The sequence below is a fragment of the Streptomyces sp. MMS24-W38 genome (assembly GCF_059889265.1).
This window is the reverse complement of the sequence record NZ_JCBCPP010000001.1, coordinates 2868822-2924586: the sequence shown is the minus strand read 5'-3', so window position 1 is coordinate 2924586 and position 55765 is coordinate 2868822. Positions and strand designations below refer to the sequence as shown.

51 protein-coding genes, 1 tRNA gene and 3 pseudogenes (2 of these 55 only partly in view) are annotated in these 55765 nt (G+C 71.3%); 36 read left to right on the top strand and 19 right to left on the bottom strand.

The window, feature by feature from the left end; translation table 11 throughout:
• Positions 1-1393, top strand: a pseudogene (locus AC6F7H_RS12035) (sugar porter family MFS transporter) (it extends 31 nt beyond the left edge of the window).
• A 17-nt stretch (positions 1394-1410) separates the two neighbouring features.
• On the opposite strand, the gene AC6F7H_RS12030 reads toward AC6F7H_RS12035, so the two are convergent.
• Positions 1411-2577: a PP2C family protein-serine/threonine phosphatase gene (locus AC6F7H_RS12030; protein WP_500756973.1), complete on the bottom strand. Its 1167-nt coding sequence runs from the start codon at positions 2575-2577 to the stop codon at positions 1411-1413.
• Positions 2578-2747: 170 nt separating this feature from the next.
• Between AC6F7H_RS12030 and AC6F7H_RS12025 the strand changes: the two genes are divergently transcribed.
• The 9 genes from AC6F7H_RS12025 (at position 2748) to AC6F7H_RS11985 (ending at position 12324) form a co-directional block, all read left to right on the top strand.
• The gene (locus AC6F7H_RS12025) at positions 2748-3578 is read left to right on the top strand and encodes a tryptophan 2,3-dioxygenase family protein (protein ID WP_500756972.1); all 831 of its coding nucleotides are present in this window, start codon (positions 2748-2750) and stop codon (positions 3576-3578) included.
• Positions 3571-4785, top strand: a complete 1215-nt coding sequence (gene kynU / locus AC6F7H_RS12020; RefSeq protein WP_500756970.1) for a kynureninase — start codon at positions 3571-3573, stop codon at positions 4783-4785. Before AC6F7H_RS12025 ends, kynU begins: the two co-directional genes overlap by 8 nt.
• A 211-nt stretch (positions 4786-4996) precedes the next feature.
• On the top strand, positions 4997-5866 hold the full coding sequence (locus AC6F7H_RS12015; RefSeq protein WP_500756969.1) for an alpha/beta hydrolase: 870 nt from the start codon (positions 4997-4999) through the stop codon (positions 5864-5866).
• 175 nt (positions 5867-6041) lie between these two features.
• A complete protein-coding gene (locus AC6F7H_RS12010; protein ID WP_500756968.1) occupies positions 6042-6998 on the top strand; it encodes an alpha/beta hydrolase in 957 nt (318 codons plus the stop codon).
• On the top strand, positions 6991-8202 hold the full coding sequence (locus AC6F7H_RS12005; protein WP_500756966.1) for an acyltransferase family protein: 1212 nt from the start codon (positions 6991-6993) through the stop codon (positions 8200-8202). Before AC6F7H_RS12010 ends, AC6F7H_RS12005 begins: the two co-directional genes overlap by 8 nt.
• A gap of 22 nt (positions 8203-8224) precedes the next feature.
• Entirely contained in the window at positions 8225-9562 is a 1338-nt protein-coding gene (locus tag AC6F7H_RS12000; RefSeq protein ID WP_500756964.1) for a sensor histidine kinase, read from the top strand.
• On the top strand, positions 9559-10221 hold the full coding sequence (locus tag AC6F7H_RS11995; RefSeq protein ID WP_500756963.1) for a response regulator: 663 nt from the start codon (positions 9559-9561) through the stop codon (positions 10219-10221). Before AC6F7H_RS12000 ends, AC6F7H_RS11995 begins: the two co-directional genes overlap by 4 nt.
• Positions 10222-10315: 94 nt before the next feature.
• Positions 10316-11647: a sensor histidine kinase gene (locus AC6F7H_RS11990; protein WP_500756962.1), complete on the top strand. Its 1332-nt coding sequence runs from the start codon at positions 10316-10318 to the stop codon at positions 11645-11647.
• Complete coding sequence (locus AC6F7H_RS11985) at positions 11644-12324, top strand: response regulator (RefSeq protein ID WP_500756961.1); 681 nt, start codon at positions 11644-11646, stop codon at positions 12322-12324. Before AC6F7H_RS11990 ends, AC6F7H_RS11985 begins: the two co-directional genes overlap by 4 nt.
• Here the strand turns inward: AC6F7H_RS11985 and AC6F7H_RS11980 are convergent.
• Complete coding sequence (locus AC6F7H_RS11980; RefSeq protein WP_500756960.1) at positions 12294-12734, bottom strand: ATP-binding protein; 441 nt, start codon at positions 12732-12734, stop codon at positions 12294-12296. The genes AC6F7H_RS11985 and AC6F7H_RS11980 overlap by 31 nt on opposite strands.
• A gap of 227 nt (positions 12735-12961) precedes the next feature.
• Here AC6F7H_RS11980 and AC6F7H_RS11975 point away from each other — a divergent pair, with 227 nt between their 5' ends.
• The 4 genes from AC6F7H_RS11975 (at position 12962) to AC6F7H_RS11960 (ending at position 16257) form a co-directional block, all read left to right on the top strand.
• Positions 12962-13813, top strand: a complete 852-nt coding sequence (locus tag AC6F7H_RS11975) for a helix-turn-helix domain-containing protein (RefSeq protein WP_500756959.1) — start codon at positions 12962-12964, stop codon at positions 13811-13813.
• Positions 13813-14001 carry a DUF397 domain-containing protein gene (locus tag AC6F7H_RS11970; RefSeq protein ID WP_500756958.1) on the top strand — a complete coding sequence of 63 codons (189 nt, stop codon included), beginning with the start codon at positions 13813-13815 and terminating at the stop codon, positions 13999-14001. Before AC6F7H_RS11975 ends, AC6F7H_RS11970 begins: the two co-directional genes overlap by 1 nt.
• Positions 13998-14936 (top strand): aminoglycoside phosphotransferase family protein, encoded by a 939-nt coding sequence (locus AC6F7H_RS11965; protein ID WP_500756957.1) that lies wholly within the window; start codon positions 13998-14000, stop codon positions 14934-14936. The genes AC6F7H_RS11970 and AC6F7H_RS11965 overlap by 4 nt, the downstream gene beginning before the upstream one ends.
• A 100-nt stretch (positions 14937-15036) precedes the next feature.
• Positions 15037-16257, top strand: a complete 1221-nt coding sequence (locus tag AC6F7H_RS11960) for a cytochrome P450 (RefSeq protein ID WP_500756956.1) — start codon at positions 15037-15039, stop codon at positions 16255-16257.
• A gap of 483 nt (positions 16258-16740) precedes the next feature.
• Here AC6F7H_RS11960 and AC6F7H_RS11955 read toward each other — a convergent pair whose 3' ends face one another.
• On the bottom strand, positions 16741-18402 hold the full coding sequence (locus AC6F7H_RS11955; RefSeq protein WP_500756955.1) for an ABC transporter permease: 1662 nt from the start codon (positions 18400-18402) through the stop codon (positions 16741-16743).
• Complete coding sequence (locus AC6F7H_RS11950) at positions 18399-19364, bottom strand: ABC transporter ATP-binding protein (protein ID WP_500756954.1); 966 nt, start codon at positions 19362-19364, stop codon at positions 18399-18401. The genes AC6F7H_RS11955 and AC6F7H_RS11950 overlap by 4 nt, the downstream gene beginning before the upstream one ends.
• A gap of 103 nt (positions 19365-19467) precedes the next feature.
• Here AC6F7H_RS11950 and AC6F7H_RS11945 point away from each other — a divergent pair, with 103 nt between their 5' ends.
• Together AC6F7H_RS11945 and AC6F7H_RS11940 are read left to right on the top strand one after the other, a co-directional pair.
• Entirely contained in the window at positions 19468-19971 is a 504-nt protein-coding gene (locus AC6F7H_RS11945) for a GbsR/MarR family transcriptional regulator (RefSeq protein WP_500756953.1), read from the top strand.
• A gap of 79 nt (positions 19972-20050) precedes the next feature.
• Complete coding sequence (locus AC6F7H_RS11940) at positions 20051-20641, top strand: Uma2 family endonuclease (RefSeq protein WP_500756952.1); 591 nt, start codon at positions 20051-20053, stop codon at positions 20639-20641.
• A 9-nt stretch (positions 20642-20650) separates the two neighbouring features.
• Here AC6F7H_RS11940 and AC6F7H_RS11935 read toward each other — a convergent pair whose 3' ends face one another.
• Positions 20651-21508 carry a diacylglycerol kinase family protein gene (locus AC6F7H_RS11935; protein WP_500756951.1) on the bottom strand — a complete coding sequence of 286 codons (858 nt, stop codon included), beginning with the start codon at positions 21506-21508 and terminating at the stop codon, positions 20651-20653.
• A gap of 185 nt (positions 21509-21693) precedes the next feature.
• Here AC6F7H_RS11935 and AC6F7H_RS11930 point away from each other — a divergent pair, with 185 nt between their 5' ends.
• Positions 21694-22977, top strand: coding sequence for an adenylosuccinate synthase (locus AC6F7H_RS11930; RefSeq protein WP_500756950.1), 1284 nt, complete (start codon positions 21694-21696; stop codon positions 22975-22977).
• A gap of 112 nt (positions 22978-23089) precedes the next feature.
• On the opposite strand, the gene AC6F7H_RS11925 is transcribed toward AC6F7H_RS11930, so the two are convergent.
• From AC6F7H_RS11925 to AC6F7H_RS11915, 3 genes are all read right to left on the bottom strand, one after another.
• Positions 23090-23740: a putative DNA-mimic protein gene (locus AC6F7H_RS11925; RefSeq protein WP_500756949.1), complete on the bottom strand. Its 651-nt coding sequence runs from the start codon at positions 23738-23740 to the stop codon at positions 23090-23092.
• Positions 23741-23899: 159 nt separating this feature from the next.
• The gene (locus AC6F7H_RS11920; protein WP_500756948.1) at positions 23900-24616 is read right to left on the bottom strand and encodes a GntR family transcriptional regulator; all 717 of its coding nucleotides are present in this window, start codon (positions 24614-24616) and stop codon (positions 23900-23902) included.
• Between the two features lie 139 nt (positions 24617-24755).
• Positions 24756-26111 carry an aspartate aminotransferase family protein gene (locus tag AC6F7H_RS11915; RefSeq protein ID WP_500756947.1) on the bottom strand — a complete coding sequence of 452 codons (1356 nt, stop codon included), beginning with the start codon at positions 26109-26111 and terminating at the stop codon, positions 24756-24758.
• A 301-nt stretch (positions 26112-26412) separates the two neighbouring features.
• Between AC6F7H_RS11915 and AC6F7H_RS11910 the strand changes: the two genes are divergently transcribed.
• Positions 26413-28419 (top strand): serine/threonine-protein kinase, encoded by a 2007-nt coding sequence (locus AC6F7H_RS11910; protein WP_500756946.1) that lies wholly within the window; start codon positions 26413-26415, stop codon positions 28417-28419.
• A gap of 89 nt (positions 28420-28508) precedes the next feature.
• Here AC6F7H_RS11910 and AC6F7H_RS11905 read toward each other — a convergent pair whose 3' ends face one another.
• Entirely contained in the window at positions 28509-29255 is a 747-nt protein-coding gene (locus AC6F7H_RS11905; protein ID WP_500756945.1) for an SLATT domain-containing protein, read from the bottom strand.
• 279 nt (positions 29256-29534) lie between these two features.
• Between AC6F7H_RS11905 and AC6F7H_RS11900 the strand changes: the two genes are divergently transcribed.
• The 9 genes from AC6F7H_RS11900 (at position 29535) to AC6F7H_RS11860 (ending at position 37189) form a co-directional block, all read left to right on the top strand.
• Positions 29535-29876, top strand: coding sequence for a YbaB/EbfC family nucleoid-associated protein (locus AC6F7H_RS11900; protein WP_109377194.1), 342 nt, complete (start codon positions 29535-29537; stop codon positions 29874-29876).
• Between the two features lie 59 nt (positions 29877-29935).
• Entirely contained in the window at positions 29936-30535 is a 600-nt protein-coding gene (recR, locus tag AC6F7H_RS11895; RefSeq protein WP_500756944.1) for a recombination mediator RecR, read from the top strand.
• The gene (locus AC6F7H_RS11890) at positions 30528-31187 is read left to right on the top strand and encodes a DUF5063 domain-containing protein (RefSeq protein ID WP_500756943.1); all 660 of its coding nucleotides are present in this window, start codon (positions 30528-30530) and stop codon (positions 31185-31187) included. The genes recR and AC6F7H_RS11890 overlap by 8 nt, the downstream gene beginning before the upstream one ends.
• Positions 31188-31290: 103 nt before the next feature.
• Positions 31291-31674 carry a type II toxin-antitoxin system RelE/ParE family toxin gene (locus AC6F7H_RS11885; protein ID WP_500756942.1) on the top strand — a complete coding sequence of 128 codons (384 nt, stop codon included), beginning with the start codon at positions 31291-31293 and terminating at the stop codon, positions 31672-31674.
• Positions 31674-32006, top strand: coding sequence for a helix-turn-helix domain-containing protein (locus AC6F7H_RS11880; protein WP_500756941.1), 333 nt, complete (start codon positions 31674-31676; stop codon positions 32004-32006). Before AC6F7H_RS11885 ends, AC6F7H_RS11880 begins: the two co-directional genes overlap by 1 nt.
• A 227-nt stretch (positions 32007-32233) precedes the next feature.
• Positions 32234-33511, top strand: a complete 1278-nt coding sequence (locus tag AC6F7H_RS11875; RefSeq protein WP_500756940.1) for an aspartate kinase — start codon at positions 32234-32236, stop codon at positions 33509-33511.
• On the top strand, positions 33511-34566 hold the full coding sequence (locus AC6F7H_RS11870) for an aspartate-semialdehyde dehydrogenase (protein ID WP_500756939.1): 1056 nt from the start codon (positions 33511-33513) through the stop codon (positions 34564-34566). Before AC6F7H_RS11875 ends, AC6F7H_RS11870 begins: the two co-directional genes overlap by 1 nt.
• A gap of 416 nt (positions 34567-34982) precedes the next feature.
• Entirely contained in the window at positions 34983-35633 is a 651-nt protein-coding gene (locus AC6F7H_RS11865) for a SigE family RNA polymerase sigma factor (RefSeq protein WP_500761773.1), read from the top strand.
• Positions 35634-35875: 242 nt separating this feature from the next.
• Positions 35876-37189 (top strand): hypothetical protein, encoded by a 1314-nt coding sequence (locus AC6F7H_RS11860; RefSeq protein ID WP_500756938.1) that lies wholly within the window; start codon positions 35876-35878, stop codon positions 37187-37189.
• A gap of 58 nt (positions 37190-37247) precedes the next feature.
• On the opposite strand, the gene AC6F7H_RS11855 is transcribed toward AC6F7H_RS11860, so the two are convergent.
• The gene (locus tag AC6F7H_RS11855) at positions 37248-38066 is read right to left on the bottom strand and encodes an SURF1 family protein (protein ID WP_500756937.1); all 819 of its coding nucleotides are present in this window, start codon (positions 38064-38066) and stop codon (positions 37248-37250) included.
• Between the two features lie 208 nt (positions 38067-38274).
• On the opposite strand from AC6F7H_RS11855, the gene AC6F7H_RS11850 reads away from it, so the two are divergent.
• Positions 38275-40128, top strand: a complete 1854-nt coding sequence (locus AC6F7H_RS11850) for a S9 family peptidase (protein WP_500756936.1) — start codon at positions 38275-38277, stop codon at positions 40126-40128.
• An 85-nt stretch (positions 40129-40213) separates the two neighbouring features.
• Here AC6F7H_RS11850 and AC6F7H_RS11845 read toward each other — a convergent pair whose 3' ends face one another.
• Both AC6F7H_RS11845 and AC6F7H_RS11840 read right to left on the bottom strand, forming a co-directional pair.
• On the bottom strand, positions 40214-42250 hold the full coding sequence (locus AC6F7H_RS11845) for a potassium channel family protein (protein WP_500761771.1): 2037 nt from the start codon (positions 42248-42250) through the stop codon (positions 40214-40216).
• 214 nt (positions 42251-42464) lie between these two features.
• Entirely contained in the window at positions 42465-42710 is a 246-nt protein-coding gene (locus AC6F7H_RS11840) for a twin-arginine translocase TatA/TatE family subunit (protein WP_500756935.1), read from the bottom strand.
• A 135-nt stretch (positions 42711-42845) separates the two neighbouring features.
• On the opposite strand from AC6F7H_RS11840, the gene AC6F7H_RS11835 reads away from it, so the two are divergent.
• Both AC6F7H_RS11835 and AC6F7H_RS11830 read left to right on the top strand, forming a co-directional pair.
• A complete protein-coding gene (locus tag AC6F7H_RS11835; protein ID WP_363034349.1) occupies positions 42846-43247 on the top strand; it encodes a BlaI/MecI/CopY family transcriptional regulator in 402 nt (133 codons plus the stop codon).
• A 6-nt stretch (positions 43248-43253) separates the two neighbouring features.
• Positions 43254-44207, top strand: a complete 954-nt coding sequence (locus AC6F7H_RS11830; protein ID WP_500756934.1) for a M56 family metallopeptidase — start codon at positions 43254-43256, stop codon at positions 44205-44207.
• A gap of 36 nt (positions 44208-44243) precedes the next feature.
• On the opposite strand, the gene AC6F7H_RS11825 is transcribed toward AC6F7H_RS11830, so the two are convergent.
• On the bottom strand, positions 44244-44546 hold the full coding sequence (locus tag AC6F7H_RS11825) for a zinc-ribbon domain-containing protein (protein ID WP_500756933.1): 303 nt from the start codon (positions 44544-44546) through the stop codon (positions 44244-44246).
• A 163-nt stretch (positions 44547-44709) separates the two neighbouring features.
• On the opposite strand from AC6F7H_RS11825, the gene AC6F7H_RS11820 reads away from it, so the two are divergent.
• The gene (locus tag AC6F7H_RS11820; RefSeq protein WP_500756932.1) at positions 44710-46263 is read left to right on the top strand and encodes a PH domain-containing protein; all 1554 of its coding nucleotides are present in this window, start codon (positions 44710-44712) and stop codon (positions 46261-46263) included.
• A gap of 17 nt (positions 46264-46280) precedes the next feature.
• Here the strand turns inward: AC6F7H_RS11820 and AC6F7H_RS11815 are convergent.
• A pseudogene (locus AC6F7H_RS11815) lies at positions 46281-46736 on the bottom strand (DUF4396 domain-containing protein).
• 233 nt (positions 46737-46969) lie between these two features.
• A complete protein-coding gene (locus AC6F7H_RS11810; protein ID WP_500756931.1) occupies positions 46970-48655 on the bottom strand; it encodes a PA14 domain-containing protein in 1686 nt (561 codons plus the stop codon).
• A 322-nt stretch (positions 48656-48977) separates the two neighbouring features.
• Here AC6F7H_RS11810 and AC6F7H_RS11805 point away from each other — a divergent pair, with 322 nt between their 5' ends.
• Positions 48978-49256 carry a hypothetical protein gene (locus AC6F7H_RS11805; protein ID WP_500756930.1) on the top strand — a complete coding sequence of 93 codons (279 nt, stop codon included), beginning with the start codon at positions 48978-48980 and terminating at the stop codon, positions 49254-49256.
• A gap of 158 nt (positions 49257-49414) precedes the next feature.
• Here the strand turns inward: AC6F7H_RS11805 and AC6F7H_RS11800 are convergent, their stop codons facing one another.
• Entirely contained in the window at positions 49415-50728 is a 1314-nt protein-coding gene (locus AC6F7H_RS11800) for a cation:proton antiporter (protein ID WP_500756929.1), read from the bottom strand.
• 373 nt (positions 50729-51101) lie between these two features.
• On the opposite strand from AC6F7H_RS11800, the gene AC6F7H_RS11795 reads away from it, so the two are divergent.
• The 3 genes and pseudogenes from AC6F7H_RS11795 to AC6F7H_RS11785 all read left to right on the top strand — a co-directional run.
• On the top strand, positions 51102-51524 hold the full coding sequence (locus tag AC6F7H_RS11795) for a YrdB family protein (protein ID WP_500756928.1): 423 nt from the start codon (positions 51102-51104) through the stop codon (positions 51522-51524).
• A gap of 479 nt (positions 51525-52003) precedes the next feature.
• Positions 52004-52888 carry a CPBP family intramembrane glutamic endopeptidase gene (locus tag AC6F7H_RS11790; RefSeq protein WP_500756927.1) on the top strand — a complete coding sequence of 295 codons (885 nt, stop codon included), beginning with the start codon at positions 52004-52006 and terminating at the stop codon, positions 52886-52888.
• A 498-nt stretch (positions 52889-53386) separates the two neighbouring features.
• Positions 53387-53788, top strand: a pseudogene (locus AC6F7H_RS11785) (tyrosine-type recombinase/integrase); the annotation flags it as partial.
• Between the two features lie 67 nt (positions 53789-53855).
• On the opposite strand, the gene AC6F7H_RS11780 reads toward AC6F7H_RS11785, so the two are convergent.
• Positions 53856-53929: transfer RNA gene (locus AC6F7H_RS11780), tRNA-Pro, on the bottom strand.
• A gap of 132 nt (positions 53930-54061) precedes the next feature.
• Entirely contained in the window at positions 54062-54988 is a 927-nt protein-coding gene (locus AC6F7H_RS11775) for a metallophosphoesterase (protein WP_500756926.1), read from the bottom strand.
• 153 nt (positions 54989-55141) lie between these two features.
• On the opposite strand from AC6F7H_RS11775, the gene AC6F7H_RS11770 reads away from it, so the two are divergent.
• Positions 55142-55606, top strand: a complete 465-nt coding sequence (locus AC6F7H_RS11770) for a GatB/YqeY domain-containing protein (RefSeq protein WP_109377217.1) — start codon at positions 55142-55144, stop codon at positions 55604-55606.
• A 133-nt stretch (positions 55607-55739) separates the two neighbouring features.
• On the opposite strand, the gene AC6F7H_RS11765 is transcribed toward AC6F7H_RS11770, so the two are convergent.
• Positions 55740-55765 carry the 3' end of a transglycosylase domain-containing protein gene (locus AC6F7H_RS11765; protein WP_500756925.1) on the bottom strand. The gene runs 2272 nt beyond the window's last position, so 26 of the gene's 2298 nt are visible here — the last part of the coding sequence; its start codon lies off the right edge, out of view; it ends in the stop codon at positions 55740-55742.

The following is a 55765-nucleotide window of genomic DNA, read 5'->3' as shown; positions in this document are numbered from 1 at the left end:
AGGAGAGCCAGTTCGTCCACCTCACCCCGCAGGGGGTGCACAGCGTCCGCCGCTGGGCGATGTCCATCACCCTCGGCAGCTTCCTGTTCGGCTTCGACACCGGGATCATCTCCGGTGCGCTGCTGTTCGTCCGGGAGGACTTCGACCTCAACTCCTTCGAGCAGAGCTCGGTGGTGAGCGTCCTGCTGCTCGGCGCGGTCGTCGGGGCGCTGGCCAGCGGGAGGATCGCGGACCGCCACGGACGGCGTCCGCTCCTGGCCGGCCTCGGTGTGCTGTTCTTCGTCGGCATCGTCCTCGCCGCCGCGGCCACCGGCTACTGGATGCTGATGCTCGGCCGCATCGTCATGGGCCTCGCCGTCGGCGGTGTGTCGGCCACGGTGCCTACCTACCTCGGTGAGATGGCACCGGCCCAGGTCCGGGGCCGCGTCCTCAGCCTCAACCAGCTGCTCATCAGCACCGGTCTGCTCGTCTCCTATCTCGTGAACTGGGCCTTCTCAGGGTCCGAGAACTGGCGCGGAATGTTCTGGGTCGGTGGCATCCCGTCCGCACTCCTCGTCCTGGCGTGCCTGTGGCTGCCCGAATCCCCGGTGTGGTCGCTCACCCACGGCAGGACGGACCAGGCCCGAAGGACACTCGACAAGGTCACCGAACCGGGCGGCACGGACCTGGTCGTCGCACGCTTCGGCCGCACCGGCCGGGAGGGCGAGCAGCGCCGTGAGGGGACCGGAAGCGGCTCCGGGAACCTGCGGGCGCTGCTCGCCCCGGCGGTCCGCCCCGCGCTCCTGGTCGGCGTGATCCTCGCCGCCCTGCAGCAGTTCTCCGGGATCAACACGATCCTCTACTACGCGCCGACGATCATGGGAAAGGCCGGCCTGTCCGCCTCGAACGCGATCTTCTACTCGGTCTTCATCGGCGTCATCAACGTCGTCATCACCGTGGTCTCGCTCAACCTCGTCGACCGGCTCGGCCGTCGCCCCCTGCTGCTCTTCTCCCTGGCGGCGATGGCGGTCTCCATCGCGCTGCTGGGTGTCGCGTTCGCCCTGGATCTGCCCCGGTGCTCATGCTCATCTTCATGATGCTGTACATCATCGGGTTCGGGGTCGGTCTGGGCCCGGTCTTCTGGGTGCTGCTCGGCGAACTCTTCCCCCCTGCCCAGCGCGCCGAGGGATCCAGCGCCGGTGCGACCGTCAACTGGCTCTCCAACTTCGTGGTGAGCCTGGTGTTCCTTCCCCTGATCTCGGCCGTCGGGGAAGGGCCCACCTTCTGGATCTTCGCCGCGATCTGCGTCCTCGGCGTGGGGTTCGTCGCCCGGTTCGTCCCCGAGACGCGTAGCCGTCACGCCGAGGAGGTGGGTGCGGACCTGCGCCGGCGGTGGCACGTCCCGACGGCGTGAACGAACGCCGGGGCCGGCTACGCGCTGTGCTCCGGACGGCCCGTTTCCGGGGCGGGCCGCTGTCGGTCCGCCCCGGAAACGGTGTCGTCCAGGGTGACGGCGAAGAGCGCGGCGTCGTCCTGCAGGTTTCCCCCGGTGTGCCGGGAGACGGCGGAGAGGACGGCGTCGAGCACCGCGTTCGGATCGGGCGGGAAATGCCGGGACAGCACCGGAACGGGGTCGAAGAAGACACCGTCCGCGTCGCGGGCTTCGTTGATGCCGTCGGTGTACAGCACCAGGGTGGCCCCGACGGGCAGGTCGAACAGGTCGACCGGGACCTCGTCGTCGGTGCCGAGAACGCCGAGGCCCAGCGGCAGCGCCGGTGTGGTCGGTTCCAGCGGGACCGCCTTGCCGTCGTGGACCAGCAGGGGTGCCTCGTGGCCCCGATTGGCGACGCGGAGCACGGAGTAGTCGGGGGGAAGCTCCACGATGACGGCCGTGGCGAACGACTCGGCTTCCGCTCCACTCGCGTGCCTGATGCCCGCCTGCATCCGGCCCTCCAGGTGCCGGACGACGCTCGGCAGATCCGGTCGGTGGTCGCTGGCCTCATGGAACGAGCCGAGCAGAGCGTTGACCGTACGGATCGCCTCGAGCCCCTTGCCGCGCACATCGGCGATGAGCATCCGGATGCCGTGGGGCGTCTCGTGGATCGCGAAGAGGTCACCGCCGATGGCGGCCTCCTTGTGGGCGACCTCGTACCGGGTGGCCACGGCCAGCCGCCCCACCCGGTCGGGCAGCTCCGGGAGCACCGCCCGCTGCAGCACGGCCGCCACCTCGCGGCTCGTCCTCAACTCCGCCCGGTCGCGGGCCAGCAGCACGTTGAGGAGCGCTGCGACGACGGTGAGAAGGACGATGCTGATGAACGGGACGAGGTCGTCGGTGCTCGGCTTCCTTTCCAGGAACACCAGGACGAGCCCCACGAGGTTCGCCACCACGCCGGTGGCTATCGTCCCGCGCAGGGAAAGAAGCGGAGCGGCCACTACGGGGGCGGCCGCGAGTACGGGGAACACGTTGACGCCTCCCAGGGTGAAGACGTCGAGGACCAACGCGATGATGATCATCGCGGCGGGCAGCCACCGTAGCCGCCGCAGCCGCAGCTCCCTGTCCGTCGGCTCCTTGCGACCGATACGCATTCCGCGGCCCATGACCCGATCGTCTCAGGGAATCGGACCCCCGGCAGGCCCGGCGAGGTTCCCACCGGGCGGACCTTGCGGTCGTGGGGGACCATGAGCAGGATGCACCGTGGGGACCGGGGCCCCCGTGTCGGTAACGGCAGGGGCGGACCGCTACCCGGAGTACATTTCAGGAGACAGCGATGTCCCACGAGGCTTTTGAGCCGGAGACCCCGCATCTCGACTTCGAGGGCACGACCCCCTACGAGGACTACGTCAGGGCAGATGTCCTCACCCATCTCCAACACACCCTCTCCGACGATCCCGGAGAGATGGTCTTCCTGGTCACGACCCAGGTGATGGAGCTGTGGTTCACCGTCATCGTGCACGAGTGGGAGACGGCGGCGAACGCGCTGCGGGGTGACGACGTACCGACCGCGATCGACGCGCTGAAGCGGTCCGGGCGGGAGCTGGAGGCGCTGAACGCCTCCTGGAAACCACTCGGACAGCTCACCCCCGCCCAGTTCAACGCCTACCGCGGCGCGCTCGGCGAGGGCTCCGGCTTCCAGTCGGCGATGTACCGGCGCCTGGAGTTCCTGCTCGGCGACAAGTCCGCGTCCATGCTGGTCCCGCACCGGGGCGCGCCCCGTGCGCACGCCGAGCTGGAGAAGGCGCTGCACGAGCCGAGCCTGTACGACGAGGTGCTGCGCCTCCTCGCGCGGCGCGGGCACGCGATCCCCGAGGACGTGCTGCGGCGCGACGTGTCCCGGCGGTACGAGCCGTCGCCGGAGGTGGAGTCGGTCTGGGCGGCCGTCTACTCGGGTGACGAACGGGACGAGGTGGCCCGCCTCGGCGAGGCGCTGACCGATGTCGCCGAGCTGGTGTGGCGCTGGCGCAACGACCACCTGGTCGCCACCCGCCGCGCGATGGGCGCCAAGGCGGGCACCGGAGGCTCCGCCGGCGTGGCCTGGCTGGAGAAGCGGGCGCAGAAGAACGTGTTCCCCGAGCTGTGGACGGCGCGATCCCATGTCTGAACTGGTGACGAAGGCGGAGAAACTGGACGCGGCCGACGAACTGGCGGTCAAGCGGGCCGAGTTCGTTGTGGAGGAGGGCGGCGACACCGTCTACCTCGACGGCAACTCGCTGGGCGCGCTGCCCGCCGCCGTCCCCGGCCGGATCGAGGACGTGGTCCGCCGGGAATGGGGCGAGCTGCGCATCCGGTCCTGGACGGAAGAAGGCTGGTGGACGGCGCCCGAGCGGATCGGCGACCGCATCGCGCCGCTGGTCGACGCGGCGGCCGGGCAGATCGTGGTCGGCGACTCGACCAGTGTCAACGTGTTCAAGGCGCTGGTGGGCGCCGTGCGGATGGCGCGGCTGACGGACCCGGGGCGGAACGAGATCGTGGTCGACGCGACCACGTTCCCCACGGACGGCTACATCGCCGAGTCGGCGGCCCGGATGACCGGCTGCACCCTGCGCCCGGTACCGCCGTCCGAGGTGGCGGGTGCGCTCGGCCCCCGTACCGCCGCCGTACTGCTCAACCACGTCGACTACCGCACCGGCCGACTGCACGACCTCCCCTCGCTCACGGCCGCCGTGCACATGGCGGGGGCACTGGCCGTCTGGGACCTGTGCCACAGCGCGGGCGCGCTGCCGGTCGGACTGGACGCGCACGGCGTGGACCTGGCGGTCGGCTGCACCTACAAGTACCTGAACGGCGGTCCCGGTTCACCGGCGTTCCTGTACGTGCGCGAGGGCCTGCAACACCTCTTCGACTCCCCGCTGCCCGGCTGGAACTCCCACGCGGATCCCTTCGGGATGCGCCCGGACCACGAACCGGCGCCGGGCGTACTGCGCGGGCGGGTCGGCACCCCGGACATCCTCTCCATGCTCGCCCTGGAGGCGGCGCTGGAGGTCTGGGACGGCGTCACGGTCGAGGCGGTGCGAGCCAAGTCCCTCGCGCTGACGGACTTCTTCCTGGAGTGCGTCGAGGCGTACGTCCCCGAGGGCCGGGTCGAGTGTGTGACCCCGCGTGCGCACCGGGAGCGGGGCAGCCAGATCGCCCTGCGCTGCCGGGACGCCGGTGACGTGATGAAGCGGCTGATCGAGCGCGGGGTCGTCGGCGACTTCCGCCGACCGGACGTGCTCCGCTTCGGCTTCACCCCGCTGTACGTCGGCTTCGCGGACGTGGAGCGGGCGGCGCGGGTCCTGGCGGACGTCCTGGCGGAGCCCGGAACCTAGGCGACGGCCCGGCCGGGACGGTGCCGGCGCGGTGCGGGTGTGGGGGGGCGGAGGTCGGTACGGCACGGTGTGCTGCCGAACCACTCCGCAGGGTGTTCACCGAGCGTGATATCCCCATGTCCATGCCTGTCGTCGGGCTGATACCGTCCCGGCCAACGGCCGAAGTCTTCTCTCGTCCGCCAAGTACGTTTCATCGCTGAGAGGTTGGAGCATGACGGACGACTCCGCAGCCGCCCGGGCCGCCGCCGAGGAGGAGTCGGCCTTCTCCCATCCGCCCGTCGAGCCCGACGCCACCGCGGCCTACGACGACCACCCGGACCAGCTGATCGACTTCTACGCGCCGCGCGGCGAGGGCGGACCCGCGCCGGTCGTCGTCGTCCTGCACGGCGGCGCCTGGCGCGCCCCCTACGACCGTCGTCACGTCAGCCCGTTCGCCGCGTTCCTGGCCGGTCGGGGCTTCGCCGTGGCCAGTGTCGAATACCGGCGCGGTGCGGGGGAGTCCGGCGGCGGTGACCCGGTCGCGGGCCGGTGGCCCGACACCTTCGACGACGTCGCCGCCGCGCTGGACGCCCTGCCCGAGCTGGCCCGGCAGCACCTGCCGACGGCCGACCCGCGCCGCATGGTGCTCACCGGCCACTCGGCCGGCGGCCATCTGGCGCTGTGGGCCGCCGCCCGGCACGTCCTGCCCGCCGACAGCCCCTGGCGCACCGACCGTCCCGCCCCGCTGCGCGGGGTCGTCGCGCTCGCCCCGATCGCCGACCTCGCGGTCGCCGACAAGCTGGACGTCTGCGGCGGCGCTGCCCGCCAGCTCCTCGGCGGTGACGAGGGGTTCGCGGAGCGCCAGCCGTACGCCGACCCGGTGCTGCTGCTGCCCACCGGTATCGCCACGGTCCTCGTCCAGGGCCGGGACGACGTCGACGTCCCGCAGGCGGTCGCCGAGTCGTACGCGGAAGCGGCGGCGAAGGCCGGCGAGGTGGTCGGGCTGACGCTGCTGGCGGACGCCGGTCACTTCCCGCTGATCGACCCTGCGGCGGACGCCTGCGCGGTGGTGGCGGAGGAGATCGCCCAACTCGCCTGGTGAACCGGCCGCTGGGCGACTGGTCACACCCGTCGTCCCCGTCGAACCGTCATACCCGTGATACCTGAGAGCTACGTCCCGGGTGAGTCCCCCAGTGGGACGCGGGTTACCCGCGCCGATCCGTAACTTCCTTGCCTGACAAGCCCGACGACCCGGGCGGACAGGGGGGAAGACAACCATGGGGTTCCGGTGGCGCCGTACCGCACTCGCCGTTCTCATCGCCTCGGCCGTGACCCTGCCCGTGGCCGGTGCGGCCCGGCCCCGGGTTCCCGCCCCGGCCCCCGCCGCGCTCGCCCCGCCGACCGCGGCCACCCTCGACGCCGCCTACGCCGCCAACCGTGCCAACGCCGAGGCGGCGGCGCGGATGGCCGCCGCCCACGGCGACCGGCGGCGCGCGGCGGCCGACCGCGCCCTGGCGGGTCCCGCCCGGCAGTTGCTCGCCTTCGACGGCCGTGGCCCCGGACGGGTCACCGAGGTGCTCGGCGACCTCGCGCACGCCGACCGCGTCGCCGTCCTGGTCCCCGGTTCCGACACCGGCCTCGACACCTACGGCCGGTTCCGCGCCGCCGCCGAGGCCCTGCACGCGCGGCTCACCCGGGAGGCCCCGGTGGGTGTCCGGACGGCGGTCGTCGCCTGGCTCGGCTACGAGACGCCCGGCACGGTCGGCGTCGCCGTCGCCACCACCGACCGGGCCGACCGGGCCGCCCCCGAACTGCGGTCTCTTATCGACGACTTGCGCGCCGTCTCCGGTCCGCGCGCCCACCTCTCCCTGATCTGCCACTCCTACGGCTCGGTCGTGTGCGCCCGTGCCGCCGCCGACCTGGACGTCGGCGACATCGCGGTCGTCGGCAGCCCGGGTACCGGCGCCGCCACCGCCGCCGCACTGCGCACCCGGGCCCGGATCTGGGCGGCTAGGGGTGCCGACGACTGGGTGGCGAACGTCCCGCACCTCAGCGCCGATCTGTTCGGCACCACCGTCGGCTTCGGCACCGATCCCGTCGCGCCGGAGTTCGGCGCCCGGGTCTTCACGGCTGGCGACGGCGGCCACAGCGACTACTTCGCCCCCGGCTCCCCCTCCCTGACCAACCTGACCCGGATCGTCCTCGGCCGGACCACGGCGGTGACCCATGACTGACCTGAGCCCCGACGCCGTACGCGACGTCATACGGCAGGCCGCCGCCCGCGTCGACGCCTCCACCCCCGCCCACCGCGACCGCGCCGTGGACGCCCTGCGTGCCCTCGCCGTTCTCGGTGTCGTCCTCGGCCACTGGCTGGTCACCGCCCTCGTCGCGGACAGCGGCACCCTGCGCACGGCCAGCCCCCTCCAGCACGTGCCGTGGCTGGCGCCCCTCTCCTGGATGTTCCAGACGCTCGCCGTGTTCTTCCTGGTCGGCGGACATGTCGCCACGCGCAGCCACGCCTTGGCCCGCGCCCGCGGCGTCCCGTACCACCGCTGGCTGCGGGCCCGTCTGGCCCGGCTGTTCAAGCCGGTCGCCGCCGTCCTCAGCCTGTGGACGGCCGCCGCGGTCGCGCTCCTGCTCTCCGGAACCGAGTACGCGACCGTCCGCACGCTGGTGAAACTCGCCCTGTCCCCGCTCTGGTTCCTGCTGGTCTTCGCCGCGCTCACCGCCGCGACCCCGCTGCTGGCCCGGCTCCACCCGCTGTGGCCGCTCGCCGTCGTCCTGCACGTGGACCTGCTGCGCTTCGGTCTCGACGGCCCCGACTGGCTCGGCTGGATCAACCTCGCGGCCGGCTGGCTGGTCCCCTACACCCTGGGCGCCGCCTGGACCCGGGGCGAGCTGGAACGCCGCCGCTCCGGCCTGCTCCTGCTCGTCGGCGGTACGGCGGCCACGGCCGCGCTCGTCGCCTGGGCCGGCTACCCGGCGTCGATGGTCGGCGTCCCGGGGGCCGAGGTGTCCAACCTCAACCCGCCGACGCTGGCCGCCGTCACCTTCGGCCTGGCCCAGTGCGGACTGGCGCTGCTGCTGCGGGAGCGGCTGCGGGACGCGATGCGGCGTCCGGTCGCATGGGCGGCGGTGGCGCTGGTCAACCTCTCCGCGATGACGGTCTTCCTCTGGCACCAGACGGCCCTGATGGCGACCACCGCCACCGGTCTGCTCGCCGGCCGCCTGCCCGGCCTGCACACCGTCCCCGACGACCTCGGCTGGGTCGCGGCCCGGCTTGCCTGGCTGCCGGTGTTCGCCGGAGCCCTCGCGGTCTGCTGGGTCGCGTTCCAGTCCTGGGAGCGGGGCGACGGGCGTCGCGGACGGACCCGGGTGGTGCGCGCCCACCGGACGATGGCGGACCAGGACACTCGTCGGGGAGTACGACATGTATAGGACAGGATCTAGGCTGGCGCGGATGATGGAATCGGGGGTCGTGCGAGTGGTGGTCGGCCGGGTACGGCGCGCCTGGGGCGGGCTGCGGGACGACCTCGGCACTGCCCGCGTCGACCCGCTGCCCCCGTCCGTCTGGCTGCGCTGGCTGCCGCACGGGATGCTGTGCCTGGCCGCGTTGGGGACGTTCTTCGGGGGCCTGGCCCAACTTCAGGATCACGCCGCTGTCGTAGCCGGATACGCCATCCCGGTCACGATCGGGCAGAGCGGCGCCGTGGTTCTCGCGCTGCGCAGGCCGGTCACCGCCTGGTGGATGTCGCTGGCGGCCACGGTACTGGGTGCGATCGTGGTCCATCACCAGCTGTACGGCCCGGCGGCCGGGTCCCAGTGGCCCTGGACCGTCTCCGGCGTCATCTCCCACCTGCTCGTCCTGCTGCTGGTCGCACTGCGCGTACCCACCCGGGTCGCGGTCGAGACACTGGCCCTGACCGCGCTGGTCACCTACCTCCTCCAGGGGGTGTGGGGAGGGCCGGACTACGAGTCCATCGGCATGGTCGCCGTCATCCTGTTCGCCACCGCCGTTCTGCTCGGCATCGCCCTGCGCGGCCGCCGCGAGGCCCGCGCGGAATTGCGGCAGCAGACCACCCTCACCGCCGAGGAACGGGCCCGGCGCACCCTGTTGGAGGAACGCAGCCGTATCGCACGCGAGTTGCACGACGTCGTCGCCCACCACATGTCGGTCATCTCCATCCAGGCCCAGGTCGCCCCGCACCTGGTGGAGAACCCGTCCGAGGAGCTGAAGGAGAACCTGGCCGGCATCCGGCAGAACGCCGTCGACGCGCTGACCGAACTACGCCGTGTCCTGGGGGTACTGCGCTCCGAACACCCCGACTCCCTTGCGCACGAGGACGGTTCCGGCACCGCCCCGAACGCCCCGCAGCCCACACTGGACCGGCTCCACGCGTTGGTGGAGAACACCAGGGCCGCCGGACTGGCCGTGACCACGGAGATCACCGGGGAGCGACGGCCGCTGCCGCCCGGTGTGGAGCTGTCGGCGTACCGGATCGTGCAGGAGGCGCTGAGCAACGTCCTGCGCCACGCCCCCGGCGCCACCGCCCAGGTCCGCCTCGCCTACGACCGGGGCGGGCTGCGGGTCGAGGTCGTCAACAGCCGCCCCACCCGTGAGGCACCACTGTCCTCCGGTGCCGGGCACGGGCTGCTCGGCATGCGGGAACGGGCCGCGATGCTCGGCGGTACCCTCACGGCCGGCCCCTGGACCGGCCACGGCTACAAGGTCGAGGCCCACCTCCCGCTCTCCGCCCCGCACGCTTCCGACACCCCTCCACAGGACGGCCCCGCATGATCCGCGTACTGGTCGCCGACGACCAGCAGATGGTCCGGCAGGGTTTCACCGTGCTGCTGAACACCCAGCCCGACATCGAGGTGATCGGCCAGGCGGTGGACGGGCTGGACGCGGTCGCACAGGTCGCCGAACTCACCCCGGACGTCGTCCTGATGGACATCCGCATGCCCGAACTCGGCGGCATCGAGGCCACCCGCCGCATCACCACGGCCACACCGCACATCCGTGTGCTGGTGCTGACCACCTTCGACCTCGACGAGTACGTGTACGAGGCACTGCGGGCCGGCGCCTCCGGCTTCCTCCTCAAGGACGCCTCATCCGACCAACTCGCCGAGGCGGTAAGGGTGGTGGCGTCCGGAGACGCCCTGCTCGCGCCCGGCATCACCCGCCGCCTGATAGCCGAGTTCTCCCGGCTGGACGCCAGACCCCGCCCCCCGCTCAGGGACCGCGTGGGCGATCTCACCGAACGCGAGACGGAGGTGCTGTCGCTGATCGCGCAGGGCCTGTCGAACGCGGAGATCGCACGGCGGCTGGTGGTCGCCGAGCAGACCGTGAAGACGCACGTCGGCCGCATCCTGGTGAAACTGGGCCTGCGCGACCGCACCCAGGCGGCGGTGTTCGCGTACGAGTCGGGGCTGGTCCGACCCTCGGGACACTGAGGTGCGGTGCCGCCTCGTAGTACCTGAGACGGATGCCCCGGAACCCCTCTCACCGGGGACGACGACGATCCCCCGACCGGCCTAACGTGGCACCGTGACCGAGACCACCCACACCCACTTCGCGGCCCCGCCGCCCGGGGACGAGGCCAAGACACGCAGCCCGGAGTACCGGCTGGCCCGGAACGTCCTGCGTGGGCTGCGCCAGGACCTGATCCACGACGCGTTCGCCTACCGCCCCCTCCCGCGCCGCGAGACGCACGGCCGCCTGGTACGGCTGCTGCCCCGCCGTCTGCGGGAGTACGCGGGCTGGGCACCGCACGCCCTGGTCGTCGCGATCGCCCTGCTCGCGTTCGGCGTCTCCGACGGCTCCTTCGGGGTGATCCTCGGTCCGCTCGCCGGGATCCCGGTCCTGATGACCCTCGTCCGGCCGGTCGGCGCGTTCTGGCTGTCCATGGGGGCCGCCGTCGTCTCCGCCCTGTTCGGCAACACCTGGGGCGACTGGCCGTGGTCGGCCGGCTCCTTCGTCTGCCACCTCACGGTGCTGACCGTCGTCGCGCTGCGCACCGGGCCCCGCACGGCCGCCTGGATGTGGGCGCTCACGGCGCTGTACGGCACGCTGGCCGGTCCCCTTGATCCGTACCACTACGGGGGCAACACCGGTCCCATGCTGGTCTTCTCCGCGCTGATCCTGCTGTGCGTGGCCGTGTGGCACATCCGGCGTTCGGCCGAGGAGGAGGTGACCGCCCAGCAGACGGTCACCGCGCACGAACGCTCCCGGCGCACGCTGCTCGAGGAGCGCACCACCATCGCCCGCGAGCTGCACGACGTGGTCGCCCACCACATGTCGGTGGTCGCCATCCAGGCCGAGGCCGCGCCCTACCGGGTGGAGAACCCGCCGCCGGAGCTGGAACGCGCCTTCGCCACCATCCGCGAGAACGCGGTGGCCGCACTCACCGAGCTGCGCCGGGTCCTCGGCGTGGTCCGAGCCGAGGACTACGAGGCTCCCGACGCCCCGCAGCCCACCCTCGCCGACCTGGACGCCCTGCTCGCCAACGTGCGGGACACCGGTCTGGACGTGGAGAAGGTGGTGACCGGCGCGGTGCGCGAGCTGCCGCAGGGCGTGGAGCTGTCGGCGTACAGGATCGTGCAGGAGGCGCTGAGCAACAGCCTGCGGCACGCGCCGGGCGCGAGCGCCCGGGTCGAGATCGGGTACGTCCTCGGCGGCCTCGGTCTGCGCATAGTCAACGGTCCGGTGCCCACACCGAACCTGGTGAAGCCCTCGCCCGGCGCCGGGCACGGCGTCACCGGCATGCGCGAGCGGGTCACCATGCTGAACGGCGAGATGACGGCCGGCCCGACCGACGACGGCGGCTACGAGGTCGCGGTGTTCCTGCCGGTCGCCTCGGTGAACGAGGGAGAGGCATGAGCGACGGCGACCGCACCATTCGCGTCCTGATCGCGGACGACCAGATGATGGTGCGCGAGGGCTTCTCGGTCCTGCTGAACGCGATGCCGGGCATCGAGGTCGTCGGCGAGGCCGTCAACGGCCGGGAGGCGGTGGACCGGGTACGCGAACTCGCCCCCGACGTCGTCCTGATGGACATCCGCATGCCCGAGCTGAACGGCATCGAGGCGACCCGCGAGATCGTCGCCGCCGACAGCACTGCGAAGGTGCTGGTGCTGACCACCTTCGACCTCGACGAGTACGTCTACCAGGCGCTGCGCGCGGGCGCCTCCGGCTTCCTCCTCAAGGACGCCTCGGCCCGCCAACTCGCCGACGGGGTAAGGATCGTCGCGTCCGGAGAGGCGCTGCTCGCCCCCACGGTGACCAGACGCCTGATCACCGAGTTCTCCAAACTGTCCGAGGCCCCGCGCCTGATGCCGTCCGCGCACGCGGCCTACGGCGACCTGACCGAACGCGAGACGGAGGTCCTGGTGCTCATCGCGCAGGGCCTGTCGAACGCGGAGATCGCCGGACGGCTGGTGGTCGCCGAGTCCACGATCAAAACCCATGTGAGCCGCGTCCTGGTGAAGTTGGGCCTCCGTGACCGCACCCAGGCAGCCGTCTTCGCCTACGAGGCCCGGCTGGTGACACCGGGCTGACCAGGCTGACCGGAGAGTTCGCACCACACGTACTTGCCCCGGTTGCCGAACCGGGAGAGCGGATGCCAGCCCCACAGGTCGGAGCAGGCCCTGACGAGGGCGAGCCCCCGGCCGTCCTCGTCGGTGCCGCTGCCGCTCAACCCGGCGGGAGCGAGCGGCGGTTCGGGGTCCGCGTCCCACGCGCCGATCCGCAGCACGCCGGCCGACCACCGCACCCGCAGCGAGGCGGGCCCCTTGGTGTGCAACACCGCGTTGGTGATCAGCTCCGTCGCCAGCAGTTCGGCGACGCCGACCAGGCGGATCAGGCCGTGCATCGTGAGGATGAGGCGGAGGGTGCGGCGACTGATGGTGACGGCGCGCGGGTCGTTCGGGATGTACAGGGAGTACTCCCAGGGCTCGTCTTCGGGCATGCGTCGACTCCGTTCGGTGAGGGGAGGGGGCGTCGCAGCCACCGGGCGGTGTCATTGCCACAGCCGTCATGACAGGACGGAGCGGTGCGCTTCCGGTGCCCCGGTGTTTCGCAGCGTGTGCGTCGCGTCACTGACGGTAGAGGAGTAATTTCTCCTCTCGCAAGCTGTTGCCATAATTTGGCACTCGAACGTGGCACGTACGCAGAGGCGTTGGGGACGGAGAACGTATGGCGCCGAGGAGTAATCCCACCGCTCGGCAGGTGCGGCTGGGGACTGAGTTGCGCAAGCTGCGCGAGGCGACGGGCATGAAGGCGCGCGAGGTGGCGGCGTTCCTGAACTCGACTTCGGCGCAGATGAGTCAGGTGGAGTTGGGCATCTCAGGCGTCAGCGCGGAGCGCGTTCGTCGGCTGGCAGCTCATTACGGCTGCGGGGACGAGGCGTTCATCGACGCTCTGGCGTCCTTGGCCAGTGAGCGGTCACACGGCTGGTGGGACGACTACCGAGGAGTCCTGCCACAGGTGAACATGGATGTGGCCGAGGCGGAACATCACGCGACCTTCCTGCGGGAGGTTGTGATCACGCACGTTCCCGGGCTTCTCCAGACCCCGGACTACGCTCGGGCGGTCTTCAGGTACATGCGCCCTGATCTGCCCGAGAGTGAACTGGTGCCGCGCGTGGAGCACAGGATGAGACGGCGCAAGGCGATCGAGGGTGACAGGCCAACCCCGTACGAGACGGTGATTCACGAGTTCGCCCTGCGTATTCGTGTGGCCGACCGCCAGACGGCCGTGTCTCAGCTTCGGCTCATCCTGGATGAGATCGAAGAGGGCCACGCCACCGTGCGGATCATCCCGGTCGACCGGGACGGCTTCGCTGGTGCTGACGCATCGATGATGTATCTGGGTGGGCCGGTGCCCAAGTTGGACACGGGGCTCCTCGACTCACCCACGGGCACCCTGTTCATCGATGCGGCAGCCCACTTGGATCGGCTCCGAACGCTTTTCTGCACGGTGAAGAAGTCGTCGCTGAACCCCTCGGAGTCACGGGACTTCGTTCACCGCTTGACGAAGGAGCTTTGATGAACTGGCGGAAGTCCACCTACTCCGGCGGCGGCGAAGGCAACACCTGTGTCGAGATCGCGGAGGTGCACCCCCGCATAGCCATACGCGACTCCAAGGCCCCCGCCCGCGCCACCCTCTTCGTCCCCGCCGACTCCTTCACCGCCTTCATCGAGTCCGTGAAGCGACACCCTCGGCCAGGGGCGTGAACCCGCTAGGTCAGTCACCTGCGGGGGATGTGTCGAGGGAGTTGGCCCGCGTCGCTCCAGAGGTCCGGGACCGGCTCGCTGTTCGGTTCGGGGCCGAAGTGCTCGCTTGGTGCGACGAGTTGCCCGACCGCGTCGGCGAACTCGCTGCGCGTTGGGATCTGGAGCCGGTCGCGGCGGGTGGCGGAGGCACCTCGCGGGTGTTCCGCTGCGTGAGACGTGGTGCCGGTACCTCGGTGTGGCTGAAGCTCACGCCGGAGTCCGCGCTTGCCCGCGAGGAGGCCGAAGCGCTGCGGGCCTGGGCAGGGACGCCGTCGGTCGTCACGCTGCTGGCAGAGGACGCGGCCGCCGGGGCCCTGTTGCTGGAGGACGTGGAGCCGGGAGTGCCCGTGCGGCAGCAGGCTTGGAATCTGTCCGAGGTCGCGGCCCTGCTGCGAGACCTGCGGGTCTCGCCCCCTGGACCGGGGGAGTGCTCGGTGGTGCGGCCTCTCTCGCACCGGATCGGCTTCCTGTTCGACTTGGTCGACCGCAGGCTGACGGCGACCCGCGTGAACGGCCTTGATGTCTCTGCGGTGCTGGGGCGGGCCCGAGCGAGGGCTCTGGAACTTGCCGCCGGCGGACCCGTGGCACTCGTGCACGGTGATCTCCATCCGGCCAACGTGCTGTCCGGTCCGGGTGCCCGCATGGTGGCGATCGACCCGAGGCCGGCGTGGGGCGACCCGGACTTCGACGCCGTGGACTGGGTGCTCGACGGGGCTGTGGATCCAGCCGTGCTGGAGCGGAGGATCGAGGAGCTGGCGGCGCTGGTTCCCGGCATGTCTCCTGAGCGCGTGCTGGGTTGGTGCGGGGCCCTGTCCACCCTCGTCGCGGTCCCCGGAGTGTGCGCGGGACGGGACGACGCGGAAACCCGGTTCCTCATGACCCTGGCCGGCGGCTGATCCGCCCGCCGACTGGGGCGGGCCCCGTACCGCACTCAGGGGAAGCCGCTTTCCATGAGGGCTCTGGGCACGGGGACGGTCGGCGTTCTATGGTCCGGGCATGATGGCTGAATCCGACCTCGTGTTCGACCCCTGGGACCCGGCGTTCGTCGCCGATCCGTATGCCGGCTATGCCGAGCTGCGGGAACGGGGGCGGGTGCACTGGTTCGAGCCGACGAACCAGTGGCTGGTGCCGCACCACGCGGACGTCTCGGCGCTGCTGCGCGACCGGCGGCTGGGGCGGACGTACCAGCACCGCTTCACCCACGAGGAGTTCGGCCGGACGGCCCCGCCGCCGGAGCAGGAGCCGTTCCACACCCTCAACGACCACGGCATGCTCGACCTGGAGCCACCGGACCACACCCGGATCCGGCGCCTGGTGTCGAAGGCGTTCACCCCGCGCACGGTGGAGCGGCTGAAGCCGTACGTCGAAGGGCTGGCGACGGACCTGGTGGCCGCGCTGGTCGACGCCGGCGGCGGTGACCTGCTGCGGGACGTCGCCGAACCGCTGCCGGTCGCGGTGATCGCCGAGATGCTGGGCATCCCGGAGTCCGACCGGGCTCCGTTGCGCCCCTGGTCGGCGGACATCTGCGGGATGTACGAGCTGAACCCGTCGGGGGAGTCGGCGGAGAAGGCCGTCAGGGCGTCGGTCGAGTTCTCGGACTATCTGCGGGAGCTGATCGCCGAGCGGCGCGCGAAGCCCGGCGACGACCTGATCTCGGGGCTGATCGCGGCCCACGACGAGGACGACGACCGGCTCACCGAGCAGGAGATGATCTCCACCTGCGTGCTGCTGCTGAACGCGGGCCACGAGGCGACGGTGAACTCCACGGTCAACGGCTGGTGGGCACTGTTCCAGCACCCCGACCAGCTGGCCGCCCTCCGCGCGGACCACTCCCTGGTCCCCACGGCAGTGGAGGAGCTGATGCGCTACGACACCCCGCTCCAGCTCTTCGAGCGCTGGGTCCTGGACGACATCGAGATCGACGGCACGGTGATCCCCAGGGGTGCGGAGATCGCCATGCTCTTCGGCTCCGCCAACCACGACCCGGCCGTGTTCGCCGACCCAGCCCGCCTGGACCTCACCCGCGCGGACAACCCGCACATCTCCTTCAGCGCCGGCATCCACTACTGCATCGGCGCGCCCCTGGCCCGTATCGAACTCGCGGCGTCCATGACGGCCTTGTTGGAGCGGGCCCCGACCCTCGCCCTGGCGGAGGAGCCGAAGCGCAAGCCGAACTTCGTGATCCGAGGACTGGAGGGGCTGGCGGTCGAGGTCTGAGCCCGCCGCCCCGAACCGCGTCACCCCTGAGCGGACGGGGTACCGGACCCGTTCCGTGAAGGGGACCTCCGCGGTCCCGGGGCTGCGGGCCCGGAGACGGGTGCCGTGCCGAAAACCGTGAGCAGTCGGCGGGCATGTGTCACTCAAGCGCTCAAACGAGCGGCATCAGGACAGTGATGGCCGAAGTGCTCACGGTTTTGGGACGGTGTGTCCTCCCCGGGGCGTGGGTGAGTGTCCCGGCAGCGCCCCCATCGAGGCCGCCGTCCCACCGGGCGGTCGCGGAACACCGTCCGTACGAGCAGCCGACCGCCCTTGAGAAGGCCCGATACACCGTCACTCGATTCCACGCCCGCCGGGCAGCACCGCCGGCCCCGACCCGCGACGCCACCTTCAGAACCCTTGTCCCCTCCGGAGGAACACCCCTGCACCGGCCCACGCCGCGCAGGCCGGGGGCGCGTCCCACCGGGCGGGGCCGCGGCACGGTCACTTCGTCTCCAGGTCCCGCCGTCGGAAGCCCGCCAGGCCCAGCCACACCAGGCCGGTGGCGACCAGGGACAGCAGGAGCAGGGGGAGCCAGTCCATGTCCGCGGCGGGGAGCCGGGGGACATGACCGAACGGGGAGAGGTTGTTCGTCCAGCCCGGGAACCGGAGGATCTGGCCGAGGTAGCCGACCACGAAGGCGTACACCGGCACGATCCAGGCCGCCTGGCTCGCCCGCGGGAACCAGCCGAAGAGCACCACGGCCACGCCGACCGTGACCCACAGGGCGGGCGCGTAGGCGAGGGCCGCACCCACCAGCTTCGGGAGCAGCGAACCGTCACCGGTCGAGGCCGCACCCGCGAGGCCGAAGCCGAGCCCGGCCAGCAGCAGCACGAACGTACCGCCGCCCATGGCCACGGCCAGGTGGCCGCCGACCCAGCGGGTGCGAGAGAGGCCGGTGGCGAGGAGGGGTTCGGCGCGGCCCGCCGTCTCCTCGGAGCGGGGCCGCAGCGCCGCCATGACGACGTACACCGCTGCCACGACAGTGAGGACGACCATGACCATGGAGGCGAAGGACTCGGCGATGCCGGCCCCGCCGATGCGGTCCAGGGCCTCCTGGATCTCGTCGATGCCCTTCAGCATCTCCTCGACGTCCCCGAGGATCGATCCGTACATCGCGCCCATCAGGAACAGGCCCGCGCCGAAGCCGATCAGCATGCCGCGGTGCAGCCGCAGGGCGAGGCCGACCGGTGTGGCGAGCGCGTCGGAGGCCGTGGGGCTGCCCAGCTTCTCCGGGCGCAGGCCCGCGCCCACGTCGCGGCGGGTGGAGAGCACGAAACCCGCCGCCGCGCACACCACCGCGAACGCCAGGCAGAGCAGCAGCGGCCACCAGCGGTTGTCGACGTACGGGTAGCTGCGCTGTACCCAGCCGATCGGGGACAGCCAGGACAGGGCGCCGTTCTCGCCGCTGTCGCCAGCGGCCCGCAGCACGTAGGCGAGGCCGATGACCGCGAGCGCCATGCCGGACGCGCCGCGCGTGTGCGCGGTGACCTGGACGGTGACCGCGGCGACGGCGGCGAAGACGAGACCGACGGCGGCGTGGGCGAAGCCGTAGAGCAGCGAGCCCGCCGTGCCGCCGTCCCCGAGCCCCATGCCGGCCAGGCCGAAGGCCAGCAGCAGCGCCAGGGCGAGGTTGGCCAGGACCGCGACGGACAGGGCGGCGGCGAGATGGGCGTGGCGGCCGACCACCGTCGAGCGCACCAGCTCGGCGCGTCCGGTCTCCTCCTCGGCGCGGGTGTGCCGGGTGATGATCAGCACGCTCATGAGGCCGACCAGGACGGCCATGAAGCCGAGCATCTGGTGGCTCAGCATGGAGCCGAAGCCGTGGTCGTCGAGGTAGTGGCGGGGGCCGGACATGGCGAGGCCGGCCGGGCTGTCCATGCTCCGGGCGGCGTTCGCCCGGTCCTCCGGGCTGCTGTACAGCGTCTTGAAGCTGTTCGCCGTGGAGAGCGTGCCGAGGAACAGGGCCAGGATCCACACCGGGAGCCGGACACGGTCCCGGCGCAGGGCGAAGCGGATCAGCGTCCGGGTCCCGGCCAGCGCGTTGCCGCCCGCGACCGGTCCGGCGGGGGCCGGCGCCTCGGGGGCGGCAGTCGCGGTGGTCATCGCGAATCTCCGTTCGTGCCCTGTTCGGCCTGTCCGTCGGCGCGCCCGATGTCGTGCCCGTTGGCGGCGAGTTCACTGCCGTAGTGGCGGAGCATCAGCTCCTCCAGGGTCGGCGGATGGCTGATGAGACTGCGGATGCCGAACTCGGTGAGCTTGCGGACCGCTCCGTCGACCTGACCGCCGTCGACGGCGAAACGGACCCGGCCGGTGGCCTCGTCGAGGGTCCGCAGGTCGTGCACGCCGGGCAGCTCGGCGAGGCCGGTGGCGGGTCGCTCGGTCTCCGCCTCGATGGTGGTGCGGGTCAGGTGGCGCAGCTCGCCGAGGGTGCCGGACTGGACGGTGCGCCCCAGCCGGATGATGCTCACCCGGTCGGCGAGCTTCTCCACCTGGGCCAGGATGTGGCTGGAGAGCAGGACGGTCTTGCCCGCCGCCTTGGCCTCGCCGATGACGTCCTGGAAGACGACCTCCATGAGGGGGTCCAGTCCCGCGGTCGGCTCGTCGAGCAGCAGCAGCTCGGCGTCGGAGGCGAGCGCGGCGACGATGGCGACCTTCTGCCGGTTGCCCTTGGAGTAGGCGCGGCCCTTCTTGGTCGGGTCCAGGTCGAAGCGCTCGATGAGCTCGGTGCGCCGCTTCCCGTCCAGGCCGCCGCGCAGCCGCGCCAGCAGGTCGATGGCCTCGCCGCCGGTCAGGCCCGGCCACAGTTCGACGTCGCCGGGGACATAGGCGAGGCGGCGGTGCAGCTCCACGGCGTCCGCCCACGGATCGCGGCCGAGCACCTGGGCGGCGCCCGAGTCGGCACGCAGCAGACCGAGCAGGACGCGGATGGTGGTGGACTTGCCGGAGCCGTTCGGGCCCAGGAAGCCGTGGACCTCGCCGGACTCGACGTCCAGGTCGAGACCGTCGAGTGCGCGCGTGCGACCGAACGACTTGTGGAGTCCGGACACGGTGATGGCCTTCGTCATGACGACGAACGTACATTTCTTTCAGAATTTTGTGAAGTTAAGGAACCGTATGAACGGCGGCTAGACTGGCGAACGGCGTCTGAACAGGGGAGATGATCGGGACATGGCGGAGTCGAGCGCGACGGACCGGGATCCGGAGGCCGTCTCGCGGTTCGTCGAGCACTTCGCGGCGCAGCTGGTGGAGGCCGGACTGCCGCGCATGCCCGCCCGGGTCTTCGCCGCGCTGCTCTCCTCCGACACCGGTGTCATGACCTCCGCCGAACTGGGGGAGCGGCTGCGGATCTCGCCCGCCGCGGTCTCCGGCGCGGTGCGCTACCTGGCGCAGCAGCACATGGTCTCCCGCGAGCGCGAGCCCGGCTCGCGCCGGGAGCGGTACCGCGTGCGCGGCGACCAGTGGTACGAGGCCCTCACCAACCGCGAGGCCGTCATCCGGCGCTGGGAGGACGCCCTGCGTGAGGGCGTCACCGGCCTGGGGCCCGACACCCCGGCGGGCCGCCGACTGGCGGAGACCCTGGCCTTCTTCGAGTTCGTGGAGAAGGAGGTCGAGGGGATGATGGCGCGCTGGCGCGTGCAGCGTGAGGAGCGCTTCGGGCGGGGTGGGGCATAGGCGTGGAAGCCGGTCACGCTCCTGTGAATGATCGGCCACGCCGAGTGGTGGCTGGTCCGCATCAAAGGGAGGGCGCATCATGACAGTCATGGCAGAGCGACCGATGATAAGCGGCACCGAGTCCGGCAACTTCGAGGAACTGTTGGACCTTCTCGACGAGCTGCACCTGCGCGACGGCTTCAAGGCCGAGATCATCAGGGGGAACATCGTCGTGTCGCCGTGGTCGAAGGGCTACTACCACCGCGTGATGCACCTGGTGTGCAAACAGCTGGAGCCGCATCTTCCCGTAGGGCATTCCATCGGTTGCGGCCCGTTCCTGTATGTCTTTCCGGGGGACGAGTGCGCGTACGGACCGGATATCCATGCCGCGTCCGAACGTGCCTTCGAGACGACCGGTAACCGTCTGGATGGCGAAGCCCTCTCCTTCGTCGCCGAGTTGACCTCCTCCTCCACCCGGGACGACGACCTGACCGACAAGGTCGAGGCGTACGGAAGGGCGGGTGTCCCCGTCTACCTGCTCCTCGACATGCAGGAGGAACAGGCCACGGTCTTCTCGATGCCCTCCGCCAAGGGCTACGAGGCTCGCTGCTCCAAGCCGTTCGGCGAGAAGCTGCCGATTCCCCAGCCGTTCGACTGCCTGCTGGACACGACCGGCTTCAGCGCCCCCTGAGCCGGCCGGTCAGCTCTTCGGCAGAGTCAGCCCCAGGGCTCCCTCCAGCACCACCCACGTCCGGGTCCGTACCGGCCCCGACACCACCGCGTCCGCCCGGTACCGGAAGTGCGCGCCCGACACCGTGACCGCCCGCCCCTCCGCCAGCAGCGGGGACGCCTCCGCGCCCACCGACGCCGGACGCACTTCGACCCTGGCCGCCCCGGAGGTGCCCGGGACGACCGACACGGCCTCCACCGGCTGATGCAGGTCGACCAGTGTCTCTCCGTCGACCTCCACCCGCAGCCGGGAGGGATGCGCCTCGGTGACGGGAGCGATCTCGGGCGGCCGGGCCGGCACCAGGGTCCGTACCAGGGACCGGCACGTCTGCAGCCAGGGACGACCCACCCCGCCGACCGTCTCCCGTGCCGGCGTCACACCCCCGACCGGCGGGATCCGCACCGCGCCGAGCACCACGCCGTCGCTGTCGTCCACCAGCAGGTCCATCCGCCGCTCGGCGCCGTCCAGCACGGCCCGTGCCGCCGCCACCGTCCCCGTGGGCACCCCCAGCGACCGGGCGAGGGACAGCGCGCCGCCGACCGGCACCAGGGACAGCGCGCAGCCGGTCAGCTCGCGCTGCCGGTGCAGCACCCCCACCGCCCGCGTCAGGGCCCGGTCGTCGCCGATCACCACCGGCCGCCGGGAACCCAGCCGGGCCAGCGCGCGAGCGAACTCCTCCGGCCCGTCCGGCAGGCAGACCTTCGTGCTCGCACCCCCACTGAGCACGTCTTTCGCGATGCGCACGGACTCGCCGTCCCTGCGGCGGGCGACCGGATCGATGACCACCAGGAGCTGATCGGACGTCGGGGAAGTCGCCACCTCGGCCATGCCTCGCTTCCTCGGGTAGCATCTTTGTGCAAGAGCCCCTTTGCACTTTTGCGCAGGGGCTTCGTCTATTCCGGGGCACCCGGTCCGACGGTTGGCGGCCAACGGTGGTCGCGGTGCACGCGGCGGAGATCCACCGCGTACGCCCCTGACCCTGGACATGCCCCGCCCGGAAGGGGTGTACGCGCGTGCCCGCACTTGTGCTGCTCGGTGCTCAGTGGGGTGACGAAGGCAAGGGAAAGGCGACGGACCTGCTCGGAGGTTCCGTCGACTACGTGGTCCGCTACCAAGGCGGCAACAACGCAGGCCACACGGTGGTCGTGGGTGACCAGAAGTACGCCCTCCACCTGCTCCCTTCCGGAATCCTGTCCCCCGGCTGCACGCCGGTCATCGGCAACGGCGTCGTCGTCGACCCCTCCGTCCTGCTCTCCGAGCTGAGTGGGCTGAACGATCGAGGCGTCGACACGTCCAAGCTCCTGATCAGCGGCAACGCGCACATCATCACGCCGTACAACGTGACCGTCGACAAGGTGACGGAGCGCTTCCTCGGCAAGCGCAAGATCGGGACGACCGGTCGCGGCATCGGCCCGACCTACGCCGACAAGATCAACCGCGTCGGCATCCGGGTCCAGGACCTGTACGACGAGTCGATCCTCACCCAGAAGGTGGAGGCGGCGCTCGACGTCAAGAACCAGATGCTCACCAAGCTCTACAACCGGCGCGCGATCGCCGTGGACCAGGTGGTCGGGGAGCTGCTGGACTACGCGGAGAAGCTGGCGCCCTACGTCGCCGACACCGTCCTGGTCCTCAACGAGGCCCTGGAGCAGGACAAGGTGGTCCTCTTCGAGGGCGGTCAGGGCACCCTGCTCGACATCGACCACGGCACGTACCCCTTCGTCACCTCGTCCAACCCGACCGCGGGCGGCGCCTGCACGGGCGCCGGTGTGGGCCCGACGAAGATCAGCCGGGTCATCGGCATCCTCAAGGCGTACACGACCCGCGTCGGCGCCGGCCCCTTCCCGACCGAGCTGTTCGACGAGGACGGCGAGGCGCTGCGCACCATTGGCGGCGAGCGGGGCGTCACCACCGGCCGCGACCGCCGCTGCGGTTGGTTCGACGCGGTCATCGCCCGCTACGCGACCCGGGTGAACGGCCTGACCGACTTCTTCCTCACCAAGCTCGACGTCCTCACCGGCTGGGAGCAGATCCCGGTCTGCGTGGCCTACGAGATCGACGGCAGGCGCGTCGAGGAGCTCCCCTACTCCCAGTCGGACTTCCACCACGCGAAGCCGGTCTACGAGATGCTCCCCGGCTGGTCCGAGGACATCACCGGGGCGAAGTCCTTCTCCGACCTGCCGAAGAACGCCCAGGCCTACGTCAAGGCCCTGGAGGAGATGTCCGGCGCCCCGATCTCCGCGATCGGCGTGGGCCCGGGCCGCGACGAGACGATCGAGATCAACTCGTTCCTGTAGGGCCCGGCCCTGCCGCACCCCGACGTCCCGGTGACCCGTCCAGGGTCGCCGGGACGTTCTCGTCTCCGGGGCGTTCGTGGCGTTCGGAGCGAGCCCGTACCCGCCCGGGGGGTCAGCTGAAGACGATCATCGAGCCCTGGGCCAGGCTTCGGGTCGCCGCCGCGTGCAGGCCGAGCCAGACGTGGCGTTCGCGGGCGAAGGGGCTGGGGTCGTACGGGGGCGGGACGGCGGGTTCCTCCAGCTCGGTCGGCCCCTGCGGGGGCTCCGGCGCGGCCGGGGGGTTCGCGGGGTCGATGCCGAGGGCCGGGGCGACGATTTCCAGTTCCCGCAGCAGTGCGTGGGAGGAGCCCAGCGGGCCGCCGCCGGCGAGGAGTCCGTCGCTGGAGAGCGGGGTCGGGAAGTCCACGGGGACGTACGCCCCGGCGTGGTCGTAGTGCCAGACCAGGTGCGACTGCTGGGCCGTCGCCTCGAACATCTCCAGCAACTGCTCGTAGTCACCGCCCAGTTCGCCCACCGGCGTGACCGGCAGCCCGCACACCTGGAGCAGGTACGTGCGCCGCAGGAAGTGCAGCGCGTCGTAGTCGAAGCCCGCGACCGGGGCGACCTCGCCGGACAGTCCCGGCATGTACTGGTACACCGGCACCGGCGGCAGCCCGGCCTCGGCGAGCACCTTGTCGTACTGCGCGATCTCCTCGGCGAACGGATTGTCGGGCGTGTGGCACAACACGTCGACGAGCGGTACCAGCCACAGATCACAGGCCAAGAGGGCTCCTCGCACAGCACGTGGGTCGAAGACACGTAGGTCGTCAGAGAAGGGTATCGGCGCGGGGCGGGGGCGGCTCCCCTCGTGCAGGCCCCTACCCGTACGAACACGGGCGACGCGGGCGCCGCGCCCCGGAACCCCGTGCCCGGGGCCCCGCGGTCAGTCCGGTCGGTCCGGGGGGAGCCGCTCGATGAGGCTCAGGGAGTGGGCGTTGTACGAGTCGATGATCGCGCGAGCGGAACCGGTGTCACGGCGCGACAGGGAATCGACCAGATCGGTGTGCTCGGACCACAGCCGTCCCCGGAGATCGGGCAGCCGACGCAGATGCTGCACCGCGCACACCCAGGTCTGCACCCGGAGCCGGTGCAGGAAGGCGGTGAGGTAGGAATTGCCGAACAGGGCCCCGAGCTCGCGCCAGAAGCGCAGGTCGTAGCCGATCAGAACGGTGAGGTCCCCGGCGAGGGCCGACCGCTGCGCCTCCTCGCCGCGCCGCCGGACCCCGGCGAGCGCGGCGGCGACCCGGGGCTCCTCGGGCCGCAGGGAGGCCAGGCGTCCCTCGGGGTCGGTCAGGGCGTGGAACATCCCGTCGACCACCAGGCCGCGGGCCTCGATCATGCCGCGGAAGTCGTCGACGGAGTACTCGTGCACCCGGAACCCCCGGTGCTGGTCGGCGTCGAGCAGTCCCTGCGCCGACAGATCGACCAGTGCCTCCCGCACCGGGGTCGCGGACACCCCGTACTGGTCGGCGATCTCCTTGACGGTGAACTCCTGCCCCGGCTGGAGCCGCCCGGCCAGCACCTCGTCACGGAGCGCGTCGGCGATCTGCTGCCGCAGCGTGCTGCGGGTCACCGCGCCGTTGCCGCTGGTGCCGGGCATGGTCGGGCGTCCCCCTCATCGCGTTCGAATGACGTGCACACATCTGTCCACGGTGCCGCCACCTTACGCGTTCACCCTTCCCGAGCCTGTTCGAGTGCCCGCCGGGGCCGACAACCCCCGGCGGGCACGGGGCGCCAGGTCACTCCACGTACTCGTCCGCCACCGACAGGGCCGAGTCCAGTGCCGCCAGGCCCTCCTTCAGCTCGGCCTCGGTCGTGTTGCACGGCGGCACCACATGGGTGCGGTTCATGTTCACGAAGGGCCACAGCCCGCCCGCCTTCGCGGCCGCCGCGAAGGCGGCCATGGGGGCGTTCGCCTCGCCGGTCGCGTTGTACGGCACCAGCGGCTCCCGGGTCTCCCGGTTCCGCACCAGTTCCAGTGCCCAGAACATGCCGACCCCGCGGACCTCGCCCACGCTGGGGTGCCGTTCCGCGAGTTCGTGCAGCGCGGGCCCGACCACCGACGTGCCGAGCCGCGCCGCGTTCTCGACGACGCCCTCCTCGGCCATGACGCCGATCGTCGCGACGGCCGCGGCGCAGGCCAGCGGATGCCCGGAGTACGTCAGCCCGCCCGGGTACGGCCGCTTCCCGAACGTGTCGGCGATCGCCCCGGAGATCGCGACGCCGCCGAGCGGCACATATCCGGAGTTCACGCCCTTCGCGAAGGTCATCAGGTCCGGCACGACGTCGTACAGGTCCGCCGCGAACCACGTGCCGGTCCGGCCGAACCCGGCCATGACCTCGTCCAGGACGAAGACGATGCCGTACGTGTCGCACAACTCGCGGACCCCGGCGAGGTAGCCGGGCGGCGGCGGCATGATCCCCGCCGTGCCCGGAACGGTCTCCAGGACGATCGCCGCGATCGTCGACGGCCCCTCGAAGGTGATCGTCGCCTCCAGGTGCTCGAGCGCCCGCGCGCACTCCTGCTCCTCGGTCTCGGCGTAGAAGCGGGAGCGGTACAGGAAGGGCGCCCAGAAGTGCACGACCCCGGCCGTGCCGCTGTCGGAGGCCCAGCGGCGAGGGTCACCGGTGAGGTTCACGGCCTGCTGGGTGCCGCCGTGGTACGAGCGGTACGCGGAGAGCACCTTGGGCCGCCCGGTGTGCAGCCGCGCCATGCGTACGGCGTGCTCGACGGCGTCCGCGCCCCCGTTGGTGAAGAAGATCTTGTCGAGGTCCCCCGGCGTCCGCTCGGCGATCAGCCGCGCCGCCTCCGACCGCGCCTCGACGGCGAACGCGGGCGCGAACGTCGTCATCCGCGCGGCCTGCTCCTGGATCGCGGCGACGACCTTCGGGTGCTGGTAGCCGATGTTCGTGAAGACGAGCCCGCTGGTGAAGTCGAGGTAGCGCCGGCCGTCGTAGTCCCAGAAGTACGACCCCTCCGCCCCGGCGACGGCGAGCGGGTCGATGAGCTCCTGCGCGGACCAGGAGTGGAAGACGTGCGCACGGTCGGCGGCCTTCACGGCGGCCCCGACCTCGGGGTTCGGCTGAGGAATCATGGCGCCGAGGGTAAGCCGTGGCACCGGCCGCCCGACATCGGCGGCCTGTCTGCGGTCCGTCGCTTTCCGCGACAGAGTGTCGACCGCCGTCGGCGATGGGGAAGCCCGTCGCCGACGACCGGTGAAGGCATTCGGTGAGGCGGAGTTCGGACAGGCGGTCCATTCGTTGAACGCCTGTCCACCGTGCTCGACGGACTCGGCCCACCCGTTACGGAACCGTGGACGAAGCCCTGGTCACCCCGGCCCAAGCCCGGTCTATTCTCGGGCTGTTGCTCACTGTGGGGGGGAAGGCGGCGCGACGATGGAGATGCACGGGCCGGGAGACGGCGTGCCGGGGGCGCCGGGCGACAGGAACCCGGGGAGGATCGGCGCGTACCGGCTGCTCGCGCGGCTCGGGGCCGGCGGGATGGGGCACGTCTACCTGGCCCGTTCCGACCGGGGACGCACCGTCGCCGTCAAGCTGGTCCGTGAGGAGCTGGCCCGGCAGGAGGAGTTCCGGGCCCGTTTCCGCCAGGAGGTGCGGGCCGCACGGCAGGTCGGCGGCGCCTGGACCGCGCCGGTGCTGGACGCGGACACCGAGGCCCCGGTGCCGTGGGTCGCCACCGGGTACGTCGCGGGGCCCAGTCTCCAGCAGGTGGTCGGGCAGGACCACGGCGCGCTGCCCGAGCGCTCGGTACGCATTCTCGCCGCCGGTCTCGCGCACGCGCTGAAGGACATCCACGCCGCCGGCATCGTGCACCGCGACCTCAAGCCGTCCAACGTGCTCGTCACCATCGACGGGCCGCGCGTCATCGACTTCGGGATCGCGCGGGCGATGGAGACCGTGACCGACGGCGGACTCACCCGCACCGGCGCGCTCGTCGGCTCGCCCGGGTTCATGGCGCCGGAGCAGGTGCGCGGCGACCGCGTCACCTCCGCCTGCGACGTCTTCTGCCTCGGCGCGGTGCTCGCCTACGCGGCCACCGGCGAGCTTCCCTTCGGCACCGCCAGCAGCGGGGTGCACGCCCTGATGTTCCGCATCGCCCAGGAGGAACCCGACCTCGGCCGGGTCCCCGAGGGCCTCGCCGACCTGGTGAGGGACTGCCTGAAGAAGGACCCCGCCCAGCGGCCCACGCTCGACCGGATCCTGGAACGCACCGGCGCCGAGGACACCGTCGTCGACGGCCGTTCCCGCGATCCCTGGCTGCCGGGCGCCCTGGTCGCCCAGCTCGGCCGGCACGCCGTGCGGCTGCTGGACGCCGAGGACCCGGAGGCGCCCCCGGCAGCGGCGGCGGGGGCGGGGGGTACGACAGGGGCCGCCGGGCAACCCGCACCGCCCACGCCGCCCGCACTCCCCGGACCGGACGGTTCCGCGCCCGCCGCCACCCCCGAACACGCCCCCGCCCCCGACGGCTCCGCCCCACCGGAGCCCCCGCCCGCGCCGGGCACCCCCGGTGACGGTGCGCCGGTGAACCACCTGCCCACCCTGGTCGCCGGCCGGAGCGCCACACCGACCCCGGGCCCCACCCCGGGCAACCCGGCGGCCGGGCAGGTTCCCGCCGCATACGGCCATCCCCAGCCGCACGCCCAGCCCCCCGGCTACGGCTACCCGTACAACGCCTACGGGGCCGCCGGCTCCACCCCGCCCTACGGCCCGCCACCCCTCGGCTCGAGCCCGCCCCCGTACGGCCCGGCGCGGACACCGCGGGGCGACCGTTCCACCGCGCTGCTCGTCGTCATCGCGCTGGTCGTCGCGATCGCCGCCGGCGGCACGGTGTACGCGCTCATGAGCAGCGGCGACGGCGGCGACAGCGCCGGCGGCGATCCCACGGCCACGGCGACCGACGGCACGTCCCAGGGCACCGACCCGACTGCCGACGGCGAGGCCTCGACCGGGCCGGACGGATCAGGCGGTGCAGGTGGTACGGGAGGCACGGGCGACCCGGCCCGGTCCGGCACCCCCGCGCCGACGGACGGGGTGATCCCGACCGGCTACCTGGGCAGCTGGTCCACGACCATCGACAACGCGAGCGGCCTGCACACCCGCACGCTGACCATCCAGCAGGGGGAGGTGGGGGACACGGTCATGTCCCTCGTCGCCGACGGGCCCACCGGCGACGGCACCTACCACTGCGTGTTCGAGGCCGGCCTCTCCGACGCCCCGGACTCCGGCGACCGGCTGCGGATCGGCCCGTCCAGCGTGACGGTCGGCCAGCCGCGCAGCGCCTGCACCCCGGGGTCCGCCACCGAGATCACCCTTCGCCCCGACGGTTCCCTCCAGCGCGTGAACACCAGCAACGGCGAGCAGCTCGTCTACACCCGGGACTGAGGCACCCGGCCGACTCCGCTCTCGCCGAAAGCCGTTGAGCGTCGTCCGGCGGACCTCGGTCTGCGAACCCCGCCACCCCGCCGTCCCGACTACCTGGGCTCCGGCGGGCGCTGCCGGGGCATGTTAGGGCGGGCCGCGCCCGGAGGGGCGGGGAAGCGGCCGTACGGCGCGGTCGCATCGGGGCGGCCCGTGCCCGCCGCGGCCCTCCGGACGCCCAGCGGCACGATCCCGCCGCGGAAGTCCGACGCCCAGTCCTCCGTCTCGGCCCGCACCAGCTCGCTCACGTCCTCCGAGAACCGCCGCAGCACCGACAGGCACCGCTCGGCCGCCTCACTCGCGGTGCCCTCGGCCGGGCCCAGCACCTCGCGGACGCACTCCGACGCCCAGTCGAACTGGAACGCCTGGAGCCGCCGCTGCACCGCCTGTGCGGTCGCCACGTCCCGCATCCAGCCGGACGTCACCCCGAAGAACCGGTCGGCGACCGCACACGCGACCGCCAGCAGCAGCGCCAGGTACCCCCAGGGGGTGGCCCCGACGGCCACCCGGGTCAGATCCAGCAGCAGCAGCGCCGCCCCGGTGACCGTCCCCGCCGCGGTCCCGGCGCGCAGGGCCCGCGCGCAGCGCCGCTTCCGCACCCGGTCCGCGAGATACCAGGCGGCGGTGTCCAACGCCCCCCGCTCCACCCACCGGTACAGCTCGTCCAGCCGGAGTGCGGGCTCGCCCCAGTCCCCGAGCGGAAACACCCGCCCGGCCAGATCGCCCGGCCGCAGCCCGGTCGCCCCCTCGCCGGGGCCGTCCTGCGGACGGCCCTCGGGCTGCATCTCCGGCTGACCCACCCCGTACTCCCTACTGACCTGACCCCTACCGACTCCTGCTCGACGTCTGCGCGACGTCTGCTCGACGGTTGGCGCGGACGTGCCCGGCCCTTCCTATCGCCCAACGGGTCGGGACGTCGGGGGTTCGGCTCCTCTTCCGCCCGAAAGAGGGCCGTGATCAGGTGGAGGGCCCGACCGGGACTCACTCGAAAGAGTGCTGGGGCGACGGCCGCCCGGACCACGTAGGCTCGTGCCGAACGGGAAAATCCCGTACGGACGGACCGACCAAGGAGCTGAATCGTGATCCCCGGTGGTGGCCAGCCCAACATGCAGCAGTTGCTCCAGCAGGCCCAGAAGATGCAGCAGGACCTGGCCAAGGCGCAGGAGGAACTCGCGCAGACGGAGGTCGACGGCAAGGCGGGCGGCGGCCTGGTGACGGCGACCGTCACCGGCGGTGGCGAGCTCCGGGCGCTGAAGATCGACCCGAAGGCGGTGGACCCCGAGGACACCGAGACCCTCGCGGACCTGATCGTCGCGGCCGTCCAGGCGGCCAACGAGAACGCTCAGACCCTCCAGCAGCAGAAGCTCGGCCCGCTGGCCCAGGGCCTGGGCGGTGGCGGCATTCCCGGTCTGCCCTTCTAGGACGGGGCGCGGGCCTCTACGGTACGTACTGAAGAAAACCCAGGAAGGACGGCAGTCCGTTGTACGAAGGCGTGGTGCAGGATCTCATCGACGAACTCGGGCGGTTGCCCGGCGTCGGTCCGAAGAGCGCCCAGCGGATCGCCTTCCACATCCTCCAGGCGGAGCCGACGGACGTACGGCGTCTCGCCCACGCCCTGATGGAAGTGAAGGCGAAGGTCCGTTTCTGCGCGACCTGCGGCAATGTGGCGCAGGAGGAGTTCTGCAACATCTGCCGTGACACCCGCCGCGACCGCGCGGTCATCTGTGTCGTGGAGGAACCCAAGGACGTCGTGGCCATCGAGCGCACCCGCGAGTTCCGGGGCCGCTACCACGTCCTGGGCGGCGCGATCAGCCCGATCGACGGGGTGGGCCCCGACGATCTGCGCATCCGGGAACTGCTGACCCGGCTGGCCGACGGCACGGTCACCGAGCTGATCCTGGCCACGGACCCGAATCTGGAGGGCGAGGCCACGGCCACGTACCTCGCCCGCATGATCAAGCCCATGGGCCTGAAGGTCACCCGCCTCGCCAGCGGCCTCCCGGTGGGCGGCGACCTGGAGTACGCGGACGAGGTCACCCTCGGGCGCGCCTTCGAGGGGAGACGACTCCTAGATGTCTGATGCCACGCTGCACGCGACCAACCGGAACCCGGACGACTTCTCGGTACAGATCGCGGATCAGATCGAGAGCTTCCTGGTCGCCGTCACGGAGGTCGCCAAGGGCGACGAGCCCGACTCGACGGTCCCCTTCCTCCTGCTGGAGGTCTCCCAGCTCATGCTGGCCGGCGGTCGGCTGGGCGCACACGAGGACATCGTCCCCGAGGAACGGTACGAGCCCGACGGGGGCCCGGAGGCCGACGTGGACGAACTCCGCGAGAACCTCGCCCGGCTGCTGGAGCCGGTCGACGTCTACTCCGAGGTCTTCGACCCCTACGAGCCCCGCACGGCGCCCGTCCCGGCCCGGATCTCCGACGACCTCACCGACGTCATCACCGACCTCCGCCACGGCATGGTCCACTACCGGGCCGGCCGCACCACGGAAGCGCTGTGGTGGTGGCAGTTCTCCTACTTCTCCAACTGGGGTCCCACCGCGTCGGCGACCCTGCGCGCCCTCCAGTCCGTCGTCGCCCACGTCCGCCTCAACCAGCCCCTGGCCGCCCTCGACGGCCTCGACACCGACCAGAGCATGGGCGACGACACCCTCGAATTCGAGGCGGGCAAGGTCATGGCGGAGGAAATAGGCACCCCCCTGGGCATGCGCCCGGTCACGTGACGGCGCGTGCCGCGCACCGCCTCAAACAAGCAGTTTCACTCGTTCAGCTGGGGATATAAAGATTCCCTTATGTCGGCCCGGGTTCTATGCTCGGATGCGAAGCATGAACTGGGAGATCAACCTCCATCCCTCGGTGGAGTCGTGGCCGCTCAAGCTGACGGAGGAGGATCCGGTGTCAGCGGACCTTGTCGAGGCGGCAATCGACGTGCTCGCGGACAACGGGCCCGCGCTGGAGCGCCCGCTCGTCGACCGGCTTTTCGGCTGCCGTGTCCACAACCTCAAAGAGCTGCGGCCGGGCAGTTCGGGAAGTACCGAGGTCCGGGTCCTGTTCGTGCTCGATCCCGAACGGGAGGCGATCCTCCTCGTAGCAGGAGACCAATCCGGCCGCCGGCAGGATTGGTACCGCGAATCGATCCCTCTTGCCGAGGCCCGCTATGACGAGTACTTGGCCGCCGCGGACAAGGCAGAAAGGGACGGGAAGGCCTGATGAGCCGGTACAGCAGCTGGATGGATGCCAAGCGCCGGATCCGGGAGAACCAGCCCGAAGTGTCCGACGTTGAACGGGAGGCTCGCAAGCAGGCCGCACGTACGGCGACCGAGGCCTACGTGGTGGGTCACCACCTGCGTGAGATCCGCGAGGAGCAAGGGCTGACGCAGGCACAGGTGGCCGCGTCGGTGGGAATCTCCCAGGCCAGGGTCTCCCAGATCGAGCGGGGAGAGATCCACAACCTGGAGTCCATGCGTGCGTACGCGGAGGCACTCGGGGCCAGGATCACGGTGACGATCGAGTACCGCAGCCGAGCGGCGGATGTGGCCTGACCGGGACGCCGGCCGCTGGTGCGGGGCGACCGTGAAGGTGTGACGCAGGTCGCTTTTCCGAGTGGTCGGCTTCGGGCTGGGCATGAGCCCTCCTGCAGGGGCGCCCGGAAATCTCACGATGCGGTATCGACGAGGCGTTTTTCGGGTGCTCGATAGAATGAGCCGACCACGGTGTGCACACATGTGCGCAAAACGTGGGACAACGACGGACTGAGCGAGGAGCGCACGTGGGCCTTGTCGTGCAGAAGTACGGAGGCTCCTCCGTAGGCGATGCCGAAGGCATCAAGCGCGTCGCAAAGAGGGTCGTGGAAGCCAAGCAGAACGGCCACCAGGTGGTCGTCGTGGTTTCCGCGATGGGCGACACGACGGACGAGTTGATCGATCTCGCCGAGCAGGTTTCCCCGATGCCTGCCGGGCGCGAGCTCGACATGCTGCTGACCGCGGGAGAGCGGATCTCCATGGCCCTGCTGGCCATGGCGATCAAAAACCTGGGCCACAACGCCCAGAGCTTCACCGGCAGCCAGGCGGGTGTCATCACCGACTCGGTCCACAACAAAGCCCGCATCATCGACGTCACACCCGGCCGGATCCGTGCCTCGGTGGACGAGGGCAACATCGCCATCGTCGCCGGTTTCCAGGGCGTCAGCCAGCAGGGCAAGAACATCACCACACTCGGCCGCGGCGGCTCCGACACCACCGCGGTGGCCCTGGCGGCCGCCCTCGACGCCGAGGTGTGCGAGATCTACACCGACGTCGACGGCGTGTTCACCGCCGACCCGCGCGTGGTGCCGAAGGCCCGGAAGATCGACTGGATCTCGACCGGCGACATGCTCGAACTGGCGGCCTCCGGGTCGAAGGTGCTGCTCCACCGCTGTGTGGAGTACGCCCGCCGGTACAACATCCCGATCCACGTCCGCTCGTCCTTCAGTGGACTGCCGGGCACGTGGGTCAGCAGCGAGCCGATTCAGCGAGGGGACAAGAAGGTGGAGCAGGCGCTCATCTCCGGTGTCGCGCACGACACCTCCGAGGCCAAGGTCACGGTCGTCGGTGTGCCGGACAAGCCGGGCGAGGCGGCCTTGATCTTCCGTACGATCGCCGACGCCGAGATCAACATCGACATGGTCGTGCAGAACGTGTCGGCGGCCTCCACGGGCCTGACGGACATCTCGTTCACGCTGCCGAAGACCGAGGGCCGCAAGGCCATCGACGCCCTGGAGAAGAACAAGGGCGCCATCGGCTTCGAGTCCCTGCGCTACGACGACCAGATCGGCAAGATCTCGCTGGTCGGCGCCGGCATGAAGACCAACCCCGGGGTCACCGCCGACTTCTTCACCGCCCTGTCCGACGCGGGCGTGAACATCGAGCTGATCTCGACCTCCGAGATCCGTATCTCGGTCGTCACCCGCAAGGACGACGTGGACGGTGCCGTCCGCGCCGTGCACACCGCCTTCGGGCTGGACTCCGACAGCGACGAGGCCGTCGTCTACGGGGGCACCGGCCGCTGATGGGGCGGTCCGGACGGCCGGCACTCGCGGTCGTGGGAGCGACCGGGGCCGTCGGCACGGTCATGCTCCAGATCCTGTCCCAGCGGGCGGACATCTGGGGCGAGATCCGACTGATCGCCTCCCCGCGCTCGGCCGGCCGCAAACTGGCCGTGCGCGGTGAGCAGGTCGAGGTCGTGGCGCTCACCGAGGAGGCCTTCGACGGGATCGACGTCGCGCTGTTCGACGTCCCCGACGAGGTCGCCGAGCGGTGGGCGCCCGTCGCCGTCGCACGGGGTGCGGTGGTGGTCGACAACTCCGGCGCCTTCCGGATGGACCCTCAGGTGCCGCTCGTCGTCCCCGAGGTCAACTCGCACGCCGCGCGGATGCGCCCGCGCGGGATCGTCGCCAACCCGAACTGCACCACCCTGTCGATGATCGTCGCGGTGGGCGCGCTGCACGCCGAGTTCGGGCTGCGCGAGCTGGTCGTCTCCTCGTACCAGGCGGTCAGCGGCGCCGGACACGAGGGCGTGCGCACCCTGCGGGAGCAACTGTCCCTGGTCGCGGGTACGGAACTGGGGACCGGCCCCGGTGACGTACGGCGGGCGGTGGGGGACAACACGGGCCCCTTCGCGGAGCCGGTCGCGCTGAACGTCGTGCCGTGGGCCGGGTCGCTGCGCGAGGACGGCTGGTCCTCGGAGGAGATGAAGATCCGCGACGAGTCCCGCAAGATCCTCGGCCTGGCGCGGCTCCCGGTCGCCGTGACCTGCGTACGGGTGCCGGTGATCACCACGCACTCGCTCACCGTGCACGCCCGCTTCGAGGACGAGGTCACCGTCGACGCGGCCCGCGAGATCCTCGCCACGGCACCCGGCGTCGTGCTGTACGACAACCCCGCCGCGGGCGAGTTCCCCACGCCCGCCGACGTCGTCGGCACCGATCCGACGTGGGTGGGACGGGTACGGCGGGCGCTTGACGACCCGACGGCGCTCGAACTCTTCGTCTGCGGTGACAACTTGCGCAAGGGCGCCGCGCTCAACAGCGCGCAGACAGCCGAACTGGTGGTGGCCGAGGCGTAAATAACCCTTGGTCACGGAGATGGGTTTGTAGGATCTTCGTGTGCCATGCGATCCGGCCAGGACGGCTCAGATCCCTTGATCCTGTCCGGTCGGCAGTCGAAGATTTAATTTCCCGCCCCACGCAACCGAGCGTGGGGCGGGAAGCGTCTTTGCGGTCACCCCTGTTGTTGGGCGCGTGGGGACGCGGTGGTCTTTCCGGACGTGGGGACGTCCGGAATCGGACGTGGGGACGTCCGTTCATATGAGACATAGGGGAAGAGCAGACGCATGAGGGTATTCGGTGTGCTGTCGAGGATGCTGTCCGGCACGGACGGCGGCCGGCCGGCGCCGGGCGCGGAAAACGTGACGCGCGGCACGTACAACCCTCATGGGGAGAAGCGTGTCCAACTGGCGTGGCTGAGGTACTCGACTTCGCAATGCCGCGTGGCACGGCTCTACGCCCGCTCCGCCCGGCTCTCCGACCCCGCAAGGCCGGTGCGTCCGGTGGCATGCCGGTGATCGCGCCGATGCCGACAGCGCGGCCCGCCCGCATACCGAGTCAGCGTGACGGCGGTGCCGACGACATCGTGGCGGCCGGCACGACCGTCGACCATCTCACCGAGACCTACCGCGCGCACTACCGCTCGCTGCTGGGTCTCGCGGCGCTGCTCCTCGACGACACCGCCTCCTGCGAGGACGTCGTCCAGGAGGCGTTCATCCGCGTCCACTCCGCCCGTAAACGCGTCCGGGACCCGGAGAAGACCCTGGCGTATCTGCGTCAGACGGTCGTCAACCTCTCCCGTTCCGCGCTGCGCCGCCGCATCCTCGGCCTGAAGCTGCTCTCCAAGCCCATGCCCGACATGGCGAGCGCGGAGGAAGGCGCCTACGACCAGCTGGAGCGCGACTCCCTCATCAAGGCGATGAAAGGGCTGCAGCGCCGCCAGCGCGAGGTGCTGGTGCTGCGGTACTTCGCGGACATGACCGAGGCGCAGGTGGCGGCGACGCTCGGCATCTCGCTGGGCTCGGTGAAGGCGTACGGCTCGCGCGGGATCGCGGCGCTGCGAGTGGCCATGGAGGCGCCGGTATGAGCGGCGACAGGGATATGAGCGGCGAGGAGCGCGGGCCGGAGGAGGATGGGCCCGAGAAGCGCGCGGCTGGGGAGCACGTGGTCGAGGAGAGTGCGGCCGAGGCTGAGGAACGTGAGCCCGACGAACGTGTGTCCGGGGCCGACGGCCCGGGTCCGTCCGACGGTGACGGCCTGCGCGTACTGCGTGGGTTGGTGTCCCCGACCGGGCAGCAGTCGAAGCAATCGCACGCTGGGAACGGAACTGTGAACGACGGCCTGGACGACCAGGGGCCCGACCAGGGCGCGGAGCGGCTCGACCCCGATGAGCAGACCGGCCCGGACCGGCTGACGGACTCGGACCAGCCGGACCAGCCGGTCGAGTCGGACCGACCGGCAGAGTCGGACCAGTCGGTCGAGCCCGCCGAGTCGGACCGGCTGACGGACTCGGACCAGCCGGTCGAGCTCGCAGAGTCGGACCAGTCGGCAGAGTCGGACCAGTCGGTCGAGTCGGTCGAGCTGGCCGAGCTGGACGAGCTGGACGTACGGAGCCTGCTGCACCGCTCGGTGGGCGAGATGGAGCCGCGCGAGGGCTCGCTGGAATACCTGCAGCGCGCTGTCCCCGCTCGCCGGGCGCGCAAGCGGCAGATCCTCGTCGGCGCGGCGGCCGCGGCCCTCTTCCTCGGCACGGCCGTCCCGGCCCTCGTGCACGTCTCGAACGTCGCTGGTTCGGACGCCAACCCGTTCGCCATCGGCCACGCCTCGGAGACGGAGGGCAGCACCGGCGAGGGCAAGAAGACCGGCGGCGGCGAGACCACCGCGGGCGGTGCCTCGGACCGGGTCGAGGAGACCGACAAGGACGGCAAGGGCAAGAAGGGCAAGAAGGGCAAGGAGAAGACCTCGGTGCCCGGCTCGAGCACGGGCGAGCCCGAGAAGGCGGGCCCCTCGTCGAGCGCGGCGGCCGGGGTGACCGCCTGCACGGCCGCGCAGCTCGGACCGGCCGTCGCGAGCAGCGTCGCCCCCGACTCGACCGGCGCGGTCTACGGCTCCTTCCGGGTCGGCAACGTGTCCACGGCGAGCTGTACCGTCGGCGGGCCCGGAAGCGTGAGCGTGACTCCGCTGGGTGCGGCCGACCCCGCCGAGGTGGGCTCGGCCAGGCATGTGGCGGGGGACGCGGCGGCCGGCCTGCCCAACCCGTCCCTGGAGTCCGCGCCGCTGGTGCTCAAGCCGGGTGAGACGTACGACGTGAAGTTCGCCTGGGTGCCTTCCGAGACCTGTCCCACGGACGGCGGAACCGGAGGCGGAACCGGAGGCGAGACGGGGGGCGAGACGGGGGGCGGCACCGAGGAGCCCGCACCCGACCCGAGCCCCTCGCAGGAAGACCCCACGACCAACAGCGACACGTTCACGGGCGACGACATCGGAACGGCGGTCCAGCTCCTCAAGGCGGACGGCCCGGCCGAGGGAAGTGTGACCGTGACGTACACCGCGGCGACGGGGGGCACGGCGACCGTCACCGTGGCCAACGCCTGCGCGGGCACCGTCTACTGGACGGGACTGCTGCCGACGCTGACGAGCTGACGCCGACGAGCCGATGCCGACGGGCCGACCGGGACGGAGGTCCCGGTCCCGGTCCCGGTCACACCCCGGACGGGCTGGACCGCTTTCCGTCCGGTTCCGGCTCGCGCTCCTGCCCCTCCTCCGGGTCCAGGCCCAGTTCCGCGTCCCGGACGAGCTCCACCTCGCGGCGCAGCAGGCGGAACCACATGAAGACGACGAAGCCCACGAAGGCGAACCACTCGGCGGTGTAGCCGAGGTTCTGGAACGCCTTGAGGTCCAGCCCGGTACCGCCCGGCGCGACCGCGGGCACCGCCCGCATCCCCGAGTCGCCCTCGTTGAGGGTGATCCACGCTTCGTACACGTCGTGGGGGACCAGGTTCACCAACGACGCCGCGCTGATCGCGGCGGTCTGCCCCTCCGGCAGGCCGCTGCGGCTGCTGACGCCGTGGCTGCCGGGGGTCTCGGACGCCTGGAGCGCCCCGGTGACGGTGACCTCGCCGTCCGGCGGCGCGGGCGCCCCGGCCGGGTCGGGCTCGCCGGGCAGCCAGCCGCGGACGACGGGCAGCACCTTGCCGTTGTCGGTGTGCAGCAGGGTCAGGACGTAGTGGCCGGGTTCGCCGTCGAGGTCCCGGTCGGGCACGAGGAGCTGTTCCTCGTAGCGGCCGCTCGTGGTGGCCTGCTTGCCGGAGGTCGCCTTGGTCACCGGCAGGAGTGTGTCCAGCGGCCGGGCCTCCTCCTGCTGGGCGGAGGCGGCCTGTTCCTCGGCGCCGCGGTGGTTGTCGACGCGGTCCTCGAAGCGGCTCAGCTGCCAGGAACCCATGAAGATGCAGAAGGGGATGGCGAGCAGCACGAAGACGTTGATCCCCCACCATCGGGGCGTCAGCAGAAACCGGTACACGCTCCCACGGTACGGGGCCGCGAGGAAAGACCGGTTCGCGGGGCGCTCCTCGCGGCCCCCGTGGCCCCGTGGTCACTGGGGTGGGAGAGGCCAGGGTGACCCGTGGTGGTAGCGGTGGTGTCGGCCCCGGCGGGAGATCCGGTGCGGGTTGTCCACAGGCTGGGGACCTCGGCGGCGCGACACCCTCCGGGGCGGGCAGTATGGGGCCATGACTGAGAGCAACGAGTCCGGCGCACCGGCGCGGCGGACGGACCGGACCGAGCGAGTACGACAGGGCGAGCAGATGCCCGACTGGGAGAAGCGCTTCCGGGCGCCCCGGGTCTCCCTGCCCGACTGGGCGGAGGACGCCCCTGACCGTTCCCTGTTCGTGTCGAACGCGACGGGGACGTACGAGCTGTACGCCTGGGACCGGTCGACGGGTGAGCAGCGTCAGGTGACGGACCGGCCCAACGGCACCACGGACGGCGTGCTCTCGCCGGACGGCGAGTGGATCTGGTGGTTCGACGACAAGGACGGCGACGAGTTCGGCGTCTGGCGTCGGCAGCGGTTCGCGGGCGGCGCCGACGAACTCGCCGCCGAGGGTCTGAACGCCTCGTACCCGGCCGGCCTCGCCCTCGCCCGGGACGGGCGTACGGCGGTCGTGGGCCGTTCCACGGACGAGGACGGCACGACGATCCACCTCGTGCGCACCGGCGAGCAGCCCGTGGAGATCTACCGGCACCGCGAGTCGGCGGGCGTCGGCGACCTCTCCCACGACGGCTCGCTCATCGCCGTCGAGCACACGGAGCACGGCGACGCGATGCACTCCGCGCTGCGTGTGCTGCGCCCCGACGGCGCGCCGGTCGCCGAGCTGGACGACACCAGGGGCGGCACCGAGGAGCTGGGCCTGGAGGTGCTGGGCTTCGCCCCGCTCGACGGTGACACGCGTCTGCTCATCGGTCACCAGCGGCGCGGCCGCTGGGAGCCCCTGGTGTGGGACGTGGCGACGGGCGAGGAGACGGACCTCGCCCTGGAGCTGCCGGGTGACGTGAGCGCCGAGTGGTTCCCGGACGGCACGGGCCTGCTGATCGCGCACAGCTTCGAGGCCCGCAGCGAACTGTTCCGCTACGACCTGGCGGGCCCCGAGCTGCTGGAGATCGACACCCCGCCCGGCACGGTCTCGGGCGCGACGGCCCGCCCGGACGGCAGCGTGGAGTACCTGTGGTCGTCGTCGGCGGAGCCGTCGGCGGTCCGCTCCACGGCCGGCGGGGTCGTCCTGGACCCGCCGGGCATGAAGTCGCCCGGTTCGGTGCCGGTGGAGGACGTGTGGGTGGAGGGCCCCGGCGGCCGGATCCACGCCCTGGTCCAGAAGCCCGCGGGCGCGAGCGGCCCGCTGCCCACGGTCTTCGACATCCACGGCGGTCCCACCTGGCACGACAGCGACTCCTTCGCCGCGGGCCCGGCCGCCTGGGTCGACCACGGCTACGCGGTGGTCCGTGTCAACTACCGCGGTTCCACGGGGTACGGCCGCGCCTGGACCGACGCGCTGAAGCACCGGGTCGGTCTGATCGAGCTGGAGGACATCGCCGCGGTCCGCGAGTGGGCGATCAGCTCAGGCCTCGCGGACCCGGACCGCCTCGTCCTCACCGGCGGTTCCTGGGGCGGCTACCTCACCCTCCTGGGCCTGGGCACCCAGCCCGACGCGTGGACCCTGGGCATCGCGGTGGTCCCGGTCGCCGACTACGTCACGGCGTACCACGACGAGATGGAGGCGCTGAAGGCCATGGACCGTACGCTCCTCGGCGGCACCCCCGAGGAGGTTCCCGAGCGGTTCGAGGCGTCCTCCCCGATCACCTACGTCGACCGGGTGAAGGCACCGGTCTACATCTCGGCCGGGGTGAACGACCCGCGCTGTCCGATCCGCCAGATCGAGAACTACGTCCACCGCCTCCGGTCCCGCGACGCCCTCCACGAGGTCTACCGCTACGACGCGGGCCACGGCTCCCTGGTGGTCGACGAGCGGATCAAGCAGGTACGCCTGGAGCTGGACTTCGCGGAACGGTACCTGGGGAAGCAGGGCTGAGCAGGTAGGGAGAGGACTGGGGCGGCTGAGGGGGGAGGCGCTTCCCGGGCTGCGGCCCGGGGAGCACCGGCCGCCCCCGGTCACGTCACGCCCCGGTCCGCTCCCTTCCCCTGCGCCGGAGCAGTTCCGCCAGCCCCCGCCGGGTGGCGCCCAGCACGACCCGGTCCCCGCTGCGCAGGACGTACGTGTCGGGCAGGTCCCAGATCAGCCCCGACGGTCCCGCCTCCGCCGGTCCGACGCCGCCGTTCGCGCCCCTGTCCCTGTTTCCGAGGGTTCCGAGGGTTCCGAGGGTTCCGAGGGCTCTGGGGGTTCCGAAAGTTCTGGGGGTGCCGGGGTTTCCGGGTCCGTTTCCGTCGCGGCTTCCGTCCCCGCCCGTGCCCGGCGCGCGTACCGCCGTGGCCGCCGTGTCCAGGGCCAGCACCCGCCACGCCCCGGCCCGGAACGCCTCACCGACCGTCTTGCCCTCCAGCTGCGGATGCCCGCCCACGGTCAGTGCCGCGAACACCAGCACCCGCCGCTCGACCGGTATCGCCCCCAGGATCTGCCGGCCCATCATCGCCCCCGCGAACGCGGGCGCGGCCAGGTGGGAGACGCTGCGGCTCCGGGTCAGCGCGTCGGGGTGCGCGGCCCGCAGGGTGCGGTACACGGCCGTCGCGAAATCGTCGTCGTACAGCCGCAGGACGACCCGCAGATCGGACCGCACGGACCGCGCGTACAGCACGGCCTCCAGATTCGTGGTGTCGGCGCTGGTCAGTGCGAGCAGCGCGTCGGCCCGCTGGATCTTCGCGGCCTCCAGCACGCCCTCCTGCGTGACGTCCCCGAGGACCACCGGCACGCCCAGCCGCCGCGCCGTGGCCATGCCCCGTGCCTCCGGGTCGGCCTCGACGCACACCACGGGGATGTGCAACTCGTGCAGTCGGGTCAGCACCCGGGTGCCGATCTTGCCGAGCCCCAGCAGCACCAGATGCCCGCTCAGCCCGCGCGGCGGCTTCCGCAGCGCCGAGGCGGTGCGGAACGTCCCCAGCGCCTCCAGCACCGCCGCCACCATCACCGGAAGCATCAGCAACCCGACTATCCCCGACAGCAGTTGCAGGATCTGCTCGCTCCTGGACGCGTTGTGCGCGGGATCGTTGATCGAGAAGAGGTCGAGCAGGGTGACGTAGGTGGCGTGCAGCGGATTGTCCTTCGTGACCAGGGTCAGGGTCACCGTCAGCGCCACCACGGCCGCCGCCAGCCCCGCCAGCGACCACCGCAGCCGCCGCGAGAACAGGGAGGCGAGGGGCGGCACCTGGGCCCGCACCACCGGCAACGGCGGTCCGGAGTACGACACCTGCTCCAGCACCACCGTGCCGCGTCCGGTCGCCGCCGCGACGGCGTCCGCGTCGGGCAGCATCTGCGGCCCCTGGTCGCCGCTGTCCTCCGAACCCTCCGCCCCGCCCGGGTCGTGGCTCGTCGCGGACAGCAACGCCAGGGTGCACAGCCCGGGATCAGCCACCTCGCCGGGGCCCGGCGGGCGCCGTTCCACCGCGCGCAGCATCAGCCCGTCGGTGTCGACGATCTTGCTGGTGCCGACGAGCGCGGTGGCGACCAGGGCGGGCGCGGCCGTGTCGGCGTCGGACAGCACGGTGGTGGACGTGTCGACGACGGGGTCCCCGCGCCCGTGCGGGTCGCCACCGGCCAACCCGGCCGCCTGGTCAAGCAGTTCCTCTATGTGCCGGCCCAGGCGGCGGTTGTAGAGGCGCAGCACGAGGCGCAGCCGGGGGTTGATCCGGCGGGCGGTGAGGGCGGCGCGGATGTTGGTCTCGTCGTCGTCGTACACCAGGGCCAGTGCGGCGGCCCGCGCCACGCCCACCTCGGCGAGCACGGCGGCGGTCGGCTCGGCGGCCTCCACCAGCCGCTGGTCGGTGGCGCCGTCAAAACCGCCGTGGCCGTTGCCGCGGTTGACGGTGGCGTTCACGAACCGGTCGAGCAGGGCGGCGGAGGCCGCGCGGGCCCGCCCGACCACGGGTTCCCGCACCCGGAGTCCGGACGGCGGCACGACGAGGGTGACCTGTTCGCCGTACACACCCCGCAGTTCGGCGGCGAGCCGATGCGCGAGTCCGTCGTCCCCGCACACCACCATGTGCGCGGGGAAAACGTCCGGCGGGGTCTGATTCGGAAGGCTCACCACGAGAGGAAAGACTGCCTTATACACGCAGGCGGTTCCAGGAGCGTTCGGTGAACGGCGTTGAACAGGGCCGTACTTCGCTGCCCGTCACGGTCGGGACCGGGTCCGGGGCCACGGCCGGCCGCCTCCGCGCGGCCCGTACGGCGAGGCCTGGAACGGCTGAGGGGGCTCAGGGCCGGCCGTCGGCGGCCGTGTCCCGGGTGACGGTCTCGCCCTGGACGACGCGGGGGGCGTCCGGCTGCCGGCCCTGCTCCCGCGCCTGCTCCTCCCGCTCGTCCGCCTTGGCCGCGCGGGCCTCGGCCTTGAGGATGCGGGCGGACTTGCCGGCCGAGCGGGCCAGCTCGGGCAGCTTCTTCGCACCGAGAACGGCTATGGCGACGATGAGGATGATCGCGAGTTCGCTCAACCCGAACATGGGGGTCCGTCCTTCTCGTGAGCCGTTACCGGATGCCGCCCGTAGAATCTACAGCAATGTAGAGAATTTGACGGCGTCCACGCGTCTGTACGATGACCGCCCGGGAACGGGAAGGCGGCGGAAGGGAGACGGGCCGTGGTCGAGGGCGATCAGGGGCGCGGCCAGCGCCACCGGCGTCGGGGACAGGGCGAGTTGGAGGCACTCGTGCTGTCGGCGCTCCGGGAGGCGGACGGCCCGGCGACGGCCGGCTGGGTGCAGGCGCGTCTGGGCCAGAACCTCGCCTACACGACGGTCATCACGATCCTGACCAGGCTGCTGGCCAAGGGCGCGGTCACCCGTGAACGCGCGGGCCGTTCCTTCGCCTGGACGCCCGCCTCCGACCACGCCGGCCTCGCGGCGCACCGGATGCGCAGGGTGCTGGACGCCGAGAGCGACCGGGAGGCGGTCCTGGCCAGCTTCGTCACCGGTCTCGGCCCGGACGACGAACGGCTGCTGCGGGAACTGCTGGGTCAGCCCCGGGGCGATGGGGAAGACTGAAACCTCATGGGGGTGTTCGTCTTCCTTCCGCTCGTCCTGCCGCTGACGGCGTGGCCGATCGCCCGGCTCGCCGAACAGCATCTGCACCCGCGGACCGCGACCCGGATGCTGACCTGGGTCGCGGCGGTGATGGCGGTGTGCAGCACGGTGTGCCTGTGCTTGGTGATGGTGGTCGGCACCGCCACCCTGCCCGGCAATCCGCTGCCCGACGGCTGGTCGGACCCGGAGGTGCGGGCGGCGGTCCCCTACGACGAGGTCGTGGGCAAGGCGGCCATCCCGGCCCTGTGCGCGGTCCTGCTGGTCTGCGCGCGCACGCTGTGGCGGCACGGCCGCGCCCGCCGGGGAGCCCACCGCGCCCTGGCCGGTCTGCCGGACACGGAGGTGGCGGTCCTGCCCGACGGCACCCCGTACGCGTACGCGCTCCCGGGCGGCGGACCGAGCCGGGACCGGGTCGTGGTCACCACCGCTCTCCTCGACCGTCTGGACCCCGGCGAACGCCGTGCCCTGTTCGCCCATGAGCGCGCCCACCTGACCGCGCGCCACCACCGCTTCCTGCTGGCCGTCCGGCTGGCCGCGCACGCCAACCCGTTCCTGCGCCCGCTGCGCACGGCGGTGTCGTACGCGGCGGAACGCTGGGCGGACGAGGAGGCGGCCCGTACGGTCGGTGACCGCCGTACCGTCGCCACCGCCATCGGCAAGGCGGCGCTCGCCTCCCGGTCCGGTCCGCCCCTACCGGCGTTCGCGGCGTCCGGGGCGCCGTTCGCGGCGCCGGGACCGGTTCCCCGCCGGGTGGCCGCGCTGCTCGCCCCGGCTCCGGCGACGGGTCCCTGGCCGACGGTGTTCACCTCGGTGGGCCTGGCCGCCTGGGGAGCGGCCGCCGGCACGGCCGTGTCGGCGATGTCCTCGGCCAACGCGGCCGTCACCCTGTTCTGGATCCTCCGCACGGCGACACCACTGTGAGCGCGCCGGCCCTGGCCTTCGCGTTCTTTGACCCCCTCACGGCCGGTACGGCTGCTGGTGCTGCTGGGGCGGCTGCCCGTACGGCTGCCCGCCGCCGGGACCGCCCGCGCCCTGCGCCTGCAACTGCTCGGCCTGCTCCTGGGAGACCCTCGACTCCGCGCCGCAGAAGGTGCACTGGGTCGAGTACTTCGTCGAGACCGGGAACAGCGGCACGAAGAACAGGGTGAACTTCGTGACCCGCTTCCTGAGCGCGTGCGCGGAGGGATTCCCGCACTGGGTGCACACCAGGGTCAGTATCGCGAGCTGGTACAGGTATCCCTTGGTACCAAAGATGATCATGTGTTGCCCCTTCCATGAACGATGTTCGCCGCCGCTGTTGTCGCCGCTTCTGCTGCCACCATGTCACCGGCTGCCCCGGTGAGCGATCGGCAATGTGCCATGCCGGAAAACTGCCGGGCTCCACCCCGGCGGGCACAGCCGTGCGGTGGGCAGGATTCCGGACATGAGCGATCCCCGGGAAGTGACCTGTCGGCCCCAGTGGACGGGTTTCCGGTGGACCCTCGTCGGACTCAGCGCGGCCGGAACGGCCGCGGCCGTGCTGATGTGGGTCCTCACGGGCCCGGCCGTATGGGCGGGCATCGCCCTGCTGCCCGCCCTGGCCACGGTCACGGCACTCCACAAGGTCACCGTGCGGGTCCGCGCCGACGCCCACGGGGTGCACTCCCGCAGCCTGCTGCACCGCAGGAGCGTGCGCTGGAGCGACATCACCGATCTGCGCGTGCGCCTGAAGTACGCGAACTCTTCACGGGTCCAGGACGTCCGTCGCCTCATCGTGGTACCGCGTGGTGGGCGCACGTGGACTCTTTCCCTGCCGATGGGCTTCACCACCTCCGACCCGGAGTTCGACGAGACGCTGGAGGCGTTCCGGGCGCTGCACCGTCAGTACGGCACTCCGGAGTCGAGTCACCTCGTCGTCGTCTCGTACCGGACCACCGGGCGCGGCTTCGCCGGCTCCCTCGTCGTGAGTGTGCTGCTGCTCGCGGTCGCGGGCCTGGTCGCGTCGTTCGTCCCGAGTGCCGAGGAGAACCGACAGGCCTGGAGTTCGGCCGCACCGTGCACCGCCGACACCCCCGCCGCGGAGCGCGGAAAGGCGTGCCTGACTACGCTCCCGGCGGTGATCGAGCACAGCGAGGTGCAACGCCCCAAGAAGGCAAGCTGGTTGTACTTCACCGACGCCCGCCCGCTGGAGCGGCTGCAGGTCTCCCGGGAGACCGCGCAGGCGTTCCGCGCCGGTGACGACGTCGAACTGACCTTCTGGCACGGCAGGGTGACGGAGGTCGCCGGTGAGCGCCACGTCTGGCGCGAGCACATTCCGACCGCCGGCAGCGTGACGGTCGCCGCGGCCGTCGTCGCCCTCGTCGCGGGGTACCCGGCCGCCCGGGTGCTGCTGGTGCTGCGGAGCCGTCGGCGCCCCGACGGCGAGGTCCTTCCCACGGCCCTGCCCTTCGTGGTGGTCCTCGTCGGTACGGCCCTGTGGCTGATCCCGCTCTGCTATCTGCACCCCACCACGCTGTTCACCTCACCGCTGACGACCGGGTGGCCGGTCGCGGGCGCAGCGGCATCGCTGGCCCTCTTCGCCTGGGCATGGCGGGCCACCCGCGTCCGGGTGCCCGAGGAGGGGACGGAGACCGCCGGCCCGGACGGTGACGAGGAGGTGTTCCTCCCGGCCCGTTTCCTGGAGGCCACCGACTACAACCCGCACCAGTTCGGCACCCACATCGCCCTGGGCGGCGGCCCGCCCGCCGTCGTCCCGCACCCGGGCCGTTTCGCGGCGAAGCCGATCCCCGTGGGACGCCTCACCCTCAAGGAGGTCCGCCTCGCCCGGGGCAGTGACGGCGAGCTGGTCCCCAGCACCTGGCACGTCGCCGAACTCGACGACGCCGGCACCCCGGTCCGCCTCGCCGCGTCCCCCGAGGACCTGCCCCGGATCCTCCGCCACCTGGCCCCGGGCCGGCCCTCGCCGGGAACACCACCACAAGTGCTCGGGCAGAACTGAACCGCGTCCGCCGCAGGTCAGTGGTGGGCGTGGACCACGGCGTGGCCCTCGCCGCGGCCGATCACCCACTTGTTGACCGGCGTGGTGATCACGAACGCCACGGCGAAGCCACCGAGCAGCGCGTACCGGAACAGCCCGTCCGACAACTGCGCCTCCATCGCTCCCGGCGTCAGCGCGACGACGGCGTTGTCGACCAGTTCCATCACCGCGATGGAGACGGTGTCGGCGGCCGGCGCCACCTTGACCGCGGCCTTCAGACAGCCCGGTGCGCATCACCGCGAAGAGCGTGAGGGAGTAGCCGAAGACGAAGGCCAGGGCGATGGCGAGGACCATGGTCGGCACGTTGCCCCACAGCAGGGCGGTGCCGACGATCATGCCGAGGTCTCGCCGATGGCACACCCGGTCAGGCAGTGCAACGTCGCCCTCGCCGCCCTCGCCCAGGACGCGGCGCTCGCGTGACCGCCGTGGCCCATGACCTTCACCCCCTTCGTGTCCCACGGGGCCCAGGCCCTCCCACGGGGCGCACCGGGATCACCCTGTGAGGGTGCCAGGAGTCGTCCGGGAGCCGCATTCCGAGTTCGGCTCCCCAAAGGTCCCCACAACCACTCAGGGGCCCGACCCGCTCTCGCGGATCGGGCCCCTGACCTGGTGTTTCTCTGTCGGGGTGGCGGGATCTGAATCCACGACCTCTTCGTCCCGAACAAGGTCAGGGCGCCAGGACCACCCAGTCGGCGCCGGGTGCGGACTCGGTGCCGTCCGCGTACTGGGCGGTCACTCGGTAGAAGTGAGTGGTGCCCTTGGCAGCGCCGGTGTCCTCGTAGGAGGACCCCGTCGTGGCCGCCAGCTTCTCGTACGCCTCGGTGCGCGGGTTCCAGCCGTAGACCTGGTAGCCGGTGGCGTCGGCCACCGGGGACCAGGACAGCTCGACGCCCGCCTCTCCGGAAGTCACCGTCAGCCGGACCGGCGAACCCTCCGGCGTCGCCACGCTCGGTGTCATGTCGAGCTCGGTCGCGGTCACGATCTGGGCCTCGCCGGTCCACCGGAAGGAAGAGTTCCCGGCGTCGTCCACGGCGTCGACGATGAAGCAGGACTCCTCGCCGTCCGGGAGGGTGGTGTAGGCGTACGAGGTGGTGCCGGCCGACACGTAGTAGCCCGGGTAGAGGGAGCACATCTGCTCCTCCTCGTCCCCCAGCAGCTCGCCCCGTCGGACCACGTAGCTCGCCAGGTCGGCGGTCGGGTTGGCGTCCCAGCGCACCTCGAAGCCGTACTCGGTCGGGGTGACGGTCACCCCGGTGACGGCGGACGGCGGGGTGAGGTCCCGGCGATTGCCGCTGACGGCGACGGACCGCGCGGACTCGTTGCCCGCGGCGTCCAGAGCGGTCACCCGGTAGTGGTAGGTGGTGCCCTCGACGGCCGAGGCGTCCACGTACGAGACCTGCCCGGTACTGCCCACGCGGGTGTAGACCCCGTCCGCACCGGCCGCCCGGTACACCCGGTACGACGCCGCTCCCTGGACGGCGCTCCACCCGACCCGCAGACCCTTCGGTTCGGAGACGGTGCTCATTCCGGTCGGCACGGGCGGCGCGGTGCGGTCGACGGTGGTGACCGCCTGGTCGGCGGTGCCGGTGGACTCGTTGCCGGCCTTGTCGGCCGCGCGGACCTCGTAGTAGTACGTCTGGCCGGTGGGCGGCGGGGTGTCGGTGTACGACGTGGAGGTCGTGGTCGCCAGCGGCTTGGCGGGGTACGCGCTGCCCTTGAGGCGGCGGTAGACGCGGTAGCCGGCGAGGTCCATCTCCTTGTTCTTGGACCAGGTGACCTTGGCCTTGCCGGTCGCCGTGTCGTACATGGCGGTGGCGCCCGTCGGGGTACGCGGCTTGACCTTGTCGACGGTGGACGAAGTCCGCGGCGTGTAGCTGAACTTGACGTTGGCGGCGCCGGTCCAGTTGACGAAGTCGATGCGCAGGGTGTGCTTGCCGGACGGAATGGTGACGTTGACCGTCTTCTTCACCGTCGTCGAGACGTCCTTCCACAGGTCGACCTTGCGGACGCCGTCGAGGTAGACGCGGATGCCGTCACGTGTTTCGACCGGGAAGGAGAAGGGGCCGCCGGAGCCGAAGTCGCGGGTCACCGTCCAGCGGACACCGAAGTGGTTCGACGGCAGGCCGGAAGCCGGGGCTTTCGTGCCCCAGTTCTGGTCGATCTTGGAGTCGCAGTCGGTCTTCTTCGGCTTGCCGGAGAAGGTGGTGTTCGCGAAGAACTGCCGCTTGTAGACCGGCGAGGCGCAGGTGGTCGCGGCGGAGGCGGGCGTGGCGACGGCGGTGAGCAGGCCGCCCGCGGTGGCGAGCACGATCGCGGTCGCGGCCGCGGGGGTCGTGCGTCTGGCTGGGTTCATTCGGTCCTCTGATCGGATCAGGACGCAAAAGAGCGTTCATGACCACGACACGCGAGGTCGGGATGAGGTTGTACCGATCTTCGCGGTCCGACGACCGGGACCTCACGCCGGACGGGGTTCCTGTGTGACGACCGCGCCGGTGGTGGTGTCCGGCACCACGACGATCGGCACCACGACGATCGTCAGCACGTCGCCACCGGCCCCGGTCACCGGCGACCCCTCACCTGCCGCCAGGGCCGCACCTACCAGTACGGGGGCGGTCCTGCCTCTTGTGCCGTTGCCCGGGATGCGGGGTGGGCACCTGCTGTTGGATGGTGGAGTCATGAACCATCACCAGCCCCTGCACTCGATCGACATCGACACCCGGCTCGTCACGACCGGTGCCGTGCTCACCGCGGCCGGTGCCGTGGTGGCGTGCACCGGCATGGCCATCGCGGCCGTCGCCGTGTTCGCCGCAGGCCGGCGCATGGTCCGCGCCATGGACGTGCCTCCGGCCCAGCAGGCGGCCATGAAATGGCGGCAGGCCAAGGAGGCGTCCCGAGCGGGCATGCAGGCCTGGCAGTCCGCTTCCGGCGACCGGAACGGGTCGCTCGCCCCCTAGCCACGGCCCAGTCCATGGCTGGGCCGTGTGAGGTGAGGAAGGAGAGCTGCTGCGACCGCCGACGCCTGCAGGAGTGCTCGGAGCGGGGCTGTCCAGCACAACCCGGGGTTCGCCATCGGCGAGCTCGAACGCCACGGGTGGCACCGTCGCCGTGCTCGTCAAGGGCTGTGGGGGCCTCGTATGCCGGGGGCGTTGTCGGCGCTGAGTGCGTTCTCCCGCAGGCCCGGTTCGGTACGGAGCGTCCTGGTGAACCAGTCGCCGTAGCGGTTTCCCAGGAACGGGGCCGTGGCGCCGTGGAGGAGAACGCTCAGGCCCACGGTCACGGCGATGACGCCGTTCAGCAGCGTCGTCCCGGGCAGGTGCTCCCCGAAGGCCAGCAGGCCGAAGACCAGGGAGGCGAGCCCGCGCGGACCGAACCACCCGATGTAGGCGACGGATGCGGCCCGCAGACCGGTGCCGGCCATGGCCAGGGCGACCGGCAGCATCCGGACCACGGTCAGGCTGATCAGCGCGTAGACCACCATCCGCCATGTCAGGTGCTGAAGGACCGGCCCCAGGATGACCGCGCCGAAGACCAGGAAGCTCACCGAGGAGAGCAGGAGCCCGAGCCGCTCGCTGAACTTCGCGCTCTGCGTGGGATTCGGGCCTTCGGCGCGAGCGACACGTCCGACACGTCCTGACGGTGCGCCACGCAGTCGGCTTCCGAAGGCCAGACCGGCGGCCCAGGCGCCGATGAAACCGCTGCCTTCGGCCGCGTCACACAGTGCGTAGGTGATCACGGGAACGGCGAACGTCAGGAACTGCCGCCACGCAGGAGTGCTCCAGTCCCGAGCGACCGACCGACGCAACACGCCCGCCCCGGCCCAACCGGCGGCAAGGCCGATCGCACCGCTCAGCAGCAGCGCACGCAGGAACGTCACGACGACGCCCGGATGCCCCTCCCCCTCGCCCGCCGCCGCCAGCGCCAGCACGAAGAACGGGAGCACCAGACCGTCGTTCAGACCTGATTCGACGCCCAGGCCGCCTCGGACCAGCGCCGGGACCCGCTCGTTGGAGAAAGCCTGCTGCCCGAGCGCGGCATCCGTCGGCGCCAGGATGATGCCGACCAGTGCCAGCTCCCACACACCCAGACCGGGCAGGAGGGGCCAGGCCACCAGCCACCCCAACGCCATCGTGACGGGCAGCCCGACCACGAGCAGCCGCAACGGCAGGAACCCCTCCCTGCGCAGGTCCTCGATCCTGATCGCCGCCGCGTCCGTGAACAGCACGAGGACGAGCGCGCTCTCCAACAGCGTCCGGATGACCTCCGGATCCCGGTCCGCGTTCAGCAGGTCCAGGCCCAGAGGCCCGATCGCCAGACCGCATACGACGAACACCAGGGGGCCGGACAGCACCGTCGTCGACAGCCGCCGCGAGAGCGCCCCGTAGCCGACGACCACGCCACCGGCCACCACCACACCCCACTGGCTCATCCGTACTCCTCACCCGCCCGGGACCGGGGTGACCGCCCGGGCAACTGTGCCGGGGCGACGCACCACGTACCCGACCATGCCACCCACCGCGATCACGCAGTGACACGACTGCTCACTCTACGTGCCGATCCGGTAGGACCGGGAACCTCGGTCCTGGCACGCAGAGCCGGGAAGGGGACTTCAGACACCGGTCGCAACCTTCTTCGCCCACCGGATTGTGTGTGGCATCGGCCTGTTTCACACCGCCCGGACGGCGGGACCGGTGGATGGTGCGAGCGCTGTCTGAAGCCGGCCCTGTCCGCAGTCCCGTGAACGCGGCGTTTACGCTCTGGGCGGTGCCGTGCCGGGTGCACCGGAGCAGCGGGAGGGGCAGATGGCGGGGAGCAGTGGTGGTGTGGCGGGGCTTGATGCACGGCCCTGGTATGCCGCGAACGAAGCCCTGGCGTTCCTGTTGGAGCTTGCCGCGTTGGTCTGCCTGGGCTGGTGGGGATTCCACACGGGTCCCGCGGGTGTCTTCCGAATCCTGCTCGGCGTGGGAACACCTCTGCTGGCCGTCGTGGTCTGGGCGCTGTTCGCCGCACCCCGGGCGCGGTGGCGGCCACGGCTTCCGCTCGTCCTGGTGGTGAAGGCACTGGTGCTCGGCGGTGGCGCCGCCGCTCTGTACGAAGTGGGACACCCCGTCGCGGCAGGCGCCATGGCGGTCGTGACGATCGCCAACACCACGGTGCTCGAGACCTTCCGCGCCCTCCCCGCCGATCGCGGCGCCGAACCGGCCGAACCGGCTGCGGCGGGGTGATGGGAGCCGTTCGGGTGCCGGAGTATGAAGCCGCCTCCCGAACGGCTCCCAAAACGTCCCCCGGCACCACCCAGGGGCCCGACCCGCGATGCGGATCAGGCCCCTGACCTGGTACTTCACTGTCGGGGCGGCGGGATTTGAACCCACGGCCTCTTCGTCCCGAACGCGACCAGGGCCCTTTGTGACCTTGGCTTGGTGCCGCTGACCTGCTCGTTCGCCTCCAGTGCGGTCCACCACTGTTCGGCACCGCCCTTGTGTGACTGCACCGTTCGGCCCCCTCTTCGGGCCCCGCGCTGGTCTGAACGGCGAGCGATGAGGGGTTCCTCCCCCGCTGATGACGTACATCCCGCGTGTCCTGACGCACCGTCAGGTGATCGACGAAACTGGGAGGCCAGCCGACCCTGAGGCGACCCTGACGCGTCCCGGAACTAACCCTGCAAGCCGTGGGGATCGCTCTGCGGCAGCGAAAGGATGCGGTCATGACCTACACGGCACAATCCACTCGGCTTGATAGTGCGCGTCGTGCGCCGGAACTGAAGAACGTCAGCCGTTACCGCCATCCCCTCGCCTTCTACGTCCTTGCCACCGCCATCCCGTGGACGCTGTGGTTCACCGCCGCCTGGCTGTCGCACCAGCCCGATCCCAGCCAGGGCACTATCGCCGTCATGACCGGCCTCGGCCTGGCCGGTCTCGCCGCCCCGATCGTCGTGGCGATCTGGTTCATCCGCAGGGACGGGCTCACCCGCGACGTCCTCGCCCGCCTGGTCGCGCCACGCGGCACTCGCGCCTGGGTCTGGCTGGCGGCCGTAGGCCTGCTCCCCGGCGCCCTGCTCGTCGCTACCGCGATCACCATCCCGTTCGGCTACGACGTCTCGCAGTTCGAGCTTCGCAACGGCTTCACGTTCGCGACGGGCCTGCTGCCGGCATGGATCACGCTCGCCCTGGCCCCCGTCCTGGAGGAGGTCGCCTGGAAAACCTACGGCACGGATGCGCTCGCGTCCCGGATGAACGTCCTGTGGACGTCGTTGCTGTTCGGTGTCGTCTGGGTGCTGTGGCACGTGCCGCTCGGCTTCATCAAGGGCTACTACCAGGCGGAGGTCGTCGAGGAGGGCCTGATCCACAGCCTCAACTACGGTGTCTCGCTGATACCGTTCGTCATCCTGGTGAACTGGCTCTACTACCGCGCCGGCCGCAGCGTCCTCGTCGCGATCGTCTTTCACCTCGCCGCGAACTTCGGCAACGAGATGTTCCTTACGCACCCGGACACCAAGGTGATCCAGACCGTTCTGCTTCTGGTGCTGTCCGTCATCGTGGTGTGGCGCGATCGGGAGTTGTTCCTGACGCCTCCCGGACGCCGCGCGTGACCCTGCCCGGTGCGAGACGTCCCGGCGGTGGGCTCGGAAACCGGCAGGGCGGCAACGTCCTCGCGTGTTCGAATCCCACGCCCTCCGCCCCCGAACAAAATTCTCATCCACAAGTCCTGATGCTCGGACAGGCCTGAGCCGGTGAGGTCAGAGCAGTAGGCCTACACATGACGAGTTGTCCGATCTTGGTCCGGGAGTGTCCGCGGGCGTCCACCAAGGACGCTCCGCCCCTGGTCAGAAGAGCGTCCGAACCCCGGAGGATCAGAGCCGGACATACACGGAACGAACGGCGGCTGAGACCACCACTGAGACCGCTCGCCACTGGTCACAGCCTCTACAGGTTTCTCCACCTCGGTACCCGGCTTCCACCCCGCCCCGTTGGCCGGACTCAGAGCACATACGCATCAGCACCCTGAGGTTTTCCCAACCTCAAACTGAGGTTGGGAAAACCTCACTACCTGGACTGCCTCCTCCGGGACCTTCCGTCCCGGTATCAGGCTGTCCAGCTCATTCGAAGATCAGGAGTGGGGTCGGCTCGCCGCCGGGGACAAGTGGCAGGAACACGGGCTCGTCTTCTCCTCGGCCGTGGGCAAGCCGCTGGCCCCGGCCAACGTCCGCCGTGCCTTCCGCCAGGAACTCAAGGGCGTCGACGGGATCAACGCCGACGAGTGGACGCCCCGGGAGTTCCGGCACAGCTTCGTGTCCCTGCTGTCCGACCGTGGCGTCCCGCCGGAAGTGATCTCCCGACTCGTCGGGCACTCCGGGACGGCCGTGGCCGAGGAGGTCGACCGGAAGCAGACCCGGCCCGTGATCCAGACCGGCGCCGTCGTCATGGACGGCATCTTCGGGGCGCAGGAGCGGTGGCTGTGGACACGCGGGAAACGTTGGTCACGCAGATAGAAACACACGCAGAAACAGGTGAGGCGCCTACGGATATCCGTAGGCGCCTCACCTGCTGTTTCGGCTGTCGGGGTGGCGGGATTTGAACCCACGACCTCTTCGTCCCGAACGAAGCGCGCTGCCAAGCTGCGCCACACCCCGATTGTCGCTGCTCTCGCGGCGACGACGTTTACTTTAGCCCACTGGTGGCTGGAGGCGAAATCCGGTTTCGGTGCCGCGAGGGCTGACGGCACCGAACGGTGCGGTCGGCCCCCGCGGGACGCGCGTGCTCCGCTACTCCCGGCTCACCAGGGTCATCAGCGTCGCCTCCGGGGGGCAGGCGAAGCGGACCGGGGTGTAGCGGTTGGTGCCGCAGCCCGCGGAGACGTGGAGGTAGGACGTGTGGCCCTCGGACGTGTGCGTGGACAGGCCCTTCACCCGGTCGGTGTCCAGGTCGCAGTTGGTGACCAGGGCGCCGTAGAAGGGGATGCAGAGCTGGCCGCCGTGGGTGTGACCGGCGAGCACCAGGGGGTAGCCGTCGGACGTGAAGGAGTCCAGGACGCGCAGGTAGGGGGCGTGGACGACGCCCATCGAGAAGTCCGCCGCGTTCGACGGGCCGCCCGCCACCTCCGTGTAGCGGTCCCGCTTGATGTGCGGGTCGTCCAGGCCGGTCAGCTCGACCGTAACGCCCTCGATCTTCAGGGTGCCCCTGGTGTTCGTGAGGTTCAGCCAGCCCGCGCCGTCGAAGCCGTCCCGCAGGTCCTCCCACGGGTTGTGGATCACGCCGACGGCCGGGGCGTTGCCGTTCAGGCCGTGCCGGCCCGTGGCCTTCTCGATCAGGTAGCGGGCGGGGTTGCGCAGCTTGGGGCCGTAGTAGTCGTTGGAGCCGAAGACGTACGCGCCCGGGAACTCCATCAGCGGGCCCAGCGCGTCCAGGACCTCCGGTACGCCCTCGGGGTCGGAGAGGTTGTCGCCCGTGTTGATCACGAAGTCGGGGCGCAGTCCCGCCAGCGAGCGCAGCCAGCGCTGCTTCTTGCGCTGGCCGCTCACCAGGTGGATGTCGGAGACCTGCAGCACACGCAGGGGGCGCATCCCGGCGGGCAGGACGGGGATCGTCACCCGTCGCAGCCGGAAGGAGCGGGCCTCGAAGCCCGCCGCGTACACCAGCCCGGCGGCGCCGGCCGCCGTGATTCCCAGGGGGATTCCGTATCGCGCGCGCATGCGCCCATCGTGTCAGATCCGGGGCAGGGTGTGTCCCGTGGTCCCTTCTCCCCGGTGATGCGGCGGGGCTTGAGGGTTCGTCCGAACGTCCCCTGGAGCGGCGAAGGTTAAATGTGCAAGCGTCTTTGCGCCTGTTCCTGCGACAATCAAGACATGACCACGCTCAAGTCGAAGCTGCAGGACGACCTCAACGCTGCGATCAGGGAGCGCGACGAGCTCAGCTCCTCGACGCTCCGGCTGACGCTCACCGCGATCACCAAGGAGGAGGTTGCGGGGAAGGAGAAGCGTCAGCTCTCCGACGACGAGGTGCTCAAGGTGATCACCCGCGAGGCGAAGAAGCGCCGTGAGGCGGCGGACGCCTTCGCGCAGGGTGGGCGTCCCGAGCAGGCCGAGCGGGAGAAGGCGGAGGGCGAGTTGCTGGCCCGGTACCTGCCTCAGCAGATGTCCGACGAGGAGCTGAACGCGATCGTCGCCCAGGCCGTCGAGGAGGCGAAGGCGGCAGGCGCCGAGGGCCCGCGGGCCATGGGGGCGGTCATGAAGATCGTCAACCCCAAGGTGGCCGGGCAGGCCGAGGGCGGCCGGGTGGCCGCCGCAGTGAAGAAGCTGCTCGCCGGCTGATCCGCAGGTCCGGGCAGATGGCCCGGTCAACCGGTCCGGTCGGTCGGATACGGCGGACGAGAGCGGAGGGCCCCTCGATCCCGACACGGGATCGAGGGGCCCTCCGCTCTCGTCGGACCAGGGGCGCAGGCCGTCAGCGCCGTCCTCCGGGGCCGTTGC

What these genes read in the sequence shown, in the direction of transcription:
- AC6F7H_RS11880 (WP_500756941.1), top strand. Translation starts at nt 31,674, where the DNA reads ATGAGCCGGTACAGCAGCTGGATGGATGCCAAGCGCCGGATCCGGGAG.
- AC6F7H_RS11975 (WP_500756959.1), top strand. Translation starts at nt 12,962, where the DNA reads ATGGCGCCGAGGAGTAATCCCACCGCTCGGCAGGTGCGGCTGGGGACT.
- AC6F7H_RS11850 (WP_500756936.1), top strand. Translation starts at nt 38,275, where the DNA reads ATGACTGAGAGCAACGAGTCCGGCGCACCGGCGCGGCGGACGGACCGG.
- AC6F7H_RS11940 (WP_500756952.1), top strand. Translation starts at nt 20,051, where the DNA reads ATGACAGTCATGGCAGAGCGACCGATGATAAGCGGCACCGAGTCCGGC.
- AC6F7H_RS11790 (WP_500756927.1), top strand. Translation starts at nt 52,004, where the DNA reads ATGACCTACACGGCACAATCCACTCGGCTTGATAGTGCGCGTCGTGCG.
- AC6F7H_RS12005 (WP_500756966.1), top strand. Translation starts at nt 6,991, where the DNA reads ATGACTGACCTGAGCCCCGACGCCGTACGCGACGTCATACGGCAGGCC.
- AC6F7H_RS11970 (WP_500756958.1), top strand. Translation starts at nt 13,813, where the DNA reads ATGAACTGGCGGAAGTCCACCTACTCCGGCGGCGGCGAAGGCAACACC.
- AC6F7H_RS12015 (WP_500756969.1), top strand. Translation starts at nt 4,997, where the DNA reads ATGACGGACGACTCCGCAGCCGCCCGGGCCGCCGCCGAGGAGGAGTCG.
- AC6F7H_RS12025 (WP_500756972.1), top strand. Translation starts at nt 2,748, where the DNA reads ATGTCCCACGAGGCTTTTGAGCCGGAGACCCCGCATCTCGACTTCGAG.
- AC6F7H_RS11830 (WP_500756934.1), top strand. Translation starts at nt 43,254, where the DNA reads ATGGGGGTGTTCGTCTTCCTTCCGCTCGTCCTGCCGCTGACGGCGTGG.
- AC6F7H_RS11995 (WP_500756963.1), top strand. Translation starts at nt 9,559, where the DNA reads ATGATCCGCGTACTGGTCGCCGACGACCAGCAGATGGTCCGGCAGGGT.
- AC6F7H_RS11865 (WP_500761773.1), top strand. Translation starts at nt 34,983, where the DNA reads ATGCCGCGTGGCACGGCTCTACGCCCGCTCCGCCCGGCTCTCCGACCC.
- AC6F7H_RS12030 (WP_500756973.1), bottom strand. Translation starts at nt 2,577, where the DNA reads ATGGGCCGCGGAATGCGTATCGGTCGCAAGGAGCCGACGGACAGGGAG.
- AC6F7H_RS11805 (WP_500756930.1), top strand. Translation starts at nt 48,978, where the DNA reads ATGAACCATCACCAGCCCCTGCACTCGATCGACATCGACACCCGGCTC.
- AC6F7H_RS11795 (WP_500756928.1), top strand. Translation starts at nt 51,102, where the DNA reads ATGGCGGGGAGCAGTGGTGGTGTGGCGGGGCTTGATGCACGGCCCTGG.
- AC6F7H_RS11775 (WP_500756926.1), bottom strand. Translation starts at nt 54,988, where the DNA reads ATGCGCGCGCGATACGGAATCCCCCTGGGAATCACGGCGGCCGGCGCC.
- AC6F7H_RS11890 (WP_500756943.1), top strand. Translation starts at nt 30,528, where the DNA reads ATGTCTGATGCCACGCTGCACGCGACCAACCGGAACCCGGACGACTTC.
- AC6F7H_RS11955 (WP_500756955.1), bottom strand. Translation starts at nt 18,402, where the DNA reads ATGACCACCGCGACTGCCGCCCCCGAGGCGCCGGCCCCCGCCGGACCG.
- AC6F7H_RS11985 (WP_500756961.1), top strand. Translation starts at nt 11,644, where the DNA reads ATGAGCGACGGCGACCGCACCATTCGCGTCCTGATCGCGGACGACCAG.
- AC6F7H_RS11980 (WP_500756960.1), bottom strand. Translation starts at nt 12,734, where the DNA reads ATGCCCGAAGACGAGCCCTGGGAGTACTCCCTGTACATCCCGAACGAC.
- AC6F7H_RS11840 (WP_500756935.1), bottom strand. Translation starts at nt 42,710, where the DNA reads ATGTTCGGGTTGAGCGAACTCGCGATCATCCTCATCGTCGCCATAGCC.
- AC6F7H_RS11945 (WP_500756953.1), top strand. Translation starts at nt 19,468, where the DNA reads ATGGCGGAGTCGAGCGCGACGGACCGGGATCCGGAGGCCGTCTCGCGG.
- AC6F7H_RS11950 (WP_500756954.1), bottom strand. Translation starts at nt 19,364, where the DNA reads ATGACGAAGGCCATCACCGTGTCCGGACTCCACAAGTCGTTCGGTCGC.
- AC6F7H_RS11915 (WP_500756947.1), bottom strand. Translation starts at nt 26,111, where the DNA reads ATGATTCCTCAGCCGAACCCCGAGGTCGGGGCCGCCGTGAAGGCCGCC.
- AC6F7H_RS11770 (WP_109377217.1), top strand. Translation starts at nt 55,142, where the DNA reads ATGACCACGCTCAAGTCGAAGCTGCAGGACGACCTCAACGCTGCGATC.
- AC6F7H_RS11885 (WP_500756942.1), top strand. Translation starts at nt 31,291, where the DNA reads ATGAACTGGGAGATCAACCTCCATCCCTCGGTGGAGTCGTGGCCGCTC.
- AC6F7H_RS11920 (WP_500756948.1), bottom strand. Translation starts at nt 24,616, where the DNA reads ATGCCCGGCACCAGCGGCAACGGCGCGGTGACCCGCAGCACGCTGCGG.
- AC6F7H_RS11825 (WP_500756933.1), bottom strand. Translation starts at nt 44,546, where the DNA reads ATGATCATCTTTGGTACCAAGGGATACCTGTACCAGCTCGCGATACTG.
- AC6F7H_RS11960 (WP_500756956.1), top strand. Translation starts at nt 15,037, where the DNA reads ATGATGGCTGAATCCGACCTCGTGTTCGACCCCTGGGACCCGGCGTTC.
- AC6F7H_RS11870 (WP_500756939.1), top strand. Translation starts at nt 33,511, where the DNA reads ATGGGGCGGTCCGGACGGCCGGCACTCGCGGTCGTGGGAGCGACCGGG.
- AC6F7H_RS11810 (WP_500756931.1), bottom strand. Translation starts at nt 48,655, where the DNA reads ATGAACCCAGCCAGACGCACGACCCCCGCGGCCGCGACCGCGATCGTG.
- AC6F7H_RS12000 (WP_500756964.1), top strand. Translation starts at nt 8,225, where the DNA reads ATGATGGAATCGGGGGTCGTGCGAGTGGTGGTCGGCCGGGTACGGCGC.
- AC6F7H_RS11845 (WP_500761771.1), bottom strand. Translation starts at nt 42,250, where the DNA reads ATGGTGGTGTGCGGGGACGACGGACTCGCGCATCGGCTCGCCGCCGAA.
- AC6F7H_RS11910 (WP_500756946.1), top strand. Translation starts at nt 26,413, where the DNA reads ATGGAGATGCACGGGCCGGGAGACGGCGTGCCGGGGGCGCCGGGCGAC.
- AC6F7H_RS11800 (WP_500756929.1), bottom strand. Translation starts at nt 50,728, where the DNA reads ATGAGCCAGTGGGGTGTGGTGGTGGCCGGTGGCGTGGTCGTCGGCTAC.
- AC6F7H_RS11935 (WP_500756951.1), bottom strand. Translation starts at nt 21,508, where the DNA reads ATGGCCGAGGTGGCGACTTCCCCGACGTCCGATCAGCTCCTGGTGGTC.
- AC6F7H_RS12010 (WP_500756968.1), top strand. Translation starts at nt 6,042, where the DNA reads ATGGGGTTCCGGTGGCGCCGTACCGCACTCGCCGTTCTCATCGCCTCG.
- AC6F7H_RS11820 (WP_500756932.1), top strand. Translation starts at nt 44,710, where the DNA reads ATGAGCGATCCCCGGGAAGTGACCTGTCGGCCCCAGTGGACGGGTTTC.
- kynU (WP_500756970.1), top strand. Translation starts at nt 3,571, where the DNA reads ATGTCTGAACTGGTGACGAAGGCGGAGAAACTGGACGCGGCCGACGAA.